Source organism: Sandarakinorhabdus sp. FBCC-B8862, assembly GCF_059745315.1.
The window spans coordinates 1687227-1741506 of sequence record NZ_CM185574.1; the positions used below are offsets into that span (position 1 = coordinate 1687227).

58 protein-coding genes and 3 tRNA genes (2 of these 61 only partly in view) are annotated in these 54280 nt (G+C 67.5%); 30 read left to right on the forward strand and 31 right to left on the reverse strand.

Features of this window, described 5'->3' with window-relative positions:
- From nusG to AC6BOR_RS08240, 3 genes are all read right to left on the reverse strand, one after another.
- Positions 1-149, reverse strand: partial view of a transcription termination/antitermination protein NusG gene (gene nusG / locus AC6BOR_RS08230; protein ID WP_498058002.1) — the 5' portion only. Its footprint begins 388 nt before the window's first position; 149 of the gene's 537 nt are visible here — the first part of the coding sequence; it begins with the start codon at positions 147-149; its stop codon lies off the left edge, out of view.
- 8 nt (positions 150-157) lie between these two features.
- Entirely contained in the window at positions 158-364 is a 207-nt protein-coding gene (secE, locus tag AC6BOR_RS08235) for a preprotein translocase subunit SecE (RefSeq protein ID WP_498058003.1), read from the reverse strand.
- A gap of 224 nt (positions 365-588) precedes the next feature.
- Positions 589-664 (reverse strand) — tRNA-Trp (locus tag AC6BOR_RS08240).
- A 96-nt stretch (positions 665-760) separates the two neighbouring features.
- On the opposite strand from AC6BOR_RS08240, the gene AC6BOR_RS08245 reads away from it, so the two are divergent.
- The 4 genes from AC6BOR_RS08245 to rlmB all read left to right on the forward strand — a co-directional run bounded on the left by AC6BOR_RS08245 (position 761) and on the right by rlmB (position 3128).
- A tRNA-Gly gene (locus AC6BOR_RS08245) sits at positions 761-834 on the forward strand.
- Positions 835-1067: 233 nt separating this feature from the next.
- Positions 1068-2156 carry a GGDEF domain-containing protein gene (locus AC6BOR_RS08250; RefSeq protein WP_498058004.1) on the forward strand — a complete coding sequence of 363 codons (1089 nt, stop codon included), beginning with the start codon at positions 1068-1070 and terminating at the stop codon, positions 2154-2156.
- 94 nt (positions 2157-2250) lie between these two features.
- Positions 2251-2337, forward strand: a tRNA-Tyr gene (locus AC6BOR_RS08255).
- Between the two features lie 35 nt (positions 2338-2372).
- The gene (rlmB, locus tag AC6BOR_RS08260; protein WP_498058005.1) at positions 2373-3128 is read left to right on the forward strand and encodes a 23S rRNA (guanosine(2251)-2'-O)-methyltransferase RlmB; all 756 of its coding nucleotides are present in this window, start codon (positions 2373-2375) and stop codon (positions 3126-3128) included.
- A gap of 93 nt (positions 3129-3221) precedes the next feature.
- Here rlmB and AC6BOR_RS08265 read toward each other — a convergent pair whose 3' ends face one another.
- Positions 3222-6161 carry a TonB-dependent receptor domain-containing protein gene (locus AC6BOR_RS08265; protein ID WP_498058006.1) on the reverse strand — a complete coding sequence of 980 codons (2940 nt, stop codon included), beginning with the start codon at positions 6159-6161 and terminating at the stop codon, positions 3222-3224.
- Positions 6162-6327: 166 nt separating this feature from the next.
- Positions 6328-6975, reverse strand: coding sequence for a hypothetical protein (locus AC6BOR_RS08270; RefSeq protein ID WP_498058007.1), 648 nt, complete (start codon positions 6973-6975; stop codon positions 6328-6330).
- A 98-nt stretch (positions 6976-7073) separates the two neighbouring features.
- Between AC6BOR_RS08270 and AC6BOR_RS08275 the strand changes: the two genes are divergently transcribed.
- Positions 7074-7589: a TetR/AcrR family transcriptional regulator gene (locus AC6BOR_RS08275; RefSeq protein WP_498058008.1), complete on the forward strand. Its 516-nt coding sequence runs from the start codon at positions 7074-7076 to the stop codon at positions 7587-7589.
- On the opposite strand, the gene AC6BOR_RS08280 is transcribed toward AC6BOR_RS08275, so the two are convergent.
- Positions 7583-8956, reverse strand: a complete 1374-nt coding sequence (locus AC6BOR_RS08280) for a glutamate--cysteine ligase (protein ID WP_498058009.1) — start codon at positions 8954-8956, stop codon at positions 7583-7585. The genes AC6BOR_RS08275 and AC6BOR_RS08280 overlap by 7 nt on opposite strands.
- Positions 8957-9111: 155 nt before the next feature.
- Here AC6BOR_RS08280 and AC6BOR_RS08285 point away from each other — a divergent pair, with 155 nt between their 5' ends.
- The 3 genes from AC6BOR_RS08285 (at position 9112) to AC6BOR_RS08295 (ending at position 13390) form a co-directional block, all read left to right on the forward strand.
- Positions 9112-9267 carry a hypothetical protein gene (locus AC6BOR_RS08285; protein ID WP_498058010.1) on the forward strand — a complete coding sequence of 52 codons (156 nt, stop codon included), beginning with the start codon at positions 9112-9114 and terminating at the stop codon, positions 9265-9267.
- Positions 9268-9341: 74 nt separating this feature from the next.
- Entirely contained in the window at positions 9342-11087 is a 1746-nt protein-coding gene (locus tag AC6BOR_RS08290; RefSeq protein ID WP_498058011.1) for an N-acyl-D-amino-acid deacylase family protein, read from the forward strand.
- Positions 11084-13390, forward strand: coding sequence for a penicillin acylase family protein (locus AC6BOR_RS08295; RefSeq protein WP_498058012.1), 2307 nt, complete (start codon positions 11084-11086; stop codon positions 13388-13390). Before AC6BOR_RS08290 ends, AC6BOR_RS08295 begins: the two co-directional genes overlap by 4 nt.
- Here AC6BOR_RS08295 and AC6BOR_RS08300 read toward each other — a convergent pair.
- Together AC6BOR_RS08300 and AC6BOR_RS08305 are read right to left on the reverse strand one after the other, a co-directional pair.
- Positions 13371-14285 (reverse strand): c-type cytochrome, encoded by a 915-nt coding sequence (locus AC6BOR_RS08300; protein ID WP_498058013.1) that lies wholly within the window; start codon positions 14283-14285, stop codon positions 13371-13373. The two genes, AC6BOR_RS08295 and AC6BOR_RS08300, sit on opposite strands and share 20 nt — an antisense overlap.
- A 15-nt stretch (positions 14286-14300) precedes the next feature.
- A complete protein-coding gene (locus tag AC6BOR_RS08305) occupies positions 14301-15032 on the reverse strand; it encodes a 16S rRNA (uracil(1498)-N(3))-methyltransferase (protein ID WP_498058014.1) in 732 nt (243 codons plus the stop codon).
- Here AC6BOR_RS08305 and ubiA point away from each other — a divergent pair.
- The 3 genes from ubiA (at position 15031) to AC6BOR_RS08320 (ending at position 18342) form a co-directional block, all read left to right on the forward strand.
- A complete protein-coding gene (gene ubiA / locus AC6BOR_RS08310) occupies positions 15031-15963 on the forward strand; it encodes a 4-hydroxybenzoate octaprenyltransferase (RefSeq protein ID WP_498058015.1) in 933 nt (310 codons plus the stop codon). The genes AC6BOR_RS08305 and ubiA overlap by 2 nt on opposite strands.
- 203 nt (positions 15964-16166) lie before the next feature.
- Complete coding sequence (locus AC6BOR_RS08315; RefSeq protein WP_498058016.1) at positions 16167-17513, forward strand: TldD/PmbA family protein; 1347 nt, start codon at positions 16167-16169, stop codon at positions 17511-17513.
- 10 nt (positions 17514-17523) lie between these two features.
- Positions 17524-18342: an inositol monophosphatase family protein gene (locus tag AC6BOR_RS08320; protein WP_498058017.1), complete on the forward strand. Its 819-nt coding sequence runs from the start codon at positions 17524-17526 to the stop codon at positions 18340-18342.
- A gap of 24 nt (positions 18343-18366) precedes the next feature.
- Here the strand turns inward: AC6BOR_RS08320 and AC6BOR_RS08325 are convergent, their stop codons facing one another.
- Positions 18367-19179, reverse strand: coding sequence for a PEPxxWA-CTERM sorting domain-containing protein (locus AC6BOR_RS08325; RefSeq protein ID WP_498058018.1), 813 nt, complete (start codon positions 19177-19179; stop codon positions 18367-18369).
- A 203-nt stretch (positions 19180-19382) separates the two neighbouring features.
- Between AC6BOR_RS08325 and AC6BOR_RS08330 the strand changes: the two genes are divergently transcribed.
- The 3 genes from AC6BOR_RS08330 to AC6BOR_RS08340 are packed head-to-tail and all read left to right on the forward strand — an operon-like array spanning position 19383 to position 22278.
- Positions 19383-20711 (forward strand): MFS transporter, encoded by a 1329-nt coding sequence (locus AC6BOR_RS08330; protein WP_498058019.1) that lies wholly within the window; start codon positions 19383-19385, stop codon positions 20709-20711.
- Positions 20708-21664 (forward strand): Gfo/Idh/MocA family protein, encoded by a 957-nt coding sequence (locus tag AC6BOR_RS08335; protein ID WP_498058020.1) that lies wholly within the window; start codon positions 20708-20710, stop codon positions 21662-21664. Before AC6BOR_RS08330 ends, AC6BOR_RS08335 begins: the two co-directional genes overlap by 4 nt.
- Positions 21661-22278: a glutathione S-transferase family protein gene (locus AC6BOR_RS08340; protein ID WP_498058021.1), complete on the forward strand. Its 618-nt coding sequence runs from the start codon at positions 21661-21663 to the stop codon at positions 22276-22278. The genes AC6BOR_RS08335 and AC6BOR_RS08340 overlap by 4 nt, the downstream gene beginning before the upstream one ends.
- A 34-nt stretch (positions 22279-22312) precedes the next feature.
- Here AC6BOR_RS08340 and AC6BOR_RS08345 read toward each other — a convergent pair whose 3' ends face one another.
- Genes AC6BOR_RS08345 through AC6BOR_RS08355 form a run of 3 tightly spaced genes read right to left on the reverse strand, consistent with a single transcriptional unit; the run spans position 22313 to position 24444 of the window.
- A complete protein-coding gene (locus AC6BOR_RS08345) occupies positions 22313-22981 on the reverse strand; it encodes a TPM domain-containing protein (RefSeq protein ID WP_498058022.1) in 669 nt (222 codons plus the stop codon).
- Positions 22981-23814, reverse strand: coding sequence for a TPM domain-containing protein (locus AC6BOR_RS08350; protein WP_498058023.1), 834 nt, complete (start codon positions 23812-23814; stop codon positions 22981-22983). The genes AC6BOR_RS08345 and AC6BOR_RS08350 overlap by 1 nt, the downstream gene beginning before the upstream one ends.
- A gap of 30 nt (positions 23815-23844) precedes the next feature.
- Positions 23845-24444 (reverse strand): LemA family protein, encoded by a 600-nt coding sequence (locus AC6BOR_RS08355; RefSeq protein WP_086116147.1) that lies wholly within the window; start codon positions 24442-24444, stop codon positions 23845-23847.
- A 108-nt stretch (positions 24445-24552) separates the two neighbouring features.
- Between AC6BOR_RS08355 and mscL the strand changes: the two genes are divergently transcribed.
- Genes mscL through AC6BOR_RS08370 form a run of 3 tightly spaced genes read left to right on the forward strand, consistent with a single transcriptional unit; the run spans position 24553 to position 26215 of the window.
- Positions 24553-24999, forward strand: a complete 447-nt coding sequence (gene mscL, locus AC6BOR_RS08360) for a large conductance mechanosensitive channel protein MscL (protein ID WP_498058024.1) — start codon at positions 24553-24555, stop codon at positions 24997-24999.
- Entirely contained in the window at positions 24996-25769 is a 774-nt protein-coding gene (locus tag AC6BOR_RS08365; RefSeq protein WP_498058025.1) for a bestrophin-like domain, read from the forward strand. The genes mscL and AC6BOR_RS08365 overlap by 4 nt, the downstream gene beginning before the upstream one ends.
- Positions 25766-26215, forward strand: a complete 450-nt coding sequence (locus AC6BOR_RS08370) for an META domain-containing protein (RefSeq protein ID WP_498058026.1) — start codon at positions 25766-25768, stop codon at positions 26213-26215. The genes AC6BOR_RS08365 and AC6BOR_RS08370 overlap by 4 nt, the downstream gene beginning before the upstream one ends.
- Positions 26216-26407: 192 nt before the next feature.
- Here AC6BOR_RS08370 and AC6BOR_RS08375 read toward each other — a convergent pair whose 3' ends face one another.
- Positions 26408-26833: an RrF2 family transcriptional regulator gene (locus AC6BOR_RS08375; protein ID WP_498058027.1), complete on the reverse strand. Its 426-nt coding sequence runs from the start codon at positions 26831-26833 to the stop codon at positions 26408-26410.
- Between the two features lie 264 nt (positions 26834-27097).
- On the opposite strand from AC6BOR_RS08375, the gene AC6BOR_RS08380 reads away from it, so the two are divergent.
- Positions 27098-27454 (forward strand): UrcA family protein, encoded by a 357-nt coding sequence (locus AC6BOR_RS08380; protein WP_498058028.1) that lies wholly within the window; start codon positions 27098-27100, stop codon positions 27452-27454.
- A gap of 277 nt (positions 27455-27731) precedes the next feature.
- Positions 27732-28829, forward strand: a complete 1098-nt coding sequence (locus tag AC6BOR_RS08385; protein ID WP_498058029.1) for a DmpA family aminopeptidase — start codon at positions 27732-27734, stop codon at positions 28827-28829.
- Between the two features lie 12 nt (positions 28830-28841).
- Here the strand turns inward: AC6BOR_RS08385 and AC6BOR_RS08390 are convergent, their stop codons facing one another.
- A complete protein-coding gene (locus tag AC6BOR_RS08390; RefSeq protein WP_498058030.1) occupies positions 28842-29438 on the reverse strand; it encodes a TetR/AcrR family transcriptional regulator in 597 nt (198 codons plus the stop codon).
- Positions 29439-29510: 72 nt separating this feature from the next.
- Between AC6BOR_RS08390 and AC6BOR_RS08395 the strand changes: the two genes are divergently transcribed.
- Both AC6BOR_RS08395 and AC6BOR_RS08400 read left to right on the forward strand, forming a co-directional pair.
- The gene (locus AC6BOR_RS08395; RefSeq protein WP_498058031.1) at positions 29511-30404 is read left to right on the forward strand and encodes an SDR family NAD(P)-dependent oxidoreductase; all 894 of its coding nucleotides are present in this window, start codon (positions 29511-29513) and stop codon (positions 30402-30404) included.
- A gap of 89 nt (positions 30405-30493) precedes the next feature.
- On the forward strand, positions 30494-32581 hold the full coding sequence (locus tag AC6BOR_RS08400) for a TonB-dependent receptor (protein ID WP_498058032.1): 2088 nt from the start codon (positions 30494-30496) through the stop codon (positions 32579-32581).
- Positions 32582-32715: 134 nt separating this feature from the next.
- Here AC6BOR_RS08400 and AC6BOR_RS08405 read toward each other — a convergent pair whose 3' ends face one another.
- Positions 32716-33243: a GNAT family N-acetyltransferase gene (locus tag AC6BOR_RS08405; RefSeq protein ID WP_498058033.1), complete on the reverse strand. Its 528-nt coding sequence runs from the start codon at positions 33241-33243 to the stop codon at positions 32716-32718.
- A 90-nt stretch (positions 33244-33333) separates the two neighbouring features.
- Between AC6BOR_RS08405 and AC6BOR_RS08410 the strand changes: the two genes are divergently transcribed.
- From AC6BOR_RS08410 to AC6BOR_RS08440, 7 genes are all read left to right on the forward strand, one after another.
- Positions 33334-34347, forward strand: a complete 1014-nt coding sequence (locus AC6BOR_RS08410) for a phosphotransferase family protein (RefSeq protein WP_498058034.1) — start codon at positions 33334-33336, stop codon at positions 34345-34347.
- Positions 34344-35546 carry an acyl-CoA dehydrogenase family protein gene (locus AC6BOR_RS08415; protein ID WP_498058035.1) on the forward strand — a complete coding sequence of 401 codons (1203 nt, stop codon included), beginning with the start codon at positions 34344-34346 and terminating at the stop codon, positions 35544-35546. Before AC6BOR_RS08410 ends, AC6BOR_RS08415 begins: the two co-directional genes overlap by 4 nt.
- A 135-nt stretch (positions 35547-35681) precedes the next feature.
- Positions 35682-35966 (forward strand): UrcA family protein, encoded by a 285-nt coding sequence (locus AC6BOR_RS08420; RefSeq protein WP_498058036.1) that lies wholly within the window; start codon positions 35682-35684, stop codon positions 35964-35966.
- Between the two features lie 137 nt (positions 35967-36103).
- The gene (gene leuB / locus AC6BOR_RS08425; protein WP_498058037.1) at positions 36104-37168 is read left to right on the forward strand and encodes a 3-isopropylmalate dehydrogenase; all 1065 of its coding nucleotides are present in this window, start codon (positions 36104-36106) and stop codon (positions 37166-37168) included.
- Entirely contained in the window at positions 37165-37794 is a 630-nt protein-coding gene (locus AC6BOR_RS08430; protein ID WP_498058038.1) for a DUF502 domain-containing protein, read from the forward strand. The genes leuB and AC6BOR_RS08430 overlap by 4 nt, the downstream gene beginning before the upstream one ends.
- 8 nt (positions 37795-37802) lie before the next feature.
- Positions 37803-39011 (forward strand): dicarboxylate/amino acid:cation symporter, encoded by a 1209-nt coding sequence (locus AC6BOR_RS08435; protein WP_498058039.1) that lies wholly within the window; start codon positions 37803-37805, stop codon positions 39009-39011.
- A 74-nt stretch (positions 39012-39085) separates the two neighbouring features.
- The gene (locus tag AC6BOR_RS08440) at positions 39086-40126 is read left to right on the forward strand and encodes an aspartate-semialdehyde dehydrogenase (protein ID WP_498058040.1); all 1041 of its coding nucleotides are present in this window, start codon (positions 39086-39088) and stop codon (positions 40124-40126) included.
- Positions 40127-40197: 71 nt separating this feature from the next.
- On the opposite strand, the gene AC6BOR_RS08445 is transcribed toward AC6BOR_RS08440, so the two are convergent.
- Complete coding sequence (locus AC6BOR_RS08445; protein ID WP_086115489.1) at positions 40198-40422, reverse strand: helix-turn-helix domain-containing protein; 225 nt, start codon at positions 40420-40422, stop codon at positions 40198-40200.
- 6 nt (positions 40423-40428) lie between these two features.
- A complete protein-coding gene (locus AC6BOR_RS08450; RefSeq protein ID WP_498058041.1) occupies positions 40429-40920 on the reverse strand; it encodes a hypothetical protein in 492 nt (163 codons plus the stop codon).
- 210 nt (positions 40921-41130) lie between these two features.
- Here AC6BOR_RS08450 and AC6BOR_RS08455 point away from each other — a divergent pair, with 210 nt between their 5' ends.
- Entirely contained in the window at positions 41131-41736 is a 606-nt protein-coding gene (locus tag AC6BOR_RS08455; RefSeq protein ID WP_498058042.1) for an outer membrane protein, read from the forward strand.
- Here AC6BOR_RS08455 and AC6BOR_RS08460 read toward each other — a convergent pair.
- From AC6BOR_RS08460 to AC6BOR_RS08475, 4 genes are all read right to left on the reverse strand, one after another.
- Positions 41720-42685 (reverse strand): hypothetical protein, encoded by a 966-nt coding sequence (locus AC6BOR_RS08460; protein ID WP_498058043.1) that lies wholly within the window; start codon positions 42683-42685, stop codon positions 41720-41722. The genes AC6BOR_RS08455 and AC6BOR_RS08460 overlap by 17 nt on opposite strands.
- Positions 42682-43143: a DUF1203 domain-containing protein gene (locus tag AC6BOR_RS08465; protein ID WP_498058044.1), complete on the reverse strand. Its 462-nt coding sequence runs from the start codon at positions 43141-43143 to the stop codon at positions 42682-42684. The genes AC6BOR_RS08460 and AC6BOR_RS08465 overlap by 4 nt, the downstream gene beginning before the upstream one ends.
- Positions 43144-43217: 74 nt before the next feature.
- Positions 43218-43853, reverse strand: a complete 636-nt coding sequence (locus AC6BOR_RS08470; RefSeq protein WP_086115485.1) for a 3-oxoacid CoA-transferase subunit B — start codon at positions 43851-43853, stop codon at positions 43218-43220.
- Positions 43850-44560 carry a CoA transferase subunit A gene (locus AC6BOR_RS08475; RefSeq protein ID WP_498058045.1) on the reverse strand — a complete coding sequence of 237 codons (711 nt, stop codon included), beginning with the start codon at positions 44558-44560 and terminating at the stop codon, positions 43850-43852. Before AC6BOR_RS08475 ends, AC6BOR_RS08470 begins: the two co-directional genes overlap by 4 nt.
- Before the next feature lie 128 nt (positions 44561-44688).
- Here AC6BOR_RS08475 and AC6BOR_RS08480 point away from each other — a divergent pair, with 128 nt between their 5' ends.
- The gene (locus AC6BOR_RS08480; protein WP_498058046.1) at positions 44689-46068 is read left to right on the forward strand and encodes a pyridoxal phosphate-dependent decarboxylase family protein; all 1380 of its coding nucleotides are present in this window, start codon (positions 44689-44691) and stop codon (positions 46066-46068) included.
- Between the two features lie 130 nt (positions 46069-46198).
- Here AC6BOR_RS08480 and AC6BOR_RS08485 read toward each other — a convergent pair whose 3' ends face one another.
- From AC6BOR_RS08485 to lgt, 10 genes are all read right to left on the reverse strand, one after another.
- Positions 46199-46528, reverse strand: coding sequence for a hypothetical protein (locus AC6BOR_RS08485; protein WP_498058047.1), 330 nt, complete (start codon positions 46526-46528; stop codon positions 46199-46201).
- 58 nt (positions 46529-46586) lie between these two features.
- Positions 46587-48089 (reverse strand): class I adenylate-forming enzyme family protein, encoded by a 1503-nt coding sequence (locus AC6BOR_RS08490; protein ID WP_498058048.1) that lies wholly within the window; start codon positions 48087-48089, stop codon positions 46587-46589.
- Positions 48090-48134: 45 nt separating this feature from the next.
- A complete protein-coding gene (locus tag AC6BOR_RS08495; RefSeq protein ID WP_094473431.1) occupies positions 48135-48443 on the reverse strand; it encodes a hypothetical protein in 309 nt (102 codons plus the stop codon).
- Between the two features lie 198 nt (positions 48444-48641).
- On the reverse strand, positions 48642-49460 hold the full coding sequence (locus tag AC6BOR_RS08500) for a cold-shock protein (RefSeq protein WP_086115480.1): 819 nt from the start codon (positions 49458-49460) through the stop codon (positions 48642-48644).
- 140 nt (positions 49461-49600) lie between these two features.
- A complete protein-coding gene (locus AC6BOR_RS08505; protein ID WP_498058049.1) occupies positions 49601-50359 on the reverse strand; it encodes a TIGR02186 family protein in 759 nt (252 codons plus the stop codon).
- Positions 50359-51276 carry a sulfite exporter TauE/SafE family protein gene (locus tag AC6BOR_RS08510; RefSeq protein WP_086115478.1) on the reverse strand — a complete coding sequence of 306 codons (918 nt, stop codon included), beginning with the start codon at positions 51274-51276 and terminating at the stop codon, positions 50359-50361. Before AC6BOR_RS08510 ends, AC6BOR_RS08505 begins: the two co-directional genes overlap by 1 nt.
- A gap of 140 nt (positions 51277-51416) precedes the next feature.
- Positions 51417-52187: a peptidoglycan editing factor PgeF gene (pgeF, locus tag AC6BOR_RS08515; protein ID WP_498058050.1), complete on the reverse strand. Its 771-nt coding sequence runs from the start codon at positions 52185-52187 to the stop codon at positions 51417-51419.
- The gene (locus AC6BOR_RS08520; RefSeq protein WP_498058051.1) at positions 52169-52687 is read right to left on the reverse strand and encodes a GNAT family N-acetyltransferase; all 519 of its coding nucleotides are present in this window, start codon (positions 52685-52687) and stop codon (positions 52169-52171) included. Before AC6BOR_RS08520 ends, pgeF begins: the two co-directional genes overlap by 19 nt.
- A complete protein-coding gene (locus AC6BOR_RS08525; protein WP_498058052.1) occupies positions 52684-53697 on the reverse strand; it encodes a class I SAM-dependent methyltransferase in 1014 nt (337 codons plus the stop codon). The genes AC6BOR_RS08520 and AC6BOR_RS08525 overlap by 4 nt, the downstream gene beginning before the upstream one ends.
- On the reverse strand, positions 53694-54280 hold the 3' portion of the coding sequence (gene lgt, locus AC6BOR_RS08530; RefSeq protein ID WP_498058053.1) for a prolipoprotein diacylglyceryl transferase. The gene runs 268 nt beyond the window's last position; 587 of the gene's 855 nt are visible here — the last part of the coding sequence; its start codon lies beyond the right edge, outside the window; its stop codon occupies positions 53694-53696. Before lgt ends, AC6BOR_RS08525 begins: the two co-directional genes overlap by 4 nt.

Here is a 54280-nt window from a genome sequence, read left to right on the forward strand (position 1 = left end):
CCCTTCACCACCTCGGTCACGGTTTCGGCCGGCACCTCGATGGCATCGATGAAGGCTTCAAGGCCCATGCGGCGAGCTTCGGCGAGGATGGCGTCCTTCACCTTGTTTTCAAAGCCGGAGTAGGCGTGAATGATGTACCAGCGCGACATGAAAATCCTCAGGCAGCCAGGCTGAGCAGGAACTTGACGGTGCGGCCCAGCAGCTGATCCACACCGAGGAAGAAGACGGCCAGGATCCCGGTCATCACCATCACCATGATCGTCATCCGCACCGTATCGGGCAGGGTGGGCCAGGCGATCTTGCGGGTTTCGGTCTGCACCTGGCGCACGAATTCCGCCGGGGAAACCCGGGGCTTCTTCGCCACTTCTGCCCCTACGCCTGCTTTGCCGTCGCTCACGCAGCTTCGCCTTTGCCAAGAACCAACAACCGAACGCGAATCAGCCTGATGCCGTGCAGCAGGCCGCCCATCAACACCAAGAACCGGCACGGGGCACTGCCCCGCCGCCGGCTGCCTTGGTATCGCCGCGCCCCAGAGATGGGATCAGCCGCCTTTCGGTTCAACCACTTGCGGTCGAATTTTCAGGCTGCTGGCAGGAGTGGAGGGGCTCGAACCCCCGGCCCTCGGTTTTGGAGACCGATGCTCTACCAACTGAGCTACACTCCTAGGCGCAGACCGGGCGCTATAGAGAGGCGGCGGGAGCGGCGCAAGTGCTTCGCGCCATTGAAACTGCCGCGCGGCTGCCGTAGAGGCGGATGCGACGCGGGTATAGCTTAGTGGTAAAGCTCCAGCCTTCCAAGCTGGCTATGCGGGTTCGATTCCCGCTACCCGCTCCATCGCAGCGCGGCCAGTTGGCAACGCGCAGCGTTGCCGACGGACTCGCGCAAGATCGGCCGGGCTGGCTGCCGGGCCTCAGCCCGGCAGAGCAGCTTCGACGTCAGCCGCGGCTTTGCCGCGGCCCCTCCCCCAACATTTGACCACCGCAAAATCCTACCCGCCGGCTTAAACCCCCGCCGGCACCGCCGTTCCCCAACCCACAGCATTCACGGGTCGCAGGAGGAACAGGGCAATGCAATATCAGCCGGGGCCATATCAGGCCGCCGCCGAAGTGCCGGCCCCGGCGGATGTGGCGCCCGATGCCGCCGCAGCGCCGGCCGCCAGCCTGCGCTGGTTCGACAAGGTGCGCGCCATGCTGGTGCGCACCGGCCTGCCGCCGGAACCGGCGGTGTATGACGTGCTGTGGCGCTATGTGCGCGATGATGATCATGATCTGTCGCTGGCGATCGACAAGGCCATGGCGGGCGATGGGCTGACGATCAGCACGCTGATGGCGTTGCGCGAGACACATCTGGGCCAGTTGAGCGAAGCGCAGGTGAACCAGCTGATCGCCGAGGCGCAGGGCCAGGCCGAGGCGCTGGGCCATCGCATCGCGGGCGGGCAGACCGATCTGGCCGATTATGGCCGGGCGATCGCGGTGGGCGGCGAGAAGCTGGCCGGGCCGATCGATGCTGCCGGGCTGGGGGCGCTGTTGGAGCAGTTGGGCGCGGCGACGGCCACCATGCAGGCCGCCAATGCCAAGCTGATGACCGAGCTGGAGCAGGCGGCGGCCGAGAGCCGCGCGCTGGCCGACCGGCTGACCCAGGCCGAGCGGGCGGCGGTGACCGATGCGCTGACCGGGGTGATGAACCGGCGCGGGCTGATGACCATGCTCGAAAAGGCCACGGCCGAAGCGGTCGCAGCCGGGGTGCCGCTGGCCCTGGCAGTGATCGATATCGATCATTTCAAGCGCTTCAACGACCGCTTTGGCCACGCCATGGGCGATGATGTCCTGTGTTTCGTGGCGCGGCACCTGGCCGACCGGCTGGGCCGCGATGGCGGCTTTGTCGGCCGGCTGGGCGGGGAGGAGTTCGTGGGCGTGATGCCGGGCGTGGGCGTGCAGGCCGCCGCCGGGCGCATCGACCGGGTGCGCGCCGAACTGGCCGGCCAGGTGCTGCGCAGCGCGGTGGACGGCAGCAGCATGGGCCGCATCAGCTTTTCCGCCGGCGTCGCCGAACATCGCAGCGATCACAGCGGCGACGAACTGATCGCCCGGGCCGACAGCGCGCTCTACACCGCCAAGCGTCTCGGCCGCGACCGGGTGGTGCCGGATCGCAGCTGAATTTTGCGGGCAACGGCGGGCAACAAGTGTGTTGACAGCCGCGCCCGCCTGCCGCATTTGGCCGCCTCCCGACAGGCTTGCCCAAGCGGACTGTGGAGGGGTGGCCGAGCGGTCAATGGCAGCAGACTGTAAATCTGCCGGGTTTCACCCTACGTTGGTTCAAATCCAACCCCCTCCACCACCGTGCCCGCACCAAGCACAGGATGGCACGTTGAGATGGGCCGCAGACCACACCCGAAAAACCAGCAGGGCCAGAAGAGCCCGTTTCCGCGCCTCTATGGCCGGCATGCGGTGTTTGCCGCGCTGGACAATCCCGAACGCAGTTTCCGCAAGCTGTGGCTGACCCCGCAGACAGCCAAGACGCTCGAGCTGCCGCCCGGCCTGCAGGTGCAATATGGCGATGACCATGATCTGGGCCGGCTGTGCCCGCCCGATGCGCCGCACCAGGGCTATGTGCTGGAGGTGGAGCCGCTGGAGAATGTGTGGCTGGGCGATATCCTGAAGGACGCCGATGATGGCGACAACCGGCCGATCATCGTGCTGGACCAGGTGACCGATCCGCACAATGTCGGCGCGCTGATGCGGTCGGCGCTGGCGTTCAATGCCCGCGCCATCGTGACCCAGGATCGCCACAGCCCGGCCGAATCGGGCGTGCTGGCGCGCAGTGCCAGCGGCGCGCTGGAGGCGCTGCCGTGGGTGCGTGTCGTCAATCTGGCGCGCGCCCTGGGCGAGATTGGCGAGGCCGGCTTCTGGCGCATCGCGCTGGATGGCGAGGCGCCCGATGATCTGGAAACCGCGCTGGGCACCTGCCAGCCGGCGCTGGTGCTGGGCAGCGAGGGCGAGGGCCTGCGCCATCTGACCATCGAGAATTGCGACCAGCTGGCGCGGCTGCCGATTTCGGGCGTCGAAAGCCTGAATGTGTCGAACGCGGGCGCCATCGCGCTTTATGCCTGCGCCCGGCGGGGGCTGTGATGGACGCCGCGGATTACGCCCGCCAGACGGCCTGAACAGCAACGCGGCGTGACCGGGATGGCCACGCCGCGCGCTTGATCGGTGCAACAGGTCTTAGAACTGGACGCGCACGCCGAAGCGGTAGACGCGGCCCAGCGGGTTGCCGATGAACGGATCGTAGGACAGTTCCAGCCGCGAGGCGGGCGGATCGGCGTTGGTGAAATTGTCGATGCCGAACTGCAGCTGGGTGGTCACGCCGCCCATCGGGATGTCGTACTGGACGTTGATGTCGTGCTGGGTGAAGCTCTTCACCACCGCGCCGAAGTTGGTCGGCCCGAAGTTGGTGACCGCGCAGTTGGTCAGCCCGACGCAGCGCTCGTCATCCACGCCGCCGACATAGCGGACCTGGTAACGGGCGTTGAAGCGCGGCAGGCCATAATTGATCCAGCCGGTGGCGCGCAGCGGCGAGACGGTGAGCGGATCGCGGAAATAGTTGGTGAAGCCCTTGGCCTGATAGCCGGGCAACACCTGCACGCCGCGCACGCTGAAGGCTGCGAAGGTGTAATCCAGCACGATGCTGGCCTGCGCGCCGACGTTCAGCTTGCCGGGGCCGAGATCGGTCTTGTAATCGAACGACAGATCGATCCCGCTGGTCTTCAGGTTGGGGCCGTTCACCCAATCGGTTCGGACGCGGCTGATGGCGTTGCCGTTGGTCACACCCTGCACGCAGCCGCCCTGGAAGGTGATCAGGCTGGCCAGCGGGCTGCTGCAGTTGGCAAGGCCGAGGCCGTTGGTGCCCGGCACCACAGCGGACGCGATGGCCTGGCCCGGCGTGGTGGTGATGCGGCCGTCGACATCAAAGCTCCAGTAATCGGCCGAGACCGTGAAGCCCGACGTGCTGATGACTGCGCCGATATTGTAGGTGAAGGCGGTTTCCGGACCCAGATCGGTCGGGTTGCCGAAGATATCCACCGAGCGGAAGGCGTTGGCGGCGGCCTGGATGCCGGCCAGCGAGGTGATCTGGTTGGCCACGACCTGGTTGGCGAGCGGGCCACGGAAGGTGGTGCCCACCGAACCGCGCAACACCAGCCAGTCGGTCGGGTTCCAGCGCACCGAGCCCTTCGGGTTGAAGGTGGACCCCACCGAGCCGCCATAATCCTCGTAACGGGCGGCGCCGGTCAGCTCCAGTTTGTCGGTGATCGGCACCTTCACTTCGGCGAACACCGCCTTCACGTTCTGGCGCACCGATTCCGGCCGGGTGACGCCCAGGAAGATGAAGGGACCAACGCCTTCCTGCGGCGTGCCGACGCAGCTGCGATCGCCTTCCCGGAAGCAGGGATTAAGGTTGACGTTGGAGATCGGCAGCAGCGGATCCGACGACCATTCGTTGCGACGATACTGGAAGCCGAAGGCATAAGCGATCGGGCCGCCGCCCAGATCGATGCCGGTTTCGCCGGAGAAGATCGCATCGACAACCAGCTGTTCCTCGATCTGACGGGTGCCGCTGTAAGGCTGGATGTAATTGATCAGCTCGGCCGAATTTTCCGCCCCGCGGACATAATTGGGATTGGTCAGGCCCTGGATCGACACCGGCTGCCCGGCGTTGATGAACGGGTTGAACCACATGCAGCCATTCTGCCCGGGCGTATTGGCGGCGACATTGCAGTTCGGGCCGCCAAGGCCGTTGAGGGCGTTTTGCAGGCGCGAGCCCACCATGTCACGCGAGGCCGCGTTGCGTTCGGACCGCCACCAGGTGCCGAACAGTTCGGCACGGAAATTGTCGGTGAACTCGTGATTGATTCCGGCCGACAGGCGATAGCTCTTGTTCTCGGCAAAGCCCAGGCCAGCACCGCGCACCGGTTCGGACGGATTGCCGAGCCAGCCGAACGGCCGCCACAGCACGGCGGTGATGGCCGCCAGCGGCCGGGTTGCCGTGGAGGCAGCAAGGCCGTTCTGGGCCAGGAATGCTGGCACACCGGGGTTGTTGGGGCTGACCGTGAAACGGCTGGTGCTGCCCGAACCGGTCGGGCCCTGAATCGGCGGGAACGACGGCGACTGGCCGACCGTGGTGTCGGTCTGGGCATAGGTGAATTCGGCATGGAACTTGGTGCGGTCCGACAGTTCCGCATCGATCTGGGCATAGGCCTGGTAGCGGTCTTCCTCTTCGATGATGTTGTTCCACGGCAGGAAGCTGAAGCGGCAGATCGGCAGGCCAGAGCCCAAGCCGCTGAGATCGTTGATGCCACCAACCGCCGGGCAGGCGGTGTTACCGCCATCGAGCACCGTGGTGGTGGAGGGCGCGCCATTGACCAGATAGGTCGCGGCGAACACGCCCGGTGTGCTCGACGCCGACCAGGCGGATGGGTTCACCGCATAGGGCGTGCGGCTGAAATCGCGGCTGTAACTGGGCAGGGTGGAGCGGTGCTGCCAGCCGCCGCCGATCATCACGTTGATCTTGCCGAACGTGTGACCAACCAGCGCCGACAGGGTCCAGTTGCCGCGCGAGCCCCGGATGGCGTCGAAGTCGCCCTGGACGACGGCGCCATTGAAATCCTTGCGGGTGACGAAGTTGGCGACGCCGGCAATGGCATCGGACCCATAGGTGGCGGCGGCGCCATCCTTCAGCACTTCGATATTCTGCAACGCGAAGATCGGAATGAGGTTGGTGTCGGCAAAGCCGTCACCGGGGGCCAGCACCGTGCGGCGGCCGTTGAACAGCACCAGCGTGCGGGTGGGGCCAAGGCCGCGCAGGTTCAGCGAGCCGTTGCCCTGGAAGCCTTGCGACTGCGTGGAGAATTGGTTGGTATCGCCCAGCGAGGCACCGACCGACGGCAGCTGCTTGATGAATTCCAGCGGCGAGGTGACACCCTGCTTGTTCAGGTCATCGGCGGTGAACACGTCGATCGGCACGGCGGCATCCTCGCGCGTGCCGCGGATGAAGCTGCCGGTGACGACGATTTCCACATCTTCCTGCGGCGCGTCGGCCTGCGCGGTTTTCGCAGGCGCTGCCTGCTGTGCTGTGGCGGCCGAACCCCACATCAAGGCCGAAGTCATGACGAACAGCGCGCTCCCCGCGCGCAATGCAGCAAGAGCCATAGTTCCTCCCCAATGGTCAACGTCTGGCGTCTTTCCGACATAGGCGCGCCCGATCGTGACCAGCGCAGTTTCTGGCCAAAATGAACTAATGGCAAGGGTGGATTTTCAGGCCAGGATCGGGCCGTTACAACCGGCCGCGCCACAGCAGAACGCCAGCCGCTGCGGCCCAGATTGCCTGGGCCAGGACCACTGCCCCAAAGCCGATCACATCCAGCGGCAACAGCCCCAGTCCGCCGGCCATCGGCACCAGCACCAGCGGCAATGCCAGCAGGGCAAGGGGGCGATGCCGAGGCCACACCGCCAGCGCCCAAAGCGCCAGCGCCACGGCCCACGCAGCCGTGCCGATCTGGGCCCAGGCCCGCGCTTGGGCAAACAGCGCCCACAGCAGCGGCCGGTATTGTTCGGGCGCGGTGTAACCGGCCGCCAGCATGGATTGTGCCATCGGCGACAATGTGAAGCCGTTGATCACAGCCGCACCTGCAAGGGCCAGCGCCCCGGCCAGTTGCGCGACAAACGCCCCCTGCACCACCAGTCGCTGCGGTCCCAACCGGCTGGCAAGCCCGGCCTGGCCGATCAACTGGGCCAGCATCACCGCCAGCAACGCAGCGTGGACCACCATGGCCAGCGGGGCGATATTGGCCAGGCTTTCCAGCAGGGTGCGGCCATGGCCGTGGCCGGTCGGGTGGTGCGCCATGCCGAACACCGACAGGGCGGCAGCACCGATCAGCAGCGCGGCAGTGGCACGGCGGCTGTAGGGGTTGGGGCTGGTCATCGGGTGGTCTCCACTGGCAATTGGTCGCCCTGCCTAGCCGGCGGGACTTGACCATTCAGCGAACACCAGGGCAAATTTGTCCGGTAATGGACAAATTGATGAAACTGTCTCGTAATATCGCGTCACCGGACCGGCGCCAGCAGCGCACGCGCGCAGCCCTGCTGGCAGCGTTCCGCGATCTGATGTTTGCCGAACGCTATGACCGGATCGATGTGGCTGCCGTGTGTGCGCGTGCCAATGTTGGCCGCTCCACCTTCTATGCGCATTTTGCCGGCAAGGATGCGCTGCTGGCGGCATCGATGCAGCCGCTGCTCGATGTGCTGGCCGGGGTCGCGGCATCCGGCGATGATGCCAATCTGTACTGGCTGCTGGCGCATTTCTGGGAGCAGCGGCGCCATGGCCGCCTGGTGTTTGCCCCACCGTTGCGCCGGGTGCTGGAACGCGCCCTGATCGAGGCCATCGCGGCCCGGCTGGGCCCTGAACGCCGGTTGGCGGCGCTGCAGATCGCCGCTGCACAGTTGGCCGCAGTCGATGCATGGCTGACAGGCGCGATCAGTGCCGCACCGGCCGACATGGCGGCGCAACTGGCCGCCACGCACCGCCTGGCTCAATAGGCCTCGGTTTCGTAGATGCGGCTGATGTCGCCACCCCAGGCGCCGTTGTAGAGGGCGAGCAGACGATCGGCATTGGTCTGGCCGCTGGCGACAATCTCGCGCAGCGGATTGAGGAAGCCCTGCTCGGTATCGCCGGCGCTGTTGAGCATGCGGCGCGCGGCAAGGCCGGCATCGGCGATCTTCAGCACCTCGCGGCCCAGATCCTGCAGCGTGCCGCCGTTGGGGCTGGCGGCGCCCAGCGCCAGCGCCGGCACTTCGCGGCGCAGCCGGTCGTGATCAGCGGGCGTCCAGTGCTTCACCAGATCCCAGGCGGAATCCAGCGCGGCCTGGTCATAGAGCAGGCCGACCCACAGCGCCGGCAGCGCACAGATGCGATCCCAGCGCCCGCCATCGGCGCCGCGCATCTCCAGATAGGATTTCATGCGCACTTCGGGGAAGGCGGTGGAGAGATGGTCCTTCCAGTCACCCACGCGCGGCTTTTCGCCGGGGAGGACCGACAATTTGCCGGCGAGGAAATCGCGGAAGCTGAGCCCGGCCGCATCGATATATTTGCCGTCGCGGTAGACAAAATACATCGGCACATCGAGGGCATAATCGGCATAGCGTTCAAAGCCGAAGCCATCTTCGAACACGAAGGGCAGCGTGCCGGTACGGGCCGGATCGGTGTCGGTCCAGATATGGCTGCGGAAGCTCTTGAAGCCGTTGGGCTTGCCTTCGGTGAAGGGCGAATTGGCGAACAGCGCCGTGGCCAGCGGCTGCAGCGCCATCGACACGCGGAATTTCTGCACCATGTCCGCCTCTGACGCATAGTCGAGGTTGGTCTGGATCGTGCAGGTGCGCAGCATCATGTCGAGCCCCAGGCTGCCGACACGCGGCATGTGGCGCAGCATGATGTCATAACGGCCCTTGGGCATGATCGGCAGCTCGGCCCGCGTCTTGTCGGGCCAGAAGCCCAGGCCCAGGAAGCCCAGGCCCAGCTCGGCGCCAATCTCGCGGCACTGTTTCAGGTGCCGGTTGGATTCGGCGCAGGTCTGGTGCAGATGTTCGAGCGGCGCGCCCGACAGTTCGAACTGGCCGGCCGGTTCCAGGCTGATGTTGCCGTCGGCACCCTTGAGCGCGATGACATTCCCGCCTTCGAGGATCGGTTCCCAGCCATAGCGGGTCATCGCCATCAACAGATCGCGGATGCCGCCCGGTTCGGCATAGGACGGGGCGCGATGATCCTCGGTGCGGAACACGATCTTCTCGTGCTCCGTGCCGATGCGCCAGGCATCACGCGGCTTCGCCCCGTCGGCAAAGACGGCGATCAGCTGATCCCGCGTTTCGATGATTTCGTCGTCGCCCGCGGCGGTGACCTTGTTGCTCATGCCCTGCGCCTTAAACCCGTTGCCGGTTACGTGCAATCAAGCCGCCGGGTTACAGGCCGATGACAGATGTATATGGCCGAACTTCAAGGTTTCCCTTGCCATTTTGTCATGCATCACCACATTGCGCCGCGATGCTACCCCGCCCGCCTGTTTCATTGCTGCTGATTCTGGCCGCGCTGGCGCTCGGCAGCTGCGGCGTGGAAAATGCGCAACCGGCCCCGGCGGTGGATCAGGACCAGTGGGGCCACCTGCCGCCCGATCCGGACCGGCCGCAACAGACCGAAGCACCGCCAACGGCCCCGCCGGGCTGACCCTCGCCAATAGGCCGGTTTGACCGGGCGCGCATAACTGGCATCCTCCCGGCCATCCTGGGGAGGAATTTCCGATGCATGATCTGGTCATCCGTGGCGGCACCATTGTTGATGGCAGCGGGCAGCCGCGCTTTGTGGGCGATATTGCCATTGATGGCGGGCGCATCACCGCCGTGGGCCGGGTGGCAGCGCCGGGGCGGGAGGAGATTGATGCCGCCGGCCTGATCGTGACCCCAGGGTTTGTTGACATCCACACCCATTATGACGGGCAGGCGACCTGGGATTCGGAAATGGCGCCGTCGAGCTGGCACGGTGTCACCACCGTGGTGATGGGCAATTGCGGTGTGGGCTTTGCGCCGGCCAAGCCGGAAAAGCACCAGTGGCTGATCGGCCTGATGGAGGGGGTGGAGGATATCCCCGGCACCGCACTGGCCGAAGGCATGACCTGGGATTGGGAGAGCTTCCCCGAATATCTGGATGCGCTGGAAAAGCGCCCGCGTACCATCGATGTCGCCACCCATGTGCCGCATGGCGCCGTGCGCGCCTATGTGATGGGCGAACGCGGCGCGCGCAACGAGAAGCCGACGGCGGATGACATCGCGCGCATGGCCGAGATTGTCGCCGAAGGCGTGAAGGCCGGGGCATTGGGCTTTTCGACCAGCCGCACCATCCTGCACAAGTCGATCGATGGCGAACTGGTGCCCGGCACCACGGCCGAGAAGGACGAGCTGATCGCCATCGGCCGCGCCATGGGCCAGGTGGGCCATGGCGTGTTCGAAATGGCGAGCGACCTGAAGCGCGAGTGGGACGAATTTGGCTGGATGGCCGAGATGAGCCGGGAAACCGGCCTGCCGGTCACCTTCGCCATGTTGCAATCCATCGCCAAGGAGCTGCCGTGGGACGAGCAGATGGCCGAGACCGCGCGCGCCAATGCGGAAGGCGCCAACATCGTCGCCCAGATCGCCATACGCGGCAACGGCATATTGATGGCCTGGCGCGGCACCGTGCACCCGTTCAAATTCCGGCCAAGCTGGCAGGCGATCGAGGCGCTGCCATGGGCCGAGCAATGGGCGCATCTGACCGATCCGGCCTTCAAGGCGAAGCTGCTGGCGGAGGAGAATGTCTGGCCCGAAACCGATGTACTGCCGCTGCTGATGGCGGTCGCGCTGGGCTGGCAGCTGCAATATGAAATGACCGACGCCTTCAATTATGAGCCGACGCAGGCCGAGACGATCTGGGCGATGGCCAAGGCAGCGGGCAAGGACCCGGCCGAATATGCCTATGACCTGCTGTGCCGGGGTGATGGCAGCGGCTTCATCTATTTCCCCGTCCTCAACTATGCCGATGGCAATCTCGATTTCGTCCATGGCCTGCTGCACCGGGATGACGTGGTCATCTCCCTGTCGGACGGTGGCGCCCATTGCGGCACCATCTGCGATGCCGCCAGCCCGACCTATCTGCTGCAGCATTGGGTGCGCGACCGGGCGCGCGGCACGGTGGCGCTGGAAAACGCCATCCGGCGCCAATGCCATGACACAGCGAAGCTCTATGGCCTCAACGATCGCGGGGTGATCGCGCCAGGCTATCTGGCCGATTTCAACATCATCGATCTGGATCGGTTGCAGCTGGGCAAGCCGTGGCTGGCCTTTGACCTGCCGGCCGGCGGCAAGCGGCTGCTGCAGCGGGCCGATGGTTATGTTGCCACCATCAAGAATGGTGTCGTCACTTTCCGCGACGGGCAGATGACCGGCGCCCTGCCAGGCGGCCTGATCCGCGGCCCACAGCCGGCGCCGGCCAGCGCGGCGATGGCGGCCGAATGATGCGCGCCATCGTTGCAGCCCTGCTGCTCGCCACCACGGCCAGCGCGCAGGAGCCACCGCCCGGGGCGTTCAGCGAGGCGCGGCAGCTGCCCGGCCTGTCGGCCCCCGGTGAGATCGTGATCGATCGCGCCGGCATCCCGCACATCTATGCCGCCAACGCCCGCGACGGGTTTTTCCTGCAGGGCTATGCCGTGGCGCGCGACCGGCTGTGGCAGATCGATCTGTGGCGCAAGCGCGGGCTGGGCCGGCTGTCGGCCAGCTTTGGCCCCGCCTATGTCGCGCAGGACCGGGCGGCGCGGCTGTTCCTCTATCGCGGCGACATGGCCGCCGAATGGGCGGCCTACCCGACTGGTGCGAAGGGTTGGACCGAGGGGTTCGTCGCCGGCATCAACGCCTTCATCGCCGAGGTGGAGGCCGGCCAGGCACCGCTGCCGCTGGAGTTCAAGGCCACCGGCACCAGGCCGGAGCGGTGGCAGGCCGATGATGTGGTGCGCATCCGGTCCAACGCGTTGACCAGCAACCTCGCCAGCGAGGTGGCCCGCGCCCGCGCCCTGTGTGGCGGCGACCTTCGCTATGAACCGCTGCGCCGCACCATCGAACCGGCCCGCCCGGTCACCATTCCCAAGGGCCTCGATCCGTGCAGCATTCCCGAAGCCGTGCTCGATGATTACACGCTGGGCACCGGCGATGTGCGCTTTGATGGCGGCAAGCTGGTGCTGGCCGGGCTTGATCCAGACAACCGCGAGGGATCGAACAATTGGGTGATCGGGCCGAGCAAATCCGCCACCGGCCGGCCGATCCTGGCCAATGATCCGCACCGCGCCCATAGCATCCCCAACCTGCGCTATCTCTCCCACATCGACACGCCGGAGCTGAAAATCGCCGGGGCGGGGGAGCCGGCGCTGCCGGGTGTGAGCTTTGGCCATAACGAGGATGCCGCCTGGGCGATCACCATCTTTGCCATCGACCAACAGGATCTGGTGGTGAACCCCAGGGGCTTGAAGCTCACCGAGCTGCACGAAACCATTGACGTGAAGGGCGAAGCCGCGCGCGACGTGGTGCTGAAGTTCAGCGCGGATGGCCCGATCATCCATGAAGACCCGGTGAGCGGCCGCAGCTTTGCCCTGCGCGCCACCTGGGACCGGCCCGGCGCTTCGGCCTATTTCAACGCCAGCTGGGCCTGGTCGGCCAAAAGCTGGGAGGATTTCCTGGTCGCCCGCAACCATTGGGGCGCGCCGCCGCTCAACCTGATGTTTGCCAATCGCGGGGGCGATATCGGCTGGGCGCCGGGCGGCTTCGTGCCGGTGCGCGCCGCTGGCGACGGCCTGCTGCCGGTGCCGTCCGGCAAGGCCCACCGCTGGACCGGCCTGCTCGACCCGGCACTGATGCCGGTGAAGTTCAACCCCGCCGAAGGCTGGATCGCCACCGCCAACGAGATGAACATGCCGGCCGGCTATCCGCATCTGCTCGGCCTCGATAGCTGGGCCGACCGCAGCCGCATCACCCGCATTTCCGAAGTGATTGCCGGCAAGGCCAAATTCGGCATCACCGATGCCATGGCGCTGCAGAATGATCCGACCTCGCCGATGGCGCGCCGGGCGGTGGCGCTGCTCGCCGGGCTGGTGGGCCGCAGCGACGATGAACGCGGCGCGCTGGCGCTGCTGGCCGGCTGGGACGGGCATGAAGGGCCGGACTCGGCCGCGGCGGCCCTGTATGAACTCTGGGCCGCCCGCCATTTGCCGGCCGCCGCCGTTGGCCAGATCGTGCCGGCAGCCATGCAGGCGCGTTTTGGCCGCACCGGCATCGCCTCTGTGCTGCCGGTGCTGGAAGAGGCCAGGCTGGTCACGCCCGATCAGCGCAGCGCCATCCTGCTCGATTCATTGGGCAAGGCCTTTGCCGACGCGCGCAGCCGCCTCGGCCCGGATCCAGCCGCCTGGCGCTGGGGCGCCCTGCACCGCGCCGATTTCGTGCCGGCGCTGGCCATAGCCGGCCGCGACGCCGAACGCCGCGTCGGCCCGCTGCCCATCGGCGGCAGCGGCTCCACCCCCATGGCGATGAGCCCGGCCAATGCCCCGGCTGGCGAATTCCGCGTCTCGGCCGGCGCTTCGGTGCGGTTGGTGATGGATGTCGGCCAATGGGACAATTCGATGGCGATCAACACGCCCGGCCAGTCCGGCGACCCGGCCAGCCCGCATTATCGCGACATGTTCCCGCGCTGGGCAACCGGGAATTACTTCCCCTTCGCCTGGAGCCGGGCCAAGGTGCTGAGCCAGGCGGAGCGGATCATTTCGGTGACGCCCTAGCGCCATCGGCTAGCCACGCCGCGACGGCGACCATCTGGTCCATGTCGAGCTGATCGGCCACGGCCTGCATCGGCTCCGCCCCGGCATCATTGCGGGCGCGGGATTTGAAGGCCAGCAGCTGGCGCAGGATATAGCTGGGCGAACGGCCGGGGCCCCAGCCGTTCATCTGTTCGGCATGGCATTCGATGCAACCCATTTCGGCCGCAACGGCACGGCCTCTGGCGATGCTGCCCGGCGGCACGAAGGCGGTGAACGTCGTGCGCGGATCGCGCTTTTCGAACGCTTCGATGTCGTCGGGCACTTCGATGATGCGGCCGGCGATGGCCTCCTCGGCCCCGGGCTGGCGGGCAAGGATGAAGCCCAGCGGCACCGTGGGCGGCACGGTGGCGCGTTCGATCACGGTCACGCGCGATGTGAAGGGCTGGCGGCTGAACCAGCGCGCCGCAAGGGCAATCTCGGCCTCGCTGGCGTGCTGGATGGTGGTGCGCATCGCGGTGCTGGGGAACCAGCCTTCGCGCGCTGCTGTTCGAGTGCCGGTGCGAAAGGCTTCGGTCTGCTCGATGATATAATCCTCCGCCAATCCGGCAAGCGAGGCGTTTTCCGGCCGGCCGTCGCCATGCGGCAAGTGACAGAAACCGCAGGCATATTCGCCGGGTTGGGCATTCTCGCGGACGAAGGCCGGCACCGGATTGGCGGCATCGGGGAACCAGTCCACCGCCCGTTCCGGCGTGCGCAAATCGCGTTCCTTGAGGGTGACGGCCGATCCCGGCACGGTCACCGGCGCATCCGGGTTGGCTGCGGCAGGGCGTGGGCCTGGGGGCGCCGGATAGAGCCAATCGGGGGTTGCCACGGCGGCCGCAGCAGCAGCGATGGCCAGACCCAGTAGCAGTTTCAACGGCTTGCCTCCCCTTCAATGCCCGTTCAACGCCTGCCACACCGCCACCGCGGCCAGCGCGGCGGTTTCGGCGCGCAGGATGTTGGCGCCAAGGCTGACCGGCACGGTGGCCGGATGGGCGCGGATGGCGTCGCGTTCCGGGGCGGTGAAGCCGCCTTCCGGGCCGATCAGGATGGCGGCCGGCGCCGGCGCGTTGGCCCGGGCCAAGGGCGTACCACCCTGTTCATCGGCAAAGATCAGGGCGCGGCCCGCCGGCCAATCGCGCAGCAGCCGGTCGAGCGTGACCGGTTCGGGCAGATCGGGCAGGGCGGTGCGGCCGGATTGTTCTGCCGCTTCAACCAGATGCGCCTGCAGCCGGTCGCGGTTCGGCTTGTCCACCACCGTGCGGGCGGTGGTGACGAGTTGCAGTCGGGCGACGCCCAGTTCGCAGGCCTTTTCCACCAGCCAGTCGATGCGGCCCTTTTTCAACGGCGCGGCGCAGAGCCAGAGATCGGACACCGACTGCTGCGGCGCGCTCTGCCATTCGGCGGCCAGCGTCACCGCCTTTTTCGCCACCGCCGTCACCCGCGCTGCCCATTCGCCGTCGCGGCCGTTGAACAGGCGGACCAGATCGCCGGGCTGGCGGCGCATCACATTGGCAAGATAGTGGGATTGTGGCTGGTCCAGCGTGATGGCGGTGCCGGCGGCCAGCGCATCGGTGACGAACAGCCGCGGCGTGGTTGACAAACGGGGCGCTTCTTCGCTCATGGGCCCCGTGGTTACGCCCCCTGCCCCGATAACACCAGATGCCGTGAAGGGCTGGATTGATTGGCTGCCGACGCGGGTGCAGGATTATGCCCGGCTGGCGCGGATGGACCGGCCGGCGGGGACCTGGCTGCTGTTCTGGCCGTGCGTCGCCGGGCTGGCGCTGGCCGGCGGGATTTCCCACAAGCCCTTGTTATTGCTGTGGTTCGGCCTTGGCAGCCTGGCCATGCGGGGTGCCGGCTGCGTGTGGAACGACATTGTGGACCGCGATCTCGATGCCCAGGTGGAGCGCACCCGCCTGCGGCCGGTGGCGGCGGGCCGGGTATCAGTGAAGGCGGCGCTGGCCTTTGCCGTGGCACTGTCGCTGATCGGCCTCATCGTGCTGCTGCAGCTGCGCACAACCGCACAACTGGTTGCACTGGCAAGCCTTTTTCCAGTTGCGGCCTATCCCTTCATGAAGCGCATCACCTGGTGGCCGCAGGCCTGGTTGGGCCTCACCTTCAATTGGGGGGCGCTGGTTGGCTGGGCGGCGGTGGCGCCGATCACCGATCCCGCCCAGTCACTGCCAGGCTGGCTGCTGTGGGCGGGCGGCATCGCCTGGACCCTGGGTTATGACACCATCTATGCCCTGCAGGATATCGAGGATGATGCGCTGGCCGGCATCAAGAGTTCGGCGCGGGCGCTGGGCGGCAGGGCGCGGGCCGGTGTGGCGCTGTTTTACGCCATCGCGTTGATCTTGTGGGCAATTTCGTTCTATCTGGTGGCCGCGCAACCGCTGGCGGTGGCCGCGTTGCTGCCGCTGGTGGCACATTTTGGCTGGCAGGTGGCAAGATTGGCGGATCCGGTGCCCGAAACCGCGCTCACCCTGTTCCGCGCCAACCGGTGGGCCGGTGCGTTGCTGGCGGCGGCTTGCGCGGCGGTGGGCCTGGCCTGAGGCCAGAGATGGCTGCGGGGCCGGACCGGATTGGTCACGACCCCGCGCTGCACCCTGTTGTGGCCCCGGCTGGCCCACCCGTCACCGGCGCCCGACCCTGGCATGCTTATGCCCGATCCAACGCCGGCTGAATTGCACGAAAGCGACAAAAGCGCGCGTGAATAGGCCGTGACACCGGCCCTGCCCGTCCCTACATCTTGGTCATGCTCTCCCCCGATGATGCCCTGAACCGGCTTGATGCCGCCCTTGCCGCCGCCAAGCGCGCCGGCGCCGATGCTGCCGATGCGCTCTACGTCGGCGATGGTTCCACCTCGGTCTCGGTCCGGCTGGGCCAGCTGGAGGATGTTGGCCGCTCCGAAGGCGAGGAGGTGGGCATCCGTGTGTTTGTCGGCAACCGGTCGGCCAGTGTTTCCTCCTCCGATCTGTCGGCCGCTGCCCTCACCGAAGCCGCGGAGCGGGCGGTGATGATGGCGCGGCTGGCGCCCGATGATCCCTTCGCCGGCCTGGCCCCGGCCGATCGTCTGGCCAGCGGGCCGTTTGCCGATCTCGACATTGATGATCCGGCCGAGCCCAGTTCGGCCGAGCTGAAGGCCCGCGCGCTGGCGGCCGAGGATGCGGCGCGCGCCGTGCCGGGCGTGACCAACAGCGAGGGCGGCGGCGCTTCGGCCGGCGTTGTGGTGATGGCGCTGGCCACCTCCACCGGCTTTCGCGGCGCCAAGCGTTCCACCAGCCACGGCACCTCCGCCTCGGTGGTGGCCGGCAGCGGCGGCGACATGCAGCGCGATTATGCCTGGCACAGCGCCCGCCACCTCGCCGATCTGGAATCGCCCGACATCATCGGCGCGCGGGCCGGCCAACGGGCTGTCAGCCGGCTGAACCCGATCAAGCTGAATTCGGGCGCCATGCCGGTGCTGTTTGATCCGCGCATCGCCACCTCGCTGCTGGGCCATCTCGCCGGCGCCATCACCGGCAGCGCGATTGCCCGCGGCACCAGTTTCCTGAAGGACAAGCTTGGCCAGCGCATCCTGCCGGCCGGCATCCACATCATCGATGATCCGTTGCGCCTGCGCGGCCTGCGCAGCCGCGCCTTTGATGGCGAAGGGCTGGCGACGCGCCGCACCGCCATCATCGAAGATGGCGTGCTGACCACCTGGCTGCTCGATTCGGCCAGCGCGCGCCAGCTGGGCCTGGAGCCCACCGGCCATGCCAGCCGCGGCACGTCGGGCCCGCCCGGTGCCGGCACCACCAATCTGCACCTGGAAGGCGGCACGCTGACCCCGGCCGAGCTGATGGCCGACATCAAACAGGGCGTGCTGGTCACCGAACTGATCGGCATGGGTGTCAACGGCCTGACCGGCGATTACAGCCGGGGCGCCAGCGGCTTCCTGATCGAAAATGGCGCGATCACCCGGCCGGTGGCGGAAATCACCATCGCCGGCAATCTGATCGACATGTTTGCCCGCCTGGTGGCGGCCAATGATCTGGCCTTCCGCCACGCCAGCAACGCGCCCACCCTGCGCATTGATGGCATGATGGTGGCAGGCAGTTGAGGGCTGGCAGTTGAGCGAACGCGCCGCTGACCTGGCCCTCGCCGCCGAGATTGCCGGCAATGCCGCCACCATCGCCATGGGCCATTTCGGCCGCACGGGAAAAAGCTGGGCCAAGGCCGACGGCAGCCCGGTGAGCGAGGCAGACATGGCGGTGAACGCCTATCTGAAGGGCGTGATCGCCGCCGCCCGGCCCGATGATGGCTGGCTGTCGGAAGAATGTGCCGACACCGCAACCCGGCTGGACAAGCGGCGGCTGTGGGTGGTCGATCCCATCGACGGCACCCGCGATTTCCTGCGCGGCCGCAGCGGCTGGGCGGTTTCGGTGGCGCTGGTGGAGGATGGCGCGGTGCGCGTTGCCGTGCTGGCCGCCCCGGCGCAGCAGCGGCTCTATGCCGCCAGTGCTGGCGAAGGCGCGACGCTGAACGGCCGGCGTTTGCAGGTGTCGGGCCTGGCCACGCTGGAGGGGGTGCGCCTGCCGATCGATCCGCCCAACCTCAATGCCAGTTTCTGGCCTTCGCCCTGGCCGGGCACCGCCGTGGCCAAACCCAACAGCCTGGCGCTGCGCATGGCGATGCTGGCCGCCGACGAGGCCGATGCCTGGATGGAGGGGCGCAGCGTGGCGGAATGGGATGTGGCCGCCGCCAGCCTGATCCTGACCGAAGCCGGCGGCAGCGTGACCGACCGCCACGGCAAGCCCTTGCGCTTCAACCAGCCGCAGCCACTGGTGCACGGGCTGGCGGCGGCCACCCCTGCCCTGCACCCGCACGTGCTGGGCCGGCTGGACCATGCCCTGAAGGCGCTGGCCGCCCGGCGGCGGGCGGTTGCCTGAAACGCCCGTTGGCGGGCAGCCTGATCAGGCCTGAACCACGCGGCGGCGGCGGGCCACCGCGCCGGTGAGGCCAAAGCCGGCGATCAGCATCGCCCAGCTTGCCGGTTCCGGAACGGCGTTCAGATTGGGGCTGGTGCTGACCTGGAAATTGGCCGCGTTGCCACCGCCGTTGATATAGGCCGAGGGCAGGCTGATCATCGGATCGATGAAGGCCAGCGCCTGGCCGCTGCCCAACTTGAAGATGCTCGCCTGCATGGCGACGGTGCCATAGAAGCTGAGGCTGGCGAGATCGGGCACCAGCGCGCCAGTGACGATATAGCCCTGCTGGTTGCCAAGGCCGGTGCAATCCGGGCCGGGCCCGGCATCGCCGGCACATTCGAAGCGCACCTCACCAAAGCCGGTGTTGATGGCCGCATAGGCAAAGGCGTCCACACCCTGGCCGGGGCCGCCCAGTTCAACGCTGTAGAAGCCGTTCAGTTCCGCGCCATTGTTGGGATCGAGCAGCAGATAATTGGCGAAATCATCAAACGCCTGCAGGCTGTTGGCGGTGATGGCATAGGTGTAGCGCAGGAAAATGTTGCCAACGCCGGGACCATCGATGCTGAGGCTGATGGCCGGGCTGGCACCATAGACGATGGACCAGCTGCCCGATGAGCCGGGGCCGGACCCCGGCACCGTGCCCGCGCCGGGGCCGGACCCATTGGCCGGCGTGCCGCCAAATGACTGGACATAATAGCTGCTGCCGGCCGGACCGAGCGTGACGCCGGACGGCGGCGCGGCCTGGGCGGCGGACGCGATGAACAGCGCGGCGCCCAGAGCGGCATGTTTGATCTGCATATGAACCCCCGTTGCAATGCCGGAAAATGGTTAACGGCGCGCCTATCATGGTCAAGCCGCTTTGGCGGCGCTGCCGGCGATCTTGCAAAACTTAACAAAACGCCGGCGGCGCGCCCCCGGGCGAAACTCTGCCGCATTCCACAGGCTTGCGTGCCGGGCGGTGGCACCGCACAGTGCGATCCGACCCTGGGGAGGGGCCACATGTGCATCTGAAACGCCGGACCTTGGCCGCCTTTGCCGCGCCCTGCCTGCCGCTGACCGGCGTGGGCCTGCCGCTGGTGGTGTATCTGCCGCCTTATTATGCCGGCACGCTGGGGCTGGATCTGGCGCTGACCGGCATCTTGTTTTCGGCCGTGCGCTGGGTGGACCTGCCGCTGGATGTGCTGTTCGGGCGCGGGATTGACCGGACGGCGACACGGCTGGGCCGGTTCCGGCCGTGGCTTCTGATCGGCGGGCTGGTGATGGCGCTGGGCCTGGCGCTGAGTTTCTTTGCACCGCCCGGCCTGTCGCCGCTGCGCGCCTTTCTGGGCCTGTTGGTGATGTATGCCGGCTATTCGGCGGCGCAGGTGGCGCACACCAGCTGGGCGCAATCGCTGTCCACCGATTATCACGAGCGCAGCCGCATCTTTGGCTGGTGGCAAACCGCCAACATGGTGGCGTTGATCGGCATGCTGGCGGTGCCGCCGCTGATGAACTGGCTGGGCCCGCGCTTTGGGCTGGAAGCGTCGGCAAGCCTGGGTGTGCACGCCATGGGCTGGGTGCTGATTGCGCTGCTGGCGCCGGCGCTGATCGCCGCCTGCCTGGGCGTGCCAGAAGGCCAGCCGGCCACGGGCGAACATCATGGCTGGCGGGCGATGTGGGGCGCGCTGAAACGGCCGCTGCTGGGCCGGCTGATGCTGATCGATCTGCTGGCCAGCCTGCCGCCGGGCTTTGGCGGCGCGCTGCTGGTGTTCTTCTTCGAGGCGGCGCGTGGTTTTTCGGTGAGCGAGGCGCGGCTGCTGCTGCTGTTCTATTTCGCGGCCGGGTTGATCGGCGCGCCGCTGTGGGCCTGGGTGGCGCGGCGCACATCGAAACATCAGGCGGTGGCGTGGTCCATCGGCAGCTATGCGGTGCTGCATGCGGCGCTGGTGCTGGCACCACGGGCGGATTTCTGGGTGGCCGCGGCCGGGATGCTGCTCGCCGGGCTGCCGGCGGTGGCGCCGCCCTTCCTGGTGCGCGCCATGCTGGCCGATGTGACCGATGCCGAAACGCTGGCCACCGGGCGCAACAACGCCGGGCTTTACTATGCCGTGCTGGTGGGGGTGCAGAAGCTGGGTTACGCCATTCCGGTTGGCCTCGCCTATATCGTGCTCGACATGGTGGGCTTTGATGCAAAACTGGGGGCCGGCAACACGGCGACGGCGATCGATGGCCTGATCGCGCTGTTCCTGCTGCCGCCGATCATCGCATCGGCCGGTGCCGCCTGGCTGGCCTGGGGCTGGACCATCGACAAGGCCGCCCAGGAACGCATCATCGCGGAATTGCAATCATGACGCTGCGCATCGGCATCATCGGTGCAGCACGGGTGGCGACCTATGCCTTGATCGCCCCGGCGCGGGCGCGTGATGATGTGGTGGTGGCGGCCGTGGCAGCGCGCGATGCGGGCCGGGCCGCCGATTATGCCGCCACCCACGGCATCGCGCGCAGCTTTGGCGACTATACCGCGATGGTGGCCGACGCGCACATCGATGCCATCTATGTGGCGACGCCGCCGGCCTTTCACCTGGAACAGGCGCGGCTGGCCATCGCTGCCGGCAAGCCTTGCCTGGTGGAAAAGCCCTTCACGCTGAACGCGGCCGAGGCCGAGACCCTGTTGGCGCAAGCGGCGGCGGCGGGTGTGGTGATGGTGGAGGCGCAGCATAGCCGTTGCCATGCCTTCTGGGCGATTGTGGCGCAGCATCTGCCGACGCTGGGCCGGCTGCGCCATGTGGAGGCCTGGTTCAACGCGCCCGTGAAGACCGATGCCGCCGAATTCCGCTGGCAGGCGGGGCTGGGCGGCGGCGCGCTGATGGATCTGGGCGTCTATCCGCTGACCTGGGTGCGCGCCGTGGCCGGCGAGCCGGTGCGGGCGCGCGACGTGGTGATGCGGCGCGAGCGGCAGGCCGATGGCGCCTTTGCCGCCACGCTGGACCTGGCGGGCGAGGTGACGGCGCGGGTCGCGGCCGACATGGCAGCGCCGTTCGGGGCGGAATTGCGGATCGAGGGCGAACTGGGCGTGCTGACCATCGCCAATCCGCTCGCCCCCCAGCGCGGCGGCCATGGCATAAGGCTGGAGACGGCCGGCGGCGTGGTGGATATTCCCAGCCCGGCCGAACCGGGCAGTTATGATGCCCAGCTGGCGGCCTTTGTCGCGCTGGTGGCCGGGCGCGGCGACTGGCCATTGCCGGCCGATGATCCGGTGCAATCCATGCGTGCCATCGATCTGGTGCGAACTGCAGGAGAATGACGATGCTGTTTTATGATTCGATCGGCCCCAACCCGCGCGTGGTGCGCATGGCGATGGCGGAAAAGGGCCTGACCATCCCGACCGAGACCATCGACATCCGCGCCGGCCACAACCGCCAGGGCGATTATATCAAGAAGGTGCCGGCCGGCGGCACCCCGGCGCTGGAGCTGGACAGCGGACAGGTGGTGTCGGAAATCACCGTGATCGCCGAATATCTGGAGGAGCTGCACCCTGCCCCGGCGATCATCGGCACCACGGCGGCGGAGCGGGCGCAGACGCGGCGTTGGGTGCGGATCATCGATCTGGGCTATTGCGAGCCGATGGCCAACGGCTTTCGCGCAACCGAAGGCCGGCCGATGTTCGAACCGCGCTTTCCGCTGGTGTCGGTCGATGCCGGGCAGGAATTGAAGGCAATTGCCGCAAAGAAGCTGCAGTGGCTGGATGGGCTGATGGCGGGCGATTGGGTGTGCGGCGACCGCTTCACCCTGGCCGATATCCTGCTGTTCTGCTTTGTCGAATTCGGCGCGCAGGTGGGCCAGCCGCTTCCCGATGGCCTGAAATGGCTGCCGGCCTGGCGCGACCGGGTGGCGGCGCGGGCGAGCGCAGCGGCCTGAAGGCAGCATGATCCTCCCCCTCTGGGGGAGGATCTCAAAGTTCGATCAGCGCGTCGGGCAGTTCGTTCACATCATCGTCGCGGCGCGGCAGGTGGCGGGCAAGGACGGCGCCAGCGCGGGCGATGGCGGTGACCAGGCCATCGGCGGCGCGGCCGGCCTTGATGCCGCCGGTGAGCGCCGCGATGGTTTCGGCCCAGTCTTCGGGCGCGACACAGGCGAACACGCCATCATCTGCGATCACCTCGGCCACCCGCTCCGCCTCGTCGAGATAGAGCAATACGCCGGTGCGGCCGGCGGTGCGGGTGAGGCCGCGGGCGCGGAACTGGGTCAGCGCGGCGGCGTGCACCCGGTCCCGCCGCAGGCCGCGCGGGGTGAGGGCGCGGTCCAGCCGGGCCAGCGCGACCAGCGCCAGCGTGGCGAGGAAGCACAGCGCCTGCACGGCGGCAAAGCCTTCGATGCCATGGGCTTCGCGGGTGGCGGCATCGAGTGAATCCCAATCCGGGAACAGCAGCGACGGCGTCCAGCCCAGCAGCACGGCGGCGAACGGCAGGGTGAAGGCGGCCAGCGCGGCCGCAGCCAGCATGGTGGCGGCATAGCGGCGCGGGCGGGTGTTGACGATCACCACGATCTCGCCGGCCGTGGCGGCTTCGGCCTCGGCAATGGCCGCAGCGATGCGGGCGCGATCAGTGTCGTTGAACAGCATCACCAGTCTCCAGACGCGCCGCCGCCGCCGAAGCTGCCGCCCCCGCCCGAAAAGCCGCCAAAGCCGCCGCCACCGCCGCCGCTGCCGCCACCCCAGCCCCCGCCCCAACCGCTGTCGCGGCGGTTGGACCAGCTGCCGCCCAGATCGGGGCCCCAGATGATCACCGGGCCACTGCGGCGTCCGCGCGCGCCGCGCCGGGTGGCGATGATGATCCAGATGATGATGATCACCAGCCACACCAGCGCGCCAATGCCGGGGCCATCGTCGGCGCTGTCGGCGCGCTGGCTCAGCTGCTTCACCGCCGCCTGCTGCTGATCGGGCGGCAGTTGGAGGAGGGCGATCAGCTCGTCGGTGCCAGCCTCCACCCCGCCCGCGAGATCGCCGGCCTTGAAGCGCGGCACGATGCTGCCACGGATGATCCGGCTGGAGACGGCGTCGGTCAGCGTGCCTTCCAGGCCATAGCCCACCTCGATGCGCAGCTTGCGCTGGGCCGGGGCGATGATCAGGATGGCGCCGTTGTTCTGGCCCTTCTGGCCGATGCCCCAGGCGCGGCCGAGCTGATAGCCATAGTCCTCGATCTCGTAGCCGCCGAGATCGGGCACGGTCGCCACCACCAGCTGGGCGCCGGTCGTGTCTTCCAGCGTCTTCAGCTTGCCATCCAGCCGGGCGACGACATCGGCCGGCAGCACGCCGGCGGCATCGGTCACCCGGCCGCTGAGCTTGGGAAACACCGGATCGGCGAACGCCGGCGCTGCCAGCTGCAGGATGAGCAGCAGCGCCGACAGCCAGAAGGCCAGACTGGCCAGCCGGCGAACATCAGGGGGCATGATCATGGCGCGCCCTTCGCGGCCAGAGGAAACAGACTAGAACTTCACCTCAGGCGCCTTGTCGGCATTCACCGTGGTGGCCTTGAACGGCGCGATCGGCTGGGCGCCATAGACCACCTTGGCGGTGATCAGTGTCGGGAAGGTGCGGATTTCGGTGTTATAATCCTGCACGGCCAGATTGTAATCGCGCCGGGCAACCGCGATGCGGTTCTCGGTGCCTTCCAGCTGGCTCTGCAGCGCCATGAACTGCTCGTTGGATTTCAGCTCGGGATATTTTTCCACCGTCATCAGCAGCCGGCCGAGCGATTGGCCGAGCGCGCCCTGCGCCTGTTCAAACTGCGCCAGCTGCGCCGGGTCCGACAGCTTGGTCGGGTCCACCGTCACCTGGGTGGCGCTGGCGCGGGCCTTGGTCACGCCTTCCAGCACATCCTTTTCCTGGGCGGCATAGCCCTTCACCGTGGCGACCAGATTGGGGATCAGATCGGCCCGGCGCTGATACTGGTTTTCGACATCGGCCCATTTGGCCTTCACCGCCTCTTCCTTGGCGGGAATGCTGTTGACGCCGCAGCCCGACAGCAGGGCGGCGCTGCCGGCGAGGGCAAGCAGGGTGGCGGAACGGCGGGTGGCGATAGCCATGAAACTCTCCGGTTGCAGCGGCTTGCGCGGGCCGCGAACTGTGGCACAGTGATAGCACAGCGCAATGTCCAACAAGATAGTGCGCCAACGGGGATTTCAAGAGGGGGCATGGGGATGCTGCAGGAATTCAAGGCGTTCATCGCACGCGGCAATGTGCTGGATCTGGCGGTGGGCGTGATCATCGGCGGCGCCTTTGGCACCATTGTGTCGGCCTTCACCGAGGATCTGGTGATGCCGATCGTCAGCCTGTTCACCGGCGGCATCGATTTCACCAGCCTGTTCGTCGTGCTGGGTGACGTTCCCGCGGACTACAAGGGCAGCCCCAGCGATTACGAGGCGCTGAAAAAGGCCGGCGTCGCTTTGTTCGGCTATGGCAAGTTCCTCACCGCGCTGATCAATTTCCTCATCGTCGCCTTTGTCATCTTCCTGATGGTCAAGGCCGCCAACAAGGCGATGGCGCCGGCACCGGCCGCGCCCGCCGAACCGCCCGGCCCGACGCCCAGCGAAGCGCTGCTGGCCGAAATCCGTGATGAACTGCGGAAGGGCCGCGGTTGATCAACGCGCTCGCTGCCCTGCTCGATCAGGTGCCGCTGCCCGCCATTCCGGCGGTGCTGCTGGCCATCTTCCTGCTGGCGGCCGAACTGGGCTTTGCCTGCCACCGCCGCTATGGCGGCACCGGTGGCGGCGAGGATGAAACCCAGGTCCTCTCCACCGCGCTGCTCGTGCTGGCGCTGCTGCTCGGCTTCACCTTTTCGATGGCGCTCGACCGCTATGACGAGCGGCGGCAGCTGGTGGTGCAGGAAGCCAATGACATCGGCACCGCCTGGCTGCGCGCCGGGCTGGTGCCGGCCCCGCACGGGCCGGCGCTGCAGAATGCCCTGCGCGATTATGCCGGGCTGCGCCAATCCAGCCCGCTGCCGCACGAGACGGACAAGCTCGCCCGCGCCGCTGCCCAGCGCAACACCGTGTGGCAGCTGACCACGGCCGCCCAGGCGACACTGGATGGCCCGCGCGCCGTCAGCCTGGTGGCGGCCGTCAACGCCGTGCTCGACACCGGCACCCAGCGCGAAAAGGCGGTGGCCGCCCGTGTGCCCGGCGAGGTGATGCTGCTGCTGGTGCTGTTCGCCGCGGTCACCTGCTTCCTGCTCGGCTATGTGCTCGATGCCCATGGCCAGCGGCACCGGCTGGCATCGGGCATATTGTTCCTGTTGATGGGGCTGACGATCATGCTGATCCTCGATCTCGACCGGCCAGTCGATGGCGCCATCCTGGTCGATCAATCGGCCATGCAGGCGCTGGTTGCCAGCCTGGCGGCGGTGCCATGAGGCGGGCACTGATCGCGCTGCTGGCGCTGGCCAGCCTGGCGGGCTGCCAGGCGGAGCGGCGGCAGCTGGGCCAGGCGCTGTCGGGCAAGCCGCCGGTGGCAACGGGCAGCCTGGTTGGCCGCTGGACCATGGCCGATCTGAACGGCGGCGGGCCGGTGGCGCGCGGCGAACTGGCCTTCACCGCCGACAACGTGGCCGGCACGGCGGGCTGCAACCGGCTGGCCGGCGGCTGGCAACAGGCTGGCGCCACGATCGGTATCGGGCCAGTGGCCGGCACCCGCATGGCCTGCCCGCCCGCCGTCATGGCGGTGGAGGCCCGGGTGATCGCACTGCTCAACGCCGCCAAGCGGGTGGAATTTGATGCACGCGGCGGCGCGACGCTGATCAGCGATGATGGCCAACGCCTGCGGTTGATCCCGGCGCTGCCCGACGTTCCGGTGCGTTAGAGCGGTTTCCGACCAATCTGGATCAGCAGCACGGAGCCGATTTTGGTTCGGTGCAAGAAGCAAGGAGGGCGCAATGCAGCGCATTGCAACTGACGCAGCGACGCCGCACCGGGCCAAAATCAGCCCGCCCCGAATGGGGTCGCCCGCAAGGGCGATGACGGTGGTTCAGATTGGTCGGAAACCGCTCTGGGATCAGGCCGCGAGGCGATCGAGCGACAGATCAGCGAGGCTGGTGGTATCGAGGATATTGGCCGTCTGTTCGCGCACGACCAGCATCACCTTGCGGATGACGCAGGTGGTTTCCTCGAAACAATCATGACAGCGCTGATAGGCGGTGATCGACACGCAGGGCACCAGCGCCAGCGGCCCTTCGATCAGGCGGATGATCTCGCCAAAGCTGATCTGGCTGGCCGGCCGCGCCAGGCGATAACCGCCCATCTTGCCGCGGAAGCTGTTGACCAGGCCGCCATTCTTGAGATCCAGCAATATGGCTTCAAGGAATTTGCGCGGCAGCTTCTGATCGGCGGCAATCGCCGAAATCGGCACCGGTTCCACGCTGCCCGAACGGGCAATGAAGATGAGCGCGCGCAGCGCATAGCGGGATCGCTGGGTGAGCATGGTGTGTGGCTTATCCTATGCACCAGCAAGGGATTGGTGCCAAGCGATATTGGGCGGCAGGTTCAATGCCGAAATATGGGAAAAATTCCCAATATTCCGGATTTCAAATATGGTTCCGTCATGCTGCTGTAACACGCCAGATCATCCAACTCATTGATATTTCAAGTGTCAGCAAAAATCAGGGCAGTTGGCACGGCCGTTGCAATGCTGTTGGCATCGGAGGCCGGATGGTCCGGCAGCCGAACCAAAGCGAAGAGGTCCCCCATGTTTGCTTCTGCCAAGAATTTCTCCCGCAACATTGTCGGCGCCGCCGGCACCCTGTTGTTCGCCGGCCTGTGCATCGCCGGTGCCACCACCCCCGCCAACGCCCAGATCGCCTACAGCGTGAGCGCCGATGGCCACCGGGTTGCCCATGTCTCCTATGCCGATCTCGATCTGGGCAGCAAGGCCGGCCGCGACCGCCTGGAAAACCGCCTGCGCACCGCTTCGAAGGAAGTGTGCCATGGCACCTCGAACGAGCGTTGGGCGGCCGCCCAGGAATACACCTGCTACATCGAAACGCTGCAGGCCACCCGTTCGGCCACCATGGCCGCGATCGAAGCCGAAAAGGTCGGCGGCTGATCGATTGACGCACCGGCAGGCAGTGGCAGGGGCCGTCCCTGCCTGCCGAAGCGGCCGGTGGTGATGCCAGACGCCCCCTCTGGCACCCCACCCGCCCGCCAAAACGCCCGGCACCGCCCGCCCCCGGTGGTGACTGTGGCCACAGGCCCCCGAAATCCATTTGGTGCGACTCCCTCCCGCCCCCTCGGGATCGCACCCATCCGGTGCCGCCCGGCGTTTTCACCCTCGAACGCCGGGCGGCACTTTTCTTTTGGGCTGGGCCCGGCATGATGGCGCCATGCGCACCATGTTCCTGGCCCTGCTGATGCTCACCGCTGCCCCTGTTGCTGCGATGCGTGCCCGAGATCTGGGCATCGCGCCCGGCCCACTGCCCACCGGGCCCTTGAACGCCATTACAGATGTGCCCGGCGTGCTGGTTGGCCAGGTGACCATTGATCGCGGCGACACGATCCGCACCGGCGTCACCGCCATCCTGCCGCACGGCGGCAATCTCTTTGCCGACAAGGTGCCGGCGGCCATCGTCGTCGCCAACGGCTTTGGCAAGCTGATGGGCCTGTCCCAGGTGCAGGAGCTGGGGGAGATCGAAACCCCGATCCTGCTCACCAACACGCTGAATGTCGCCGAAGCCGCCAGCGCCATCATCACCCACACACTGGCGCAGCCAGGCAACGAGGGCGTGCGATCGGTCAACGCCGTGGTGGGCGAAACCAATGATGGCGGGTTGAACGACATTCGCGCCCGCGCGGTCACCCCGGCTGATGCGCTGCGCGCGATCAGCAGCGCCAGCACCGGCCCGGTCGCCGAGGGCGCGGTGGGCGCCGGGCGCGGCACCATCGCGTTCGGGTGGAAGGGCGGCATCGGCACATCATCGCGGCGCACGCCCGATGGCTTCACCGTGGGTGTGCTGGTGCAGAGCAATTATGGCGGCCGGCTGATCCTGGCCGGCGCGGCCGTTCCGCCGCCCCTGGCCGAAGAGCCGGCCGGTGCCGATGGCTCCATCATGATCGTGGTGGCGACGGACGCGCCGTTGAGCGACCGCAACCTGAAACGGCTCGCGGCACGCGCCATGGTCGGCCTGTCGCGCACCGGATCGGCCTTTTCCAACGGCTCGGGCGATTATGCCATTGCGGTTTCCGTGCACCCCGATGTGCGCCGCACCCCGGCCCGCCGCGCCGCCATCACCGCCTATCCGGAACTGGGCAATGAGGCGATGTCGCCACTGTTCGTCGCCGTCGCCGACGCCACGGAGGAAGCGATCGCCAACAGCCTGTTGATGGCCACGGATGTTGAAAGCCGCGACCCCGCCACCGGCCAGACCCGCCGCGTGCCGGCGCTGCCGGCAGACCTGGTCAGGCAGCGGTTGCAGGCGCGCTGAGCCGAACGCGGGTCACAGCGCGCCCCAGCCGGCGAGCAGGGCGGCGGCGCCATCGGCGGCGAGGGTTTCGGCATCGGCCAGATAGGCATCATTGGCCAGGGTGGCGATGCCATGGACCAGCGCCCAGATGATGGCGCCGGCCTGTTCGGGCCCGATGCCGCGCAGGCGACCGGCGGCGGCGAGCTCGCCCAGCATGGCGGCCAGGCTCTGCCCCGGCCGGGCGGCCGCGGCGGCGAGGTCGGGGTGGGCGGCGCGGTTGGCCAGCGCCGGGCTTTTCATCAGGCGATAGAGCGCCGGATGTTCGGCAACAAAACGGACATAGGCGATGCTGCCGGCGACGATGCGCTGGGCCGGATCGCCGGGCGTCGTGGCCAGCGCCGCCATCTTTTCGGCGTAAAGCTGCTCGAAGCCCTGCGCCGCCACCGCGGCAACCAGCGCCGCCCGGTCACGGAAATGATGATAGGGTGCCATGGCCGAGACGCCTGTGGCGGCAGCGACAGCACGCAGGGTCAGCGCCTCCACCCCGTCCCGCTCCACGATGGTGCGGGCCGCGGCGGTGAGCGCGGCTTTCAGATCGCCGTCAAAATGCCAGGCCGATTCGGGTTTCACGCCGCATCCCTAACTTGACCGGCCGCCAGGCGCAATTTATACGGCGTAAAGTTTACAACGTAAGGATTGACCATGCAGATCGTGATGACCGGGGGCAGCCGGGGGATTGGCGCCGAAGCGCTGCGCCATCTGCTGCGCGCGCCGGGCGCACGCATCCTGATGGGTGTGCGCGACGTGGCACCGGCCGGGGTGGAGGGATTGCCCCTCGATCTGGCCGGCCTGGCCAGCGTCCACCGCTTTGCCGATGCGGTGATTGCGGCGCTTGCCGGTGCCCGCATCGATGCGCTCGTGCTCAACGCCGGCGGCCAGCGGCCGACTGTGGCGGAACGCTCCGCCGACGGCCATGAATTGACCTTTGCAGCCAATCATCTTGGCCATTTCCTGCTGCTGCAACGACTGCTGCCGCATCTGGCCGATGGCGCGCGCGTGGTGATCACCAGCAGCGGCACCCATGATCCCGCCGAAGCCACCGGCGTGCCGCCGCCCCGCCACGCAGCTGCCCGGCGGCTGGCCGATCCCACGCAGGATCCGGATCTGGACCGCAACCCCATCACCGCCGGCATGCGCGCCTATTCGGCATCGAAACTTTGCAATCTGATGGTGGCACGGGTGCTGGCGCGCGACGCAGCCCTGGCCAGCCGCGGCATCAGCATCGTCGCCTATGATCCCGGCCTCACCCCCGGCACCGGGCTGGTGCGCCAGCAGATGTGGGTGGTGCGCACCCTGGTGTGGCCGTTGCTGCCGCTGCTGCTGCCGTTCGGGAAGACGATGAACAGCCTGGCCGATGCCGGCCGCCATCTCGCGCTGCTGGCCACCAGCGTGCGGCCGCCGCCGGCCGGCGTCTATGCCTCGCTGCGCAAGGGCCGGCTCACCTGGCCGGCACCATCGGAGCTGGCGCGGGATGAGGCGGCCTGCACCGCCCTGTGGCACGACAGCCTGGCGCTGTGCGGGCTGCCGTCTGGCTGATTTTTGCGAAAGATTCGCAATTTCTGCTTGCTTGTCTGCGAATCAATCGCAATAAGGCTGCGTCTGATAATCATTCGCAGGTTGTTCCGATGCGTCGCGTGCTGCTCCTCTCCACTGCCCTGTTGCTCTCGGCCCCCGTCGCCGCGGCCGATGCGATGGAGGATGATGCCGGCACCATCGTGGTGACCGGCCAACGCGACCAGCCCTATCGCGCCGGCAACATCACCTCCGCCACCCGCACCGACACGCCGCTGCTGGATGTGCCGCAGGCGGTGACGGTGCTGACCAAGCAGCGGCTGGATGATCAGGCCATATTGTCGGTGCAGGAAGCGCTGCGCTTCGTGCCCGGCGCGGTGGGCGCGCAGGGCGAAGGCAATCGCGACCAGATCGTGCTGCGCGGCAACAACAGCACGGCGGATTTCTTCGTCGATGGCGTGCGCGACGATGTTCAATATTTCCGCGATTTCTACAATCTCGACCGGCTGGAAATCCTGAAAGGTTCCAACGCCATGATCTTTGGCCGCGGCGGCGGCGGCGGCGTGATCAACCGGGTGACCAAGACCCCGATCATCGGTGAACGGCTGCTCAGCGCCGATGCGGCGGCCGATACGTGGGGCAGCTGGCGGCTGGGCAGCGATGTCAATCTGCCGGTGGCCGATCATGTCGCGGCGCGGCTGAACGGCTTTGTCGAACAGGCCAGCAATCACCGCGATTTTTATGGCCTCACCCGCTGGGCGGTGAACCCCACGCTGGGCTTTGATCTTGGCGGGCGCGGCCGGCTGGTGCTGGGCTATGAACATGCCAGTGATGACCGGGTGGCCGATCGCGGCATCCCGTCGCAGAACGGCCGGCCGGCACCGGTGGCGCGAGGCCTGTTCGTGGGCGATGCCGCGCAGAACCGCAGCACGGTCAATGTCGATGCCCTCACGCTTGCCGCCAATTATGAGCTGGCCGATGGCCTCACCCTGCGCAACGCCACGCGCTGGGCCGATTATGACAAGGAATATGTGAACCTCTTTGCCGCAACGCCGCTGAGCACCGCCGGCACCCTGGGCATCGAGGCCTATCGCGACCCCACCCGCCGCCGCAACCTGTTCAGCCAGACCGACATCGCCTGGAAGACCGATCTGGCCGGCATGGAACACACGCTGCTGGCCGGGTTCGAACTGGGCCGCCAGGTCAGCCGCAACCGGCGCATCAACGGGTTTTTCGACGGCTTTGCCGGCGGGCCGACCCGGGTGACCGTGCCGCTCACCGATCCGTTCACGCCGCCGCCGGTCACGTTCCGCGCTGGCACCGGCAACCGCTCCATCCGCGCCGTGGCCGAAGTGGCCGCCCTGTTCGTGCAGGATCAGGTGAAGATCGGCGAGATGGTCGAGCTGGTCGGCGGCCTGCGCTATGACCGGTTCAGCCTTGGCGTCGACAATCTGCTCGCCGGCACCCGCTTTGCCCGCACCGATCATCTCTGGTCGCCGCGCGCCGGCCTGGTGGTGAAGCCAGCGAAGAACGCGTCCCTCTATGCCAGCTTCAGCCGCAGCTACCTGCCGCAATCGGGTGACCAATTCACCAGCCTGGATGCCAGCCTGGCCGCGCTGGAGCCGGAAGGCTTCCTCAACCGCGAGATCGGCGCCAAGTGGGACATCACGCCCGCGCTCAACCTCAACATCGCTGCCTATGTGCTGGACCGCACCAACACCCGCGCGCCCGGCGCCGTGGCCGGCACGGTGGAATTGACCGGCCGCCAGCGCAGCCGCGGCATCGAACTGGGCCTGGATGGCCAGATCCGGCCGTGGTGGCAGGTGCAGGCCGGCCTTGCCGTGCAGAGCGCCCGCATCGTTTCCACCACCAGCGCCGCGCCGGCCGGCCGCCATGTGCCGCTGGTGCCCGAATTCCAGGCCAGCCTGTGGCAACGCTTCCAGATTGCCGAGCCGGTGGGCGTCGGCCTTGGCATCCTGCACCAGGGCAAGAGCTTCACCGGCATCAGCAACACGGTCGAGCTGCCAGCCTACACGCGGGTGGATGGCGCGGTCTTCTTCAAGCTGGCCAAGGGCATTTCGGGCCAGCTGAACATCGAAAATCTGTTCAACACCGCCTATTTCCCGACCGCCCACACCGACAACAACATCAGCACCGGCACGCCCCGCACCGCGCGGCTGACGATCAGGACAAGCTTCTGATCACCAAATCACCGTCATGCTGAACTTGTTTCAGCATCCATGGGATTTTGCCCCAGAACGAGCGCTTGTGGAGTCGCGCGCCCATGGATGCTGAACGAGTTCAGCATGACGAGATCATGTTGCGCGGCTGCGTTTCAGGCCTCAGCTGGCGGTAGCCGCTCCCACAGGCCGACCGGTTCTTCGCGATAGGTCGCCTCGGCATAGATGCCGAAGCCGCAGCGGCGGGCCACCGCGATGCTGGCGGCGTTGCCGGGGTTGATCATCGCCACCGTGCGGTCAAAGCGCGTGTCGGCCCAGTTGAGCGCGCAGGCCACCGCTTCGCTGGCATAGCCCTGGCCCTGCGCTTCCGGATGAAAGGCCCAGGCCGCTTCCGGGCAGCCAAAGGGGTCCACCCCGGTGCGCTCCCCATGCAGGAAGCCGACATCGCCCAGATGCACATCCTCTTGGCGCAGGGTGACGGCCCACATGCCATAGCCCATCAACGGCCAGTGCCCGGCATAGCGCAGCAGGCGGTTCCAGCTGTCTTCCCGGTTGAACGGCTTGCCGCCAAAATGCGTCACCACCACCGGGTGCGACCACATTTCGGCCAGCCGATCAAAATCATCCAGCCGGTGTGGGCGCAGCACCAGCCGGTCGGAGGTGAGAACGGGAAACGCGGACATGGGGAAAGCATAGGCAGCCCCCGCGCCAATTTCCAGTGACGGGTTTCTGACAGGCTTGCCGCCCCGCGCCGCCGTGCTAGCCATGGCCGCATGACCGACCTTGATCGCCTTGCCGGCTGGCTGGCCGGCCAGCAGCTGGCCCTTGCCCCCGGCGCCGGGCTGCAGCGGCTGGGCGGCGGCATCGCCAACCGCAACGAACGTGTCGCACTTGCCAGCGGTTCGGCTGTGCTGCGGCGGCCGCCGCCGGGCCAGCTCGCCGCCGGCGCCAGCGACATGGCGCGCGAAGCCCGGGTGCTGGCCGCGCTCGCACCCGTTTTCCCGCTGGCGCCGCGCCTGATCGTCTTTTGCGATGACGAAGCGGTGCTGGGCACCAAATTCCAGCTGATCGAATGGCGCCCTGGCGTGGCGATTGCCGGCACGCTGCCCGCCACCGCCGGCGATGGCCTGGCACTGGTGGAAACCACGTTGCAGGCCATGGCAGCGTTGCACGCGCTGGACCCGGCGGCGGTGGGCCTTGGCGATCTTGGCAAGCCCGAAGGCTTCCACGCCCGCCAGTTGCGGGGCTGGACGGCGCGGGCCGAGGCGGTGTGGCCCGATGGCCTGCCTGCTGCCGTCGCGGCGCTGATCGCAGCGCTTGGCCTCGCCGTGCCAGCCGAAGCCGGCGCACCGGTGCTGCTGCACATGGATCTGAAGCCCGACAATCTGCTCGTCGACGCTGAAACCTGCGCCGCCGGCGCCATGATCGATTGGGACATGGCAACGCGCGGGCCCAGGGGCTTTGATCTGGCCATCCTCCTCTCCTACTGGATCGAGCCGGGCGATCCGGACGATGTGAAGCCCCTGCAGGCGGTGCCCTCGCTCACGCCGGGCTGGCCCGGCCGGGCGGCGGTGGCGGCGCGCTATCAGGCGATCAGCGGGCATGATCCCGGCGATCTCGTCTGGCCGGTGGCGCTGGCGCGGCTGCGGCTGGCGGTGGCCTGGATGCAGCTTTACCGAAAATGGCAGCGCGGCGAGATGGATGGCAGCCGCTATCAAGGCTTTGAACCCTTGGCGCAGGCGATCATCGCCCACGCGCTGGCGCAGTATCAGAAAGGTGCCCTGTGACCGACTTCACCCTGCCCGAAGACACCAAGGCGCTGGCCCGCCGCGTCCGCCAGTTCGTGATCGAGCGTGTCATCCCCTATGAGCGCGATCCGCGCCTCACCCAGCATGGCCCCAATGACGATCTGCGCGCCGAACTGGTGGCGCTGGCCAAGGCCGAAGGCCTGCTCACCCCGCAGGCGCCGAAGGAACTGGGCGGGATGGGCTTCGATCACGCCACCCAGGCCGCGGTGTTCGAAGCCGCGGGTTGGTCCACGCTCGGCCCCGTCGCCATGAACTGCGCCGCGCCGGATGAGGGCAATATGTATCTCCTCTCCCGCATCGCCCGGCCGGATCAGGTGAAGCAGTTCCTCCAGCCGATGATCGACGGGCACCGCCGCAGCGTGTTTGCCATGACCGAGCCGGATGGTGCCGGCAGCGACCCCGGGCAGCTGAAAACCCGCGCGGTCTTCAACGGCAATGATTACGAGATTTCCGGCCTGAAATGGCTGATCACCGGGGCCAATGGCGCCAAGACCTGGATCATCATGGCCAATGTCGAGCCGAACCCGCATGGCCCGCACGGGCCCACCCTGTTCCTGACCGAAGGCGACACGCCGGGCATTAGAATCGAGCGCGTGATGGATTCGATGGACCGCAACTATGTCGAAGGCCATTGCGTGGTGCGGTTCGAAGGGTTGCGGCTGGGGCCCAGCCATATCCTCGGCGAGATCGGCTCGGCCTTCCGCTATGCCCAGATGCGGCTGGCGCCGGCGCGGCTCACCCACTGCATGCGCTGGCTCGGCGCGGCGGCGCGCTGCCAGCATATCGCGCTGGAGCACGCCCGGGTGCGCACCGCCTTCGGCAAGCCCTTGCTCCACCACCAGGGCGTCAACTTCATGCTGGCCGACAATGAGATCGCCCTGCACCAGGCGCGCCTCGCCATCCGCCACGTCGCCTGGCTGCTCGACAACGGCGTGCGCGCCCGCCACGAGAGCAGCATCGTCAAGGCCAACGTGTCGGAAGAGCTGTTCAAGGTGGCGGACCGCTGCGTGCAGATCCTCGGCGGCATCGGCGTCACCTCCGAAACGGTGGTCGAGATGATCTTCCGCGATATGCGCCCCTTCCGCCTCTATGACGGGCCGACCGAGGTGCACAAATATGCCATCGCCACCCAGCTGGAGCGGCAGGGCAGCGCCTTCACCGATCCGGTCGGCTGGTGAAGCACATTGCGGCGGCCTACGTCATTTGACGTAGGCCGCTGATTGGCGCTAAACTGCGACAGGCTGCCGCACCCTTGCGGGCGGCCAGGCTGGAAATGGCCCGGTCAGAGGCCGCCCCGGCCGGGAGAGAGAGACATGCGCCATTTCCTGTTTGCCGCGCTGGTGCTGGCCGCACCGGCTGCCGCCACCCCCACAATCACCGTTGCCGCCGGGCCATCGGTGAAGGTGGCCACCCACGATCTTGATCTGGCCACCCCGGCCGGCCAGCAGCGGCTCGATGGCCGGTTGCGCCGCGCCGCCACCCAGGTCTGCACCTTCACCCATTTGCGCGATCTGGCCGAATCCCGCCTGGCCGATCGCTGCCGCGCCGAGACGCTGGCCCGCGCCCGCGAACAGCGCCCGGCCATCATCGCCGATTGAACTGCCCGAGGGGAGAGGGCATCCGGCCCGCGCGCCCCTGATGGTGAGCCGCGCGGGCCGGGTTTCCCCCGGCGCCGGCACGGCTGCGCGCTTTTACCAATGTTGGCAGGCGGGGTTTCAGCCGCTAAGTCGCAGGCATGACCAAGACCCTGCTCCTTCTCCCCGGTGATGGCATCGGCCCCGAAGTGTCTGCCGTGGCGCGCCGCGTCGCCGGCCGGCTGATCAGCCAGGGCCTCGCCCTCCAGGTGGAGGAGGCGCTGTTCGGCGGCGCCAGCATCGATGCTTGCCAGCTGCCCCTGACGCCAGAGGTGCTGGCCCAGGCCAAGGCGGCCGATGCCGTGCTGATGGGCGCGGTGGGCGGGCCGAAATGGGCCGGCCAGCCCTATGACAAGCGGCCCGAGGCCGGCCTGCTCGCCCTGCGCGCCGGCATGAATGTCTATGCCAATCTGCGCCCGGCGCGCTGCTTCTCGGCGTTGGCCGATGCTTCCAGTCTGAAGCGGGTGTTCGTCGACGGGCTCGACATATTGTTCGTGCGCGAATTGACCGGGGGTGTCTATTTCGGGGAGCCGCGCGGTGTGGAAACCCTCGCCGATGGCCAGCGCCGCGGCGTCAACACCCATGTCTATACCACCAGCGAGATCCACCGTGTCGCCCGCATCGCCTTTGAACTGGCGCGCGGCCGCAAAGGCGAGGTCTGCTCGGCGGAAAAGGGCAATGTGATGGAAGCCGGCCTGATGTGGCGCGAGGATGTGCAGGCGTTGCGCGACGCCGAATATCCCGACATCAAGCTGTCCCACATGCTGGCCGACAACATGGCCATGCAGCTGGTGAAGAATCCCAAGCAGTTCGATGTGATCCTCACCGACAATCTGTTCGGCGACATATTGTCGGATGAAGCCGGCATGCTCACCGGCTCGCTCGGCATGCTGCCCTCGGCCGCGATCGGCGATCCCGGCACGCCCGGCCTGTATGAGCCGATCCACGGCTCCGCCCCTGACATTGCCGGCCGCGGGGTCGCCAATCCCTGCGCCGCGGTGCTCAGCCTCGCCATGGCGCTGCGCTACAGCCTGGGCGCGCCGGCGCTGGCCGACACGGTGGAGGCCGCCGTGGAAGCCGCGCTCGACAAGGGCGCCCGCACCCCCGATCTGGGCGGCACCATGACGACGGCGGCCATGGGTGACGCCATCTTGGCGGGCCTTTGATCCGCAGGGTCCTCGCCCCCTTTGCCACCGGCCTGCTGTTCCTGGCGCCGGTGCTGGTCACCATCATCATCCTCAACTGGCTGTCCGGCTATCTGATCGCCGCGCTGGGGCCCGACACGCCGCTGGGCGGGCTGCTGGGCCAGGCCGGCATGTTCTTCACGCCCTCGCCGCTGGCCGCCTTCTGGGCCGGCCTTGGCATGGCGGCCGTGCTGGTCTGGGTGGTGGGCCTTGCGGTGCAGACGCGCTTTCGCCCGCAGCTTGAAGGCGGGCTCGATGGCCTGATCAGCCGGATTCCGGGCCTGGGCGCGCTCTATCGCCCGCTGGCGCAGTTCGTGCGGATGATGGGCCCGTCCGCCGGCGGGGAAATGAGCGGCATGTCGGTGGTGTCGGTCAGCTTTGGCGATCATGTCGAGGCGCTGGCGCTGCTGACCAGCCCCAAGCTGCATGATTTCGGCCAGGGTCCGCGCTATCTCATTCTCATCCCCACCGCGCCGGTGCCGGTGGGCGGCGGCATGTTGTTTGTGGAGGCCAGCCGGGTGAAACCGGTGCCGAACATGGGGGTTGACGATCTGGCCAAGCTCTATGTCACCATGGGCACGTTGACGGGCGGGGAGACGGGCCAGTGAACCTGACGATGCGGATCTTCCTGGCGCTGCTCGCCGGGCTGGTGGTGGGTGCCCTGCTGCCGGCCGATATCGGCAAACCGCTGCTGCCGGTCAGCGATGCCATCGGCAATCTCTGGCTGCAGGCCCTGCAGATGACGATCATTCCGCTGATCGCCGGCCTGTTGTTCAGCGGCATTGCCCAATCGGTCGGCCAGGCCGGCGGCGGCCGCACCGCCGGCCGGGCGCTGCTGGCCTTCTTCCTGCTGCTGGTGTTTTCAGCCGGCTGGTCGATGATCTTCGTGCCCCTGCTGCTCGATGCCTGGCCGGCCCCGCCGGCGGCGGCCGCCGCCATCGTCGCCACCAGCGCCGGCGCCCAGCCGGTGGGTGAGATCAAAGTGGACCTGGGCAAATGGCTGCTCTCCATGGTGCCGGCCAACATCTTCGATTCGCTCGCCAAGGGCGACATGCTGCCCGTCGTCACCTTCATCAGCCTGTTCGCGCTCGCCGCCAGCCGGCTGGACGATGGCCGCCGCAGCCAGCTGGTCAGCCTGTTCGATGCCGTGAAAGAGGCGATGCTGGTGCTGGTCGGCTGGATCTTCGTGATCGCGCCGCTCGGCGTGTTCGCGCTGGCCGTCAGTGTCGGCATCAAGGCTGGGCTCGGCGCCTTTGGCCTGCTCGGCCATTATATCGCTGTGCTCGTCGCGGTTCAGGTCGGCCTCATCATCCTCGTCTATCCGCTCGCCGTGCTGCTCGGCCGGGTTGGCCCGCTGGCCTTTGCCCGCGCCGTGCTGCCGGCGCAGACGGTTGCCGTCTCCACCCAGTCCAGCATCGCCTCGCTGCCGGCCATTTTCGACGGTGCCGAACGGCTCGGCCTGCCCCGCGCCACCGCGCAGGTGGTGCTGCCACTGGCGGTCAGCATCTTCCGCATCACCAGCCCCTGCGCCAATGTCGCCGTCGTCCTCTATTGCGGGCATCTTTATGGCATGGACCATTCGGCGCTGGCCTATCTGGGCGCGCTGCTGGCCGCGCTGGTGGCGGCCGTCTCCACCGGCGGCCTGCCGGGCTCGATCACCTTCCTCGCCGCCTGCGTGCCGATCGCCAATGCCATGGGCGTGCCAATTGCCGTGCTGCCGGTGCTGCTGGCGGTGGAGCTGGTGCCCGACGTGTTCCGCACCCTGGGCAATGTGACGGCCGACCTGGCGGTGACGGCCATCCTGTCGCGGGATCGCACGCCCTGATTGCTGCAATGCAATATTCACGGTCTGGACTCTGCGCACCAATGCGCTAACAGCCTCGGCCCAAGGAGTGGATCATGGGCTACAAGGTTGTTGTCGTCGGCGCCACCGGCAATGTCGGGCGCGAAATGCTGAACATCCTGGCGGAACGCCAGTTCCCGCTGGACGAGATCGCCGCGGTGGCATCCCCGCGCTCCACCGGCGACATCATCGATTTCGGTGAGGATGGCCGCACGCTCAAGGTCCACAATATCGAGCATTTCGATTTCACCGGCTGGGATATCGCCCTGTTCGCCGCCGGTTCCGGCCCGACCAAGATCTATGCCCCCAAGGCGGCAGCGCAGGGCTGCGTGGTGATCGACAATTCGTCGCTCTATCGCATGGAACCCGATGTGCCGCTGATCGTGCCGGAGGTGAACCCCGACGCCATTGACGGCTACAAGAAGCGCAACATCATCGCCAACCCCAATTGCTCCACTGCCCAGATGGTGGTGGCGCTGAAGCCGCTGCACGATGCCGCCATCATCAAGCGCGTGGTGGTGAGCACCTATCAATCCGTGTCCGGCGCCGGCAAGGCCGGCATGGACGAGCTGTTCAACCAGACCCGCGCCATCTTCGTGGGCGACGAGCCCGAACAGACCAAGTTCACCAAGCGCATCGCCTTCAACGTCATCCCGCACATCGACAGCTTCCTGGGCCCGGATTCCGGCATGGACGGGTACACCAAGGAAGAGTGGAAGATGACGGCGGAGACCCGCAAGATCCTCGATCCCGAGATCGAGGTGACGGCCACCTGCGTGCGCGTGCCGGTGTTTGTTGGCCATTCGGAGGCCATCAACGTCGAATTCGAAATGCCGATCAGCGTCGCCAAGGCGCAAGGCCTGCTGCGCGAGGCGCCCGGCGTCATGCTGATCGACAAGCGCGAGGACGGTGGCTACACGACGCCGGTCGAATGCGTTGGCGATTACGCCACCTTCGTCTCCCGGGTGCGCAAGGACCCGACGGTGGAGAACGGCCTGGCGCTGTGGTGCGTGTCCGACAATCTGCGGAAAGGTGCTGCGCTGAACGCCGTGCAGATCGCCGAACTCCTCGGCCGCCGCCACCTCAAGAAGGGCTGAAACCATCCTCCCCCTCTGGGGGAGGTGCCGCCGCAGGCGACGGAGGGGGCGCGCGCCCCCGCCCCAGTCCGCTAATCCGTCTCATCCGGCGCGCTGCCATCAAATTCCAGCAGATCGCCGGGCTGGCAATCGAGCACGCGGCACAATTTGGCCAGCGTATCGAAGCGCACGCCCTTCACCTTGCCGGATTTCAGCAGCGACAGGTTGGTTTCGGCAATGCCGATGGCCGCCGCCACATCGCGCGCCTTCAGCTTGCGGCGGGCCAGCATCACATCCAGGGTCACGACAATCGCCATGGCGGGTCAGACGATCTGATCAAGATCGGCCTGCACGGCCACGGCATGATCGATCACGCCCGCCAGGCTGCGCAGGGCCATCCCGATGGCCCCCAGGCCCGCCAGCAATGCCCAGCCCGGCCGCTGCCCGGCGATGATCTCACCCACGATCAGGCCGGCGATGGCCGCCGCGATGATCCATTCACCGGTGTGGCGCACGCCGGTCGCCGTGGCGGCCGACAGGAAATCGCCTTCCGCCAGATGCTGGAACAGCCCGCGGCCCTGCCACAGCGCGCCCAGCAGCAGCACCGCCGGCAGCAGCGGCACCAGCGTGTCGTGGAAGTTGTAAAAGGCGCTGGGATCATGGTTGTAGAGCCCGGCGCCCAGATGCTTCAGCGGGCGGTACAGGCCTTCGGCAAACAGCGACAGCGCGGCAAAGCCAAACAACAGGCCCAAGAGACGGGACAGGCTGGCAAAATCCTCGCGCAGCCGGCGGAGGTTGGGGGCAACCGGGTTCATATCATATCTCCCGTAATGAACGTTACGTATAACATAAAGATTTAGTCGACAAACGTCAAGTCCCGACAAATTCTGAAGCTCCAATGAATGGAAAATGGCAGCATTTCAGGCACTTGCCCCAATCCATTCATGCCGGGGCCAGCGAGGCCGCGGCAAAAGGGCCGCAGCCGGTCGCCCCCCATGGCCGGTCCAACAAGAAGGAAAAATTCCATGTCGCGTATCATCTTCGCCGCGCTCGCCGCCGCCACGCTCGCCACCCCGGCGTTGGCCGCCGACAGCGAAAAGCCGTTCCAGGGCCCGTTCATCGGTGCGCAGCTGGGCTGGCAGCAGGACCGCCAGTCGCTCACCACCAGCACCGTGCCGGCCACCACCACCCGCGCCAGCGGCGACGGCTTCGCCTATGGCGGCCAGCTGGGCTATGATTTCCAGATCGGCAAGGCCGTGCTCGGCCTTGAAACGTCGATCACCGGCCGCACCGGCCGCACCAGCTTTGGCACCTTTGATGTGGAGCAGGGCCGCACCATCAATGTCACTGGCCGCGCCGGCTGGGTGATCGTGCCCGATGGCCTGCTCTATGCCCGCGGTGGTTATTCCAACGCTCGCTACAGCATCAGCAACCCCACCGGCCCGTCGGAAAACCGCGACGGCTATCTGCTCGGCGTCGGCTATGAACATCGCCTCGGTAGCAATGTCTCGGCCCGCCTCGAGTATAATTACTCCGATTATGGCAACGATACGCTGCCCGGCACCGGCGGCCCGTCGACGCTGAACTATCACCGCCACGCGGTGATGACCGGCATCAACTTCCGCTTCTGATCCTCCGGTGGACCGGGGTGGCGGTTGCCGCCACCCCGGTCATCACCAGCATCAGCGCGGCGGCCAGGGCCAGAAGCGTGTAGGTCGCAACAGCGACGAGCAGCAGCGGCGGCAGCCTGGCGTTCCCGACGATCCATTGCAGCGTCAGGCTTGCCACCGGGCCGAGCGCCAGCACCACCGACGAGATCAACGGCGTCGACCGCGCAAGACCGGCCTGCGCCAGCAGGATCGGACAGACGAGCACCGCCAGCAGCACCAGCGCCTGGCCCGCCACGGCGGCCAGCGGCAGGCCGGCAAAGGCCTGCGCCTGCTGGAACAGCATGACATTGGCGAACAGCGCCACGCCGACGAAGCGCACACCCACCACGGCCACGGCCGTCAGCCCTGCCTCGCTCATGCGCTTGGCAACCACCGACTCGATCGTGATCACCACGCCGGCAAGGCCTGCCAGCGCCAGACCCGCCCCGGCATCGGCCCCCAATCCGCCAGCCCCTGCCGCGCCAACCCAGGCCGCGCCAGCCAAGGCCAGCGCCACGGCCAGCAGACCAATATGCACGGCGCGCTGGCCGGGCGTTGCCTGGGCATCCGCTGGCCGCGCCCAGCCGATTGTGGCCAGCAACCAGACCGAAGCCGGTGCCACAGCCGAAAACAGCAGATTGACTGCCGATGGTGGCGCCCGGTCAAGCGCAGCGAAATAGCTGAGCCAGGCGACACCGGTTGTCAGGTTGGCGAGCAACACCAGCCGCCAATGCCTGCCCAGCAACCGCAGCTGCGCCCGCCGGAACAACAGCAGCCCGCCGCCAAACACCAGCGCCGCTCCGCCAAAGGCGAGACTGGCGATTTCAAACAGGCCCAGGCTGCCGAAGGCCGCTCCAAGCCAGACATCACGCACCGCCACCGCAGCGACAAAGCCCAGCAACAGCAATATGGCGGACACGGAGCGGCTCACGCCCGCTCGAACCGGCACAGATAGCAGCCGGCCAGCGCCGTGTGGCAGTTGAGAAACGCCACCTCCGGCCGGGCGAACAGATCGCGGATCACCTCGGCATGGCCGCCATCCAGCACCAGGGTGTTGGCCGGATAGACCATCAGGCCGGCCTCATCATAGGCGCGCAGGGCCACCGGCCGGGCCGCCACCACTGGCGGCACCACGCCGGGCGAATCCCAGGCCGCACCGCCGTCTGCGCTCAGGAAAATCGGTGACCACAGGCCATAGACCCCGGCTGGCTGCGGCACGGCCCAACTCAACAGCCGCATGGCGCTGCCGGCGGGACGATCGGTCAGGGTGAACCGGCACGGACCGCCGCTGTCGCGCAGCGTGATGGCATTGCCGGCATCATCGCGGGCGGCGGCGCGCAGGCGGGCGGCGGTGGCGGCATCCATGCCGATGGCGCGAAACGGGGTCATGGCGGGGCTCCTGGTCAGGAACCCGGCTTAATCCCGCAGACGCCGCCCCGTCTGGCGGGTTTCAGACCGCGATTTCAGGCCTCGAAATGGCCTTCGGTGCGCATCCGCAGCGTGTCGAGATCAACGCCCGGCGCCAGTTCGATCAGCCTGAACGGTGCGCCCTTGGCCGGCCGCGCCAGCACGGCGAGATCGGAAATCACCATGTCCACCACGCCCTTGCCGGTCAGCGGCAGGGTGCAGGCGCGCTTGAACTTGGCACTGCCATCCTTGGCATTGTGCTCCATCAGCACGATGATCTTCTTCACGCCGGCGACCAGATCCATGGCGCCGCCCATGCCCTTCACCATCTTGCCGGGGATCATCCAGTTGGCGATGTCGCCATTGTCGGCCACTTCCATCGCGCCCAGGATCGACAGATCGACATGGCCGCCGCGGATCATGGCGAAACTGTCGGCACTGCTGAAATAGCTGGTGCGGTCCAGTTCGGTGATCGTCTGCTTGCCAGCGTTGATAAGATCGGGGTCTTCCTCGCCCGCGAACGGGAAGGGCCCCATGCCCAGCATGCCATTCTCGCTCTGCAGCGTCACATCCACCCCGGCCGGGATGAAATTGGCCACCAGCGTCGGCATGCCGATGCCGAGGTTCACATAAAAGCCGTCCTGCAATTCCTGCGCGGCGCGGGCGGCTTGCTGATCACGCGTCCACATCACGCCGTCTCCTTCTGCCGCACCGTGCGCTGCTCGATGCGCTTCTCGTAATTCGTGCCCACGAACAACCGCTGCACGAAGATGCCGGGCGTGTGGATCTGGTCCGGATCCAGGCTGCCGGCCGGCACGATCTCCTCAACCTCGGCCACCGTCACCTTGCCGGCAGTCGCCATCATCGGGTTGAAGTTGCGCGCCGTCTTGCGGAAGATCAAATTGCCATGAGCGTCGGCCTTCCAGGCTTTCACGATCGACACATCGGCGACCAGCCCGGTTTCGAGGATATAGGTTTCGCCGTTGAAATCCTTGTGTTCCTTGCCTTCCGCCACCAGCGTGCCCACGCCCGTCTTGGTGTAGAATCCCGGAATACCGGCCCCGCCGGCGCGGATGCGCTCGGCCAGCGTGCCCTGCGGGTTGAACTCCAGTTGCAGCTCGCCAGCCAGATATTGCCGCTCGAACTCCTTGTTCTCCCCCACATAGGAGGAGATCATCTTGGCGATCTGGCGGGTTTCCAGCAGCAGGCCGAGGCCAAAGCCATCCACACCGGCATTGTTGGAAATGGCGGTGATGCCCTTCACGCCCGACGCACGCAGGGCGGCGATCAGATTTTCCGGAATGCCGCACAGGCCGAAGCCGCCCGACATGATGGTCATGCCATCAAACAGCAGGCCATCCAGCGCGGCGGTGGCATCGGGGTAGAGCTTGTTGGCCAAGGCCGGCCTCCCTTTCATGTTGCAGATGCGAAATAGCCAGAATGTCGCAGCCGCGCCAGCCGGATTCTGGCGCTGGTCGCGTCTGATTTCGGCGAGACGATGGGCCAACGCTGCGCTATGCCCGGTGCATGACCACGCCCCTTGATCGCGCTCTCGCCCACGGCCGCCGCTTTGTGGCCGAACAATCAACCCGCAGCGTCGCCCCCACCGGCACCCGCGCCGACATATTGGCGCCGATGCCCACCGCCCTGCCCGCCACCGGCATGGACGCGGGCGCCGTCGTCGATCTGATCGCCCAGGCCGCCGAACCCGGCCTGATGGGCAATCTTTCGGGGCGCTTCTATGCCTGGGTGAAGGGCGGTGCGCTGCCGGCGGCGCAGGCCACCGATGTGATGGCCAGCCTGTGGGATCAGAATGCCGTGCTCGCCGCCACCAGCCCGGCCAGCGCCGTGCTGGAGGAAGTGGCCGGCCGGCTTCTGCTCGATGCGCTGCACCTGCCAGACAGCTGCGCCTACAGCTTCACCACCGGCTGCCAGATGAGCCACGCCACCGCGCTTGCCGCCGCCCGCAACCATGTGCTGGCCAAGGCTGGCTGGGATGTGGAGGTGGATGGTCTGATCGGCGCGCCGCCGGTGATGGTGCTGGCCAACGCCCACCGCCATTCGAGCGTGGACCGCGCCCTGCGCCTGCTCGGCCTCGGCACCGGCTGCATCGTGCCACTGGGCGGCGGCGGACCGGGGAAGGTCGGCGTTGATGAACTGGTCGCGGCCCTGGCCACGGCGCAGGGCGCGCCGACCATCGTCATCCTCAACGCCGGCGATCTGAACCTGGGTGCCAGCGATGATTTCACCCGACTGGTGCCGATTGCCCAGGCCGCCGGCGCCTGGGTGCATGTCGATGGCGCCTTCGGCCTGTGGCTGAACGCCTGCCCCAGCCTGCGCCACCAGGTGGCCGGCATCGAACTGTGCGATTCGTGGGCCACCGATGGCCACAAATGGCTGAACACGCCCTATGACGCCGGCATGGCCATCACCCGCCATGGCGCCGCCTTGAAGGCCAGCATGCGGATGACCGCGAGTTACCTGACCGAAGGCGGCGAAACGCGGGATCCCATGGACTATACGCCGGAATGGTCCCGCCGCGCCCGCGCCCTGCCCACGCTGGCCGCCCTGCTCGAACTCGGCCGCGATGGTCTTGCCGATCTGATCGAACGCTGCTGCGCCCACGCGCTGGCCATCCATGATGGCATTGTTGCGCTGGACGGCGCGACCAGCATTGCCCGGCCGATCATGAACCAGGGCATGATCCGCTTCCACGACCGCGCCGGCGCCAACATCAGCGATGCGGTGATCGCCGCCATCAACGCCAGCGGCGAAGCCTTTTTCAGCGGCACGACCTGGGCGGGTGAACGCACCATGCGGATCAGCGTGTGCAACTGGCAGACCAACGACGACGACGTGCGCCGCACCGTGGCCGCCGCGGAACGGGCCTTGGCGGCGTTGCGCTGAAGCCCTCGATTCGATTGCAATTTGATTGAACCGCTCATGCCGAGCGTGTCGAGGCACCGACCGCCCTCGGAGCGTGCCTCGACACGCTCGGCATGAGCGGGATTGCTCTTCAATCCCGGCGCAATCGACCCTAACCCCGCCGGCCGAACACCCCGCCGATCGCCCCGGTCACCAGGCTGCTGCCGGTGCCCAGCGCCAGCAGGCTGGCCGGCACATCGCCCAACACCACAGACACCGCAATGCCGATGGCGGCGCAGATGCCACCCGCCGCCGCGCCCTGCCCGGCCCCGGCGCCCAGGCCCAGCGCCTGCCCACGCGTCGCCAGCCAGCCGGCCAGCGCCGATAACCCCATGCCACCAATGGCGAAATTCTCGGCCACGGCTGGCACGCTGTGCCCGGCGACGACCATGGCGATCTGCGCGATGCTGCCAATGATGGTGGCGGTTGCCAGTTGCTTCATGAGACCCCCCGTCTGAAGAACCATTCAACGTCGGGGAAGTCTGCGCCACGCGGCGCGATCAGGCAACCTGCCCGCGGAAACTGTCGCGCAATTCACGTTTCAGCACTTTGCCGATGTGGCTGCGCGGCAGCTCGTCGACCAGCACCAGCGCGGCCAGCCGCTGCGTCTTGCCCAACTTCGCATTGGCCGCCGTGCGCAAGCCTTCCGCATCCCCACCCGGCGCGACCACAAAGGCGACCGGCGTTTCCCCCCAGGCCTCGCTGGCCACGCCCACCACGGCGGCTTCCACCACACCCGGCAGGGTGAGCAGCACCGCCTCGATATCAGAGGGGTAGATGTTGAACCCGCCCGAAATGATCATGTCCTTGGCGCGGTCCATGAGCGTCAGGAAGCCATCCTCGTCCAGCCGGCCGATGTCACCGGTGCGCAGCCACTCCTTGCCGGTTGGATCGATCCAATAGGCCTTGGCCGTGAGATCCGGCCGGTTCTTGTAGCCATTCATGGTCGCCGGCGAACGGCCAACAATCTCGCCCGGCGTGCCCGGCGGCACGTCGTTGCCATCCTCGTCGATGATCCGCACCTCGTGCCCCGGCTGCGGCTGGCCCACGGTGTGCAGCTTGTCCGGATGCTCATGCGCCACCAGCATGAAGCCCACGCCGCCTTCGGTCATGCCGAAAAACTCGATCAGGCCGCCCGGCATCCGGCGCAGCACCTCGGCCTTCAACTCGGCGGCAAAGGGGGCGGAGGTGCAGAATTTCATCTGCAGCGATGACAGATCGGTGCCGTCAAAGCCCGGATCGGCCAGCAGGCGGCGATATTGCACCGGCACAAGCATGGCATGGGTCACGCCGTGGGCCTCGGCAAGCCGCAGCCATTTGGCGGTGTCAAACTTCGGCATCAGCACCACCGTGCCGCCCCAGGCCAGGGTGGGAATGAAGCTGACCAGCGTGGTGTTGGAATAAAGCGGGGTCGAACACAGGGTCACGCAATCGGGCCCATAACCGATGCGCCGGCCGCCGGTGATGTGCAGCGATCGCATGGCGCAGCTTTGCACGATGCCCTTGGGCGTGCCGGTGGTGCCGCTGGAATAGATGATGTTGAAGCCGGCCGCCGGATCCAGCGGCGCCAGCGTCGGGGCCTGTGCGGTGGGATCGATGAAGCTGTCCAGCCGGTCCAGATCGACCAGCGTCTTGCCATCAAGCACGGCGCCGAATTCGGCCCGGTTGGGCGCATCGACAAACACGAAGCGCGCGCCGGAATCGGCAACCATCGCGGCAATCTGGTCGGGGGTGGACGAAGGGGCCAGCGGCGCCATCGTCGCGCGCAGCCGCAGCACGGCGGCCCACAACACGGCATAGTCCACCGACGACAAGGCGATGCTGGCCACCGAGTCGCCGGGCTTCACGCCATGATCGGCCAGCGTGCCGGCCAGTTTTTCGGCACGGGCCACAAATTGCCGCCAGCTCAGCTTGTCCTCCCCACAGATGACGGCGGGGTGATCGGGCCGGGCATCGGCATTGGCCGCCAGCACGGCGGGAAAATCAAAGGTCGCGTCGGTCATGGCCGGCAGGGTGCGCACACCCGGCCGGCCTGTCCACTGGTGAAATCAGGCAGCTTCGGCGAGCGGCGCGGTTTCCGCGGCCGGAGCCGGCGGCACGCCTGCGCCCAGCTGGGTCAGCGCGCGCACATGGGCGGCATATTGGGCCGAAAGGCGGGCCAGGTGCAGCGGATCATGGCCATTGCGGGCGATGGCGATGGCCAGCGCTTCAGTGCCGGCGGTCAACTGCGCGATCTGGCGCTGCTTGCGGCCATCCAGCTGGCGCGGCACCAGGATGCCGGCCCAGGCGAGCACGCCCATCAGGGTGATCCAGGAAAACACGATCATCAGGATCGTGACGACATTGTTGGCAAGCATGCGGGGGCTCCGGGGCAGCGCCGGCAACAGGCGGGCGCGCGTGGCGGCGACATGACAGGTTGGTAAGATTGGTAACAGCGGCGCCAGCGCCGCAGGCGCACATGCCGCAGTGCAGCATGCGCCAAAGCGCTGGACAGCAACGAAAAAGGGCGGCAGCCCTGCGGCCGCCGCCCCTCAATTCGTCAACCGGTCAGGCGATCAGATCGCCTGCAGGTTCACCGCAGCCTGCTTGCCGCGACGATCTTCTTCCAGCTCGAACGACACACGCTGGCCTTCGTTCAGGTTGGAGAAGCCGGCGCGTTCCACGGCCGAGATGTGGACAAAGGCATCCGGCGCGCCATCGTCGCGCTGGATGAAGCCAAAGCCCTTTTGGCCGTTGAAGAACTTCACCGTGCCATCCACGCGGGTGCCATCGGTCACCGGGGCGCGGTCACGGCCGGACGGGCGACGCTCAAAGCCGCCTTCGCGCGGGCCACGATCTTCGCGCGGGGCGCGTTCGGCGACCGGCAGCGGCTCGCCTTCGATCTTCAGCTCGGTCGCGGAAATGCGGCCGTTGCGCTCCACCAGGGTGAATTCCAGCGGCTGGCCATCGGCCAGGCCGGTCAGGCCAGCAGCTTCCACCGCCGAAATATGCACGAACACATCTTCGCCGCCGTCTTCACGCACAACGAAGCCGAAACCCTTCTGGGCGTTGAAGAACTTCACGGTGCCACGGCCGGTGCCAACGGTGATGCCGGGGGACATTTCACGGCGCGGGCCGCCGAAGCCGCCACCACCGCCGCCGCCAAAGCGACCACCGCCGCCACCGCCGCCGAACCGGTCACCGCCGCCGCCGAAGCCACCACGGCCGCCTCCGCCACCGCCGAAACGGTCGCCGCCGCCAAAGCCGCCGCCACCAAAGCGGTCACCACCGCCAAAGCTGCGACCACCACCAAAATCGTCGAAGCTGTCAAAGCCGCGCTCGCGCTTGTCATTCCCACCGCGCCCCGGACCACGTCCGCGTCGATCAAAGCTCATATCGTTCCAAATCTTCCTGTGTTTTCGTTCCTGGAGCTTGTTCGGGGATGCAGTTGAGGATGTTCAAGGCAGCCGGCCGACGATGCGCCGATGTTCACCATAGTCGAAAACGTCGCACCTTGCGAGTCGATTGTTGATAACTACCAGCGCCGCTGCGTGACGGCCGCCGCCAACACCCCGGCCAGCACCGCCGCCAGCACGGCGGCAAGGCCATAGGCCAGGCTGTGTTCGCGCGCCATCAGATAGACCCAGCGTTCAAACCCGGATTTGCCGATGCTGAACGGCGCCGACGTGCTGGCCACCACGCGGCCCCGGTCAACCAGATGAATTTCGGCGGTATATTCGCCCACCGGCACCGCCGCCGGCAGCGCGATGCGCGCCGAGTAGAGCACACCGCGGGTGATCTGCACCCCGCCCGGCCGCTCGGCAAACAGGCCGGCGCGGCTGCGCGCCGCGATCAGGCCGGCTTCAAAGGCGCGGGTGGTGGCATCATCGGCGTTGCTGGCCGGGGACAATTGCAGGTTGCGCGTGCCGATCTCGTAAATCGCCGTCATCCGCTCGTCGGCCAGCTGGTCGATCGGGCGCGTGGCAGCCACGGCATAAAATCCCGGCACCGATTCGAAGCGCACCGCCTGGCCATTCACCCAGATTCCGGCCAGCCGTTCCCGCCGCCTGACCGTTACCGGCGCAGCAGGCCCGCGCACCACCACGGCGATATCGGGCGTGCGGCCGGGGGCGGCGCCGCCGGGATATTGGATGGCACCAAACACCAGCAGCTCGGCGCCGCGAAAGCTGGTGTTGATGTCGATGCGTGCCGTGCTCAGCTGGGTGATCAGCCGCACCGGCGCGGCCCCGGCCAGCGCCAGCCACAGCAGCACGGGCAGGATCAACCGCGCCATCACGCGCCTTCAAACAGGGCAAAGGGTTCGGCCGGCGTCCAGGTCAGGCCGATGAACAGGCGCAGCGCCACGCCCAGCACGATCAGGGCCAGCGCCAGCCGCAGCCGGTCGGGGGACAATTTCTGCGCCGCCCGCACGCCCAGCTGCGCGCCCACCACCCCGCCCAGCAGCAGCAGCAGCGCCAGCACGATATCCACGGTTTTCGATGCGGTGGCGTGCAGCAGCGTGGTCGCCGCCGTGACAAAGATGATCTGGAACAGCGATGTGCCCACCACCGCCTGGGCGCGCATGCCCAGGATATAGACCATCGCCGGCACCATGATGAAGCCGCCGCCAATGCCCATGATCTGGGTGAGCATGCCCACCAGCGCCCCCAGCAGCATCGGCGCCAGCGGCGAGATATAGAGGCCGGAGCGGGCAAAGCGCATCTTGCCGGGCAGCGCCGCCACCCAGGGCAGATGCCGCGCCCGCCGCGCCGGCGCCGCCTGCCCGGCCCGCGCCGCCCGCAGCGCCCCCACTGCATCCTTCAGCATCAGGCCGCCGATGACCGACAGGAAAATCACATAAATGAGCGCGATGACGATATCGACCTGCCCCACCGTTTGCAGCGCCGAAAAGATGATCTGGCCGATGCCAGCGCCGATCACGCCGCCCGCCACCAGCACCAGCCCCATGCGGATATCCACCTGCCCGCGCTGCAGATAGGCAAGCGCGCCCGACACCGATGACCCGGTGATCTGCGTGGCCGACGATGCCACCGCCACCGCCGGCGGAATGCCATAGAAGATCAGCAGCGGCGTGGTGAGAAAGCCGCCACCCACACCGAACATGCCCGACAGAAAGCCAACCCCACCGCCCAGCAGGATGATGAGCAGGCTGTTCACCGACATTTCGGCAATGGGCAGATAGATGTCCATGCTGGCCGCAGGTTAGGGGCTGGGCGGGAAAAAGGGAATCGTCTTTCCCAACCCCAACCCCTCTTGGCTGCAGGAGCGGAGGCGCTTGCTCGAGGCGCACACCGCTCCCCTCCCGCCTGCGGGAGGGGCCGGGGGTGGGCTCACCCCAGCGCAATCACCGACAATTGCCGCCCATAATCCGGCTCCGCCCGGTGCGTCGTGCGGCGGAAGCTGAACCAGCGGTCCTCATCCGCGTATGTGTCCACCCCCATCGCCACCACCGTCTTCACCCCGGCCGCGGCCAGGCGCGCGGCGATGAAGCCTTCCAGATCGAACTGGGCATGCCCCGGCTTGCCGGCAGCAAAAAACGCCTCGTTTTCCGGCGCGGCGGTGCAAAACCGCTCCACAAAAGCCAGATCCACCTCATAACTCGCCCGTGCAATCGTCGGCCCAATCGCCGCCACGATGCGGCCCCGGCATGCCCCCAGCGCTTCCATCGCCGCCACCGTCGCCGGGCCGATATCGGCCAGCGCCCCCTTCCACCCCGAATGCGCCGCGCCGATCACCCCCGCCGCCACATCGGCCAGCAGGATCGGCGCGCAATCGGCGGTGAGGATGCCGAGCGCCAGGCCCGGCGTCGCCGTCACCATCGCATCGGCCGGCGGGCGCGCATCATCGGGAAAGGCGGCGGTGACGGGCACCACGGTCGCCGAATGGACCTGGTGCAACGTCACGAGGGCCGCACCGGGGGCCACCGCGTCCACCGCGCGACGGCGGTTTTCCAGCACGGCGGCCCGGTCATCGCTGCTGCCCAGGCCAACATTCAGGCTGGCAAACAGCCCGGCCGACACGCCGCCCCGCCGCGTCACAAAGCCATGGCGCGTGCCGGTCAGCGCCGGAACGGTCAGAAACTCTACAGCGTCACCCGGCACAGGATATCCTCGTCGGCTTGGGTCCCGACCATGAAGTGATAGGGCGCCACCTCCACAAAGCCGTGGCGGGCATAAAAGCGCCGGGCGCGCGGGTTTTCGGTGAACACACTGAGCCACATCTCCGGCGCGCCACGGATGCGCGCCTGATCCTTGGCCCAGTCGGTCAGCACATCGGCGATCTTCAGGCCGTGCCAGGGCTTGTAGATGTAGAGCTGCCGCAGCTCCATCGCGCCCGGTGCCGGATCAGGGGCCGGCAGCTTCAGGCTGCTGACCTTGCAGAAACCGATGGCGACATCGCCGATCATCGCCAGCCGCACCCTTATATCGGGATCGGCCAGCTCGGCGCCATAGGCCGCCGCCGTATAGCCGGCGATGAAATTGTTGAGATCCTCCAGCTTGTAGAGCGTGCCAAAGGTTTCGACGAAGGTCGCCGCCGCCAGCCCGGCCAGCATGGCGGCATCGGCGGGCGTGGCATCACGATAGGCAACGGCAAGGCTCATGGCCGTTCCATGGCAAATCCGGCTGGCACTGGCCAGCCCGGCGCGGTCAGCCCCAGCGCCTGAAAGATCGCGCCCATCTGTTGCGGCGCCGTCAGCCGCAACAGCGCGGCGGTGATGGCGGCAGCATCGGCCGGGCCCTTGCCCTGTTTCAGCGCATCGGCCCGCGCCCCGATGCCCAGCGCGCCCAGAAACGCCCCCTGCGCCACCGGGCCATGGGCGGCGAGCCCGCGCGCGCCCGCCACAGCGGCCAGCGCGGAAAAATCGACATGCGCGGTCAGATCATGCTCACCGGGGTTCAGCCATGGGCTGACATACTGGCCGCAATGCACCGCCTGCAGCGTGTCCGGCCCGTTCAGGCCAGCGTGCGCATAGCCATAATCAATGAACAGGGCGGCACCGCCCTGCCGCGCCAGCCGCCCGGCCAGGTGCCCGGCGATGGCCAGCGCATCGTCACACCATTCCGCATCGGCACCGTCGGCCGGCAGCCAGCACGGCCCGAACAGGCCATCGGCGAAATCGACATGCAGCTCGCAGCCCTGCCGGCGCTGGCGAATGGGCAGCGCATCGAAAAATTCGTTGGCGATGATGATCAGCGGCCGGTCGTCGGGCAGCTGGTCCACCCGTTCGTGCCAGTGCGCATCCCGCCCGGCGAGCCGGCTGCGCTGCACGGCGCGCAGGGCCAGGCTGGTTTCCACCAGATGCAATTGCAGCGCCGCCGCACAGCCCGGCAGGCGGTCCAGCAGGCGCAGCGCATCGGCCAGCAGCGTGCCATGGCCCGGCCCCAGCTCCACCAGATGGCAGGCCGGCTTGCCGCTGCGCAGCCACAGATCGCCGATCCAGCCGCCGATCACCTCGCCAAACATCTGGCTGATTTCCGGCGCGGTGGTGAAATCGCGGCCCAGCGGGTCTTCCCCGGCATAATAGGCGCTGTTGCAGGCCGCCATCCAGGCATCGAGGCGCAGCGGGCCATCGGCCGCGATGCGATCCCGCAGCTGCTCAGCCAGGCTCATGCCGCAACCGGCTTCCTCACCAGCGCCAGCACCAGCAGCAGCAGCGCCGCCAGGATCAACGGCAGGCTCAGCGTCTGCCCCATGGTCAGCCCGCTGTCCAAGATGCCGAGCTGGCGATCGGGTTCGCGATAATTTTCAACGATATAGCGCGAAAGCCCATAACCGATGCCGAACACGCCCGACAGCAGGCCCGGCCGCAGCCGCGCCGGCGTGAACCAGAACAAGAGGGTAAGGACAATCAGCAGCACGCCGCCCTCCAGCCCCGCCTCATACAATTGGCTCGGGTGGCGCGGCTCCGGTCCGGCATCGGGGAAGATGATGCCCCAATCCGTGCCCGTCGGCCGGCCCCACAACTCGCCATTGACGAAATTGGCGATGCGCCCCACCCCAAGCCCCAACGGCGTGACGGTGGCGACATAATCGAGCAGGCGCAGGCCCGAATAGCGCGCCGCCCAGCCGTGCAGGAAACAGGCAGCGATCACCCCGAAACAGCCGCCATGGAAACTCATGCCGCCATCCCACAGCCGCAAGATCTCCATCGGATCGGCCAGATATTTCGCCGGGTTGTAAAACAGCACATAGC

Excerpts from the sequence above, each read along its gene's own strand:
- AC6BOR_RS08250 (WP_498058004.1), top strand. The coding sequence starts at position 1,068 with ATGCAATATCAGCCGGGGCCATATCAGGCCGCCGCCGAAGTGCCGGCC.
- rlmB (WP_498058005.1), top strand. The coding sequence starts at position 2,373 with ATGGGCCGCAGACCACACCCGAAAAACCAGCAGGGCCAGAAGAGCCCG.
- AC6BOR_RS08265 (WP_498058006.1), bottom strand. The coding sequence starts at position 6,161 with ATGACTTCGGCCTTGATGTGGGGTTCGGCCGCCACAGCACAGCAGGCA.
- AC6BOR_RS08270 (WP_498058007.1), bottom strand. The coding sequence starts at position 6,975 with ATGACCAGCCCCAACCCCTACAGCCGCCGTGCCACTGCCGCGCTGCTG.
- AC6BOR_RS08275 (WP_498058008.1), top strand. The coding sequence starts at position 7,074 with ATGAAACTGTCTCGTAATATCGCGTCACCGGACCGGCGCCAGCAGCGC.
- AC6BOR_RS08280 (WP_498058009.1), bottom strand. The coding sequence starts at position 8,956 with ATGAGCAACAAGGTCACCGCCGCGGGCGACGACGAAATCATCGAAACG.
- AC6BOR_RS08290 (WP_498058011.1), top strand. The coding sequence starts at position 9,342 with ATGCATGATCTGGTCATCCGTGGCGGCACCATTGTTGATGGCAGCGGG.
- AC6BOR_RS08295 (WP_498058012.1), top strand. The coding sequence starts at position 11,084 with ATGATGCGCGCCATCGTTGCAGCCCTGCTGCTCGCCACCACGGCCAGC.
- ubiA (WP_498058015.1), top strand. The coding sequence starts at position 15,031 with ATGGGCCCCGTGGTTACGCCCCCTGCCCCGATAACACCAGATGCCGTG.
- AC6BOR_RS08305 (WP_498058014.1), bottom strand. The coding sequence starts at position 15,032 with ATGAGCGAAGAAGCGCCCCGTTTGTCAACCACGCCGCGGCTGTTCGTC.
- AC6BOR_RS08315 (WP_498058016.1), top strand. The coding sequence starts at position 16,167 with ATGCTCTCCCCCGATGATGCCCTGAACCGGCTTGATGCCGCCCTTGCC.
- AC6BOR_RS08325 (WP_498058018.1), bottom strand. The coding sequence starts at position 19,179 with ATGCAGATCAAACATGCCGCTCTGGGCGCCGCGCTGTTCATCGCGTCC.
- AC6BOR_RS08335 (WP_498058020.1), top strand. The coding sequence starts at position 20,708 with ATGACGCTGCGCATCGGCATCATCGGTGCAGCACGGGTGGCGACCTAT.
- AC6BOR_RS08340 (WP_498058021.1), top strand. The coding sequence starts at position 21,661 with ATGACGATGCTGTTTTATGATTCGATCGGCCCCAACCCGCGCGTGGTG.
- AC6BOR_RS08345 (WP_498058022.1), bottom strand. The coding sequence starts at position 22,981 with ATGCTGTTCAACGACACTGATCGCGCCCGCATCGCTGCGGCCATTGCC.
- AC6BOR_RS08350 (WP_498058023.1), bottom strand. The coding sequence starts at position 23,814 with ATGATCATGCCCCCTGATGTTCGCCGGCTGGCCAGTCTGGCCTTCTGG.
- AC6BOR_RS08355 (WP_086116147.1), bottom strand. The coding sequence starts at position 24,444 with ATGGCTATCGCCACCCGCCGTTCCGCCACCCTGCTTGCCCTCGCCGGC.
- mscL (WP_498058024.1), top strand. The coding sequence starts at position 24,553 with ATGGGGATGCTGCAGGAATTCAAGGCGTTCATCGCACGCGGCAATGTG.
- AC6BOR_RS08370 (WP_498058026.1), top strand. The coding sequence starts at position 25,766 with ATGAGGCGGGCACTGATCGCGCTGCTGGCGCTGGCCAGCCTGGCGGGC.
- AC6BOR_RS08375 (WP_498058027.1), bottom strand. The coding sequence starts at position 26,833 with ATGCTCACCCAGCGATCCCGCTATGCGCTGCGCGCGCTCATCTTCATT.
- AC6BOR_RS08380 (WP_498058028.1), top strand. The coding sequence starts at position 27,098 with ATGTTTGCTTCTGCCAAGAATTTCTCCCGCAACATTGTCGGCGCCGCC.
- AC6BOR_RS08385 (WP_498058029.1), top strand. The coding sequence starts at position 27,732 with ATGCGCACCATGTTCCTGGCCCTGCTGATGCTCACCGCTGCCCCTGTT.
- AC6BOR_RS08395 (WP_498058031.1), top strand. The coding sequence starts at position 29,511 with ATGCAGATCGTGATGACCGGGGGCAGCCGGGGGATTGGCGCCGAAGCG.
- AC6BOR_RS08400 (WP_498058032.1), top strand. The coding sequence starts at position 30,494 with ATGCGTCGCGTGCTGCTCCTCTCCACTGCCCTGTTGCTCTCGGCCCCC.
- AC6BOR_RS08405 (WP_498058033.1), bottom strand. The coding sequence starts at position 33,243 with ATGTCCGCGTTTCCCGTTCTCACCTCCGACCGGCTGGTGCTGCGCCCA.
- AC6BOR_RS08410 (WP_498058034.1), top strand. The coding sequence starts at position 33,334 with ATGACCGACCTTGATCGCCTTGCCGGCTGGCTGGCCGGCCAGCAGCTG.
- AC6BOR_RS08420 (WP_498058036.1), top strand. The coding sequence starts at position 35,682 with ATGCGCCATTTCCTGTTTGCCGCGCTGGTGCTGGCCGCACCGGCTGCC.
- leuB (WP_498058037.1), top strand. The coding sequence starts at position 36,104 with ATGACCAAGACCCTGCTCCTTCTCCCCGGTGATGGCATCGGCCCCGAA.
- AC6BOR_RS08435 (WP_498058039.1), top strand. The coding sequence starts at position 37,803 with ATGCGGATCTTCCTGGCGCTGCTCGCCGGGCTGGTGGTGGGTGCCCTG.
- AC6BOR_RS08440 (WP_498058040.1), top strand. The coding sequence starts at position 39,086 with ATGGGCTACAAGGTTGTTGTCGTCGGCGCCACCGGCAATGTCGGGCGC.
- AC6BOR_RS08445 (WP_086115489.1), bottom strand. The coding sequence starts at position 40,422 with ATGGCGATTGTCGTGACCCTGGATGTGATGCTGGCCCGCCGCAAGCTG.
- AC6BOR_RS08450 (WP_498058041.1), bottom strand. The coding sequence starts at position 40,920 with ATGAACCCGGTTGCCCCCAACCTCCGCCGGCTGCGCGAGGATTTTGCC.
- AC6BOR_RS08455 (WP_498058042.1), top strand. The coding sequence starts at position 41,131 with ATGTCGCGTATCATCTTCGCCGCGCTCGCCGCCGCCACGCTCGCCACC.
- AC6BOR_RS08465 (WP_498058044.1), bottom strand. The coding sequence starts at position 43,143 with ATGACCCCGTTTCGCGCCATCGGCATGGATGCCGCCACCGCCGCCCGC.
- AC6BOR_RS08480 (WP_498058046.1), top strand. The coding sequence starts at position 44,689 with ATGACCACGCCCCTTGATCGCGCTCTCGCCCACGGCCGCCGCTTTGTG.
- AC6BOR_RS08485 (WP_498058047.1), bottom strand. The coding sequence starts at position 46,528 with ATGAAGCAACTGGCAACCGCCACCATCATTGGCAGCATCGCGCAGATC.
- AC6BOR_RS08490 (WP_498058048.1), bottom strand. The coding sequence starts at position 48,089 with ATGACCGACGCGACCTTTGATTTTCCCGCCGTGCTGGCGGCCAATGCC.
- AC6BOR_RS08495 (WP_094473431.1), bottom strand. The coding sequence starts at position 48,443 with ATGCTTGCCAACAATGTCGTCACGATCCTGATGATCGTGTTTTCCTGG.
- AC6BOR_RS08500 (WP_086115480.1), bottom strand. The coding sequence starts at position 49,460 with ATGAGCTTTGATCGACGCGGACGTGGTCCGGGGCGCGGTGGGAATGAC.
- AC6BOR_RS08505 (WP_498058049.1), bottom strand. The coding sequence starts at position 50,359 with ATGGCGCGGTTGATCCTGCCCGTGCTGCTGTGGCTGGCGCTGGCCGGG.
- AC6BOR_RS08510 (WP_086115478.1), bottom strand. The coding sequence starts at position 51,276 with ATGGACATCTATCTGCCCATTGCCGAAATGTCGGTGAACAGCCTGCTC.
- AC6BOR_RS08520 (WP_498058051.1), bottom strand. The coding sequence starts at position 52,687 with ATGAGCCTTGCCGTTGCCTATCGTGATGCCACGCCCGCCGATGCCGCC.
- AC6BOR_RS08525 (WP_498058052.1), bottom strand. The coding sequence starts at position 53,697 with ATGAGCCTGGCTGAGCAGCTGCGGGATCGCATCGCGGCCGATGGCCCG.